Here is a 55,717-nt window from a genome sequence, read left to right as displayed (position 1 = left end):
GGTCAGCGCCACGATGGGCAGGTGGCGCCAGGCCGGGCGCGCAAGAATGGCCCGCGTGGCCTCGTAGCCGTCCATCACGGGCATCTGCAGGTCCATGAGCACCACGTGGCAGGCCGCGCCGGGCTGCTGCGGCAAGCGCTCCAGGGTCAGCAAGGCCTCCAGCGCCTTGCGGCCGTCGTCGGCGGTGGCCACTTCCGCGCCCGCGCGCTCCAGCAGCTCGCCGGCGACCTGCCGGTTCTGCGCGTCGTCGTCCACCAGCAGCACGCGCAGGCCCTGCAACGGGCGGCGGGCCGCCGTCGCACCCGCGTCGCTCCAGGGGCTGTCGGCCGCGGCCGGATGGAACGGCCGCGGGCCGGCCAGCGGCTGCGCCATGCGCACGGGCAGCGTGACGGTGAAGGTCGAGCCCTGGCCGGGCTCGCTGCGCGCCAGCAGCGTGCCGCCCATGAGCGTGACCAGCCGCCGCGAGATGGACAGCCCCAGCCCCGTGCCGCCGTAGCGCCGCGCCGTCGAGCTGTCGGCCTGCGCAAAGTCCTCGAACAGCAGCGCCAGTTGTTCGGCCGTCATGCCCACGCCGCTGTCCTCCACGGCGATGCGCAGCAGCGCGCGGGGCTCGCCGTCGTCCTCGGCCACCAGGGGCTCCAGGCTCACGCGCAGCCGCACCTGGCCGCGCTCGGTGAACTTCACCGCGTTGGACAGCAGGTTCATCAGCACCTGGCGCAGCCGCAGCGGGTCGCCCCACACCACGGCCGCGGCGTCGCGCGCCAGCCCCTCCATCTCGCGCGCCAGCAGCAGCCCCTTCTCGGCGGCCTTGGAGCTTTGCAGCGACAGCGCGTCGCCCATCAGGCTCTCCAGGTGGCAGGGTATGCACTCCAGCGCCAGCTTGCCGGCTTCGATCTTGGAGAGGTCCAGGATGTCGTGCAGCAGGCCCTGCAGCAGCGTGGAGGCGCCGTGCACCTTGTGCAGGTAGTCGCGCTGCTGGTCGGTCAGCGGCGTGCCCAGCGCCAGGTAGGTCATGCCGATGATGGCGTTGAGCGGCGTGCGTATCTCGTGGCTCATGTTGGCCAGGAACAGGCTCTTGGCCCGCGTGGCGGCCTCGGCCTGCGTGCGCGCGGCCTCCAGCTCGCGCTGGGTGCGCGCGCGCTCTTCGAGGTCGCTGCGAATGGAGGCGGCCATGTGCTCCAGCGTGTGCGCCAGGCCGTCGAGCTCGCCCACGCGCGCGCTCAGCGGGTCCATCTGCGCGCCGTAGTCGCCCAGGGCATAGCGCTCGGCCGTGGCGGCCAGGCCCGCGATGGGCTGCAGCACGCGGCGGCGCACGCCGCGCCAGGCCAGCCACACGGCCAGGGCCACCAGCGCATCCATGGCGATGGCCGCGCTCACGAAGCCGCGCAGCCGCAAGCCGGCGGCCTGCACCTCGGCGGCGGTGCGCACGTCGGTCAGCCGCACGAGCTCGTCCACCTTACCGGCCAGTTGCGCGGCCTGCAGCTCGTACTGCGCGCTGTACACCACCTGCCGCGCGAAGGCGGGGTCGGCCTCGCCGTCGGAGACGAACTGCCCCTTGGCCTTGTCGTACAGCCCCTGCGTGGCGGCAAAGGCCACCTGCTCGGTCTTGCCCAGAACGGCCGAGGCCTGCAGCACGGCACGCAGCGCCTGCTGCTCGGCGTCGTCGAAGTCCATGCGCCGCATGCGCTCGGCCAGGGGCAGGCCCGGGCCCCCGCCGGGCAGCCGGTGCGGCCTCAACCCGGCGATGACCTGGTCCCAGTACAGGCGGTCGGCCGGGTCCGGCGGCTGCTTCTCGCCCTGGCGTATGGCCAGGATGTCGTAGTAATAGAGCAGGTAGCGCGCATCGGCCGTGGCCGTGTAGGCGCGCACCAGCCGCGCCAGCCGGTCGGTCTCGTGGTGCACCTCGCCCACCAGGCCCATGGCCTGGTCGCGGCGCAGCGCGGCCAGCCGCGCGCTGTCGAAGGCCGCGCCAATGGCCAGCAGGAACAGCAGGTTGGCCGCCAGCGCCACCGACACCAGCGCGAAGAAGTTTCGCGAAACGGTGCGCAGCCGCAAGCTGGAGCCTTGCGGCAGGGCACTGGCGGACTGGGCGGTGTGTTTGCTCAAGGCGTACAGGCAGCGCGCCACGACGGCGTTGTCGTGAACCAGGCGGACAACGCTGCATATCGACCCGCCAGACGGCGAGTTGAGCATCTGCGCGGCCCTGGCGGATGCGCTGTGCGACGTGCTTTGCCATGACGCAAGCGCCGGCGCGAAAAATTGCCGGAGCTTTTGCACATTTTCGTTGGCAAAAGCAATCTTCATGGTTTCCTGCGCAAGCGTTGGGCCTGTTCAGCTCACCAGGGCGGCTCGCGCGTGCCCACGCCCGGCGCCCTTGGCGTCGTAGCAGGCGCGGTCGGCGGCCTTGAGCCAGTGCGCCACCTCGAACATGTCGGCCTGCAGCTCGGCCACGCCGGCGGAGGCGCTCACGCGCAGCGTGCGGCCTTCCCAGGGCAGCTCTATGGCGGCCACGGCCGCGCACACGGCCTGGGCGATGAGCAGCGCGCGCTCCGGCGGACAGCGCTGCAGCAGCAGGACGAACTCGTCGCCGCCCAAGCGCGCCACGAGGTCGCCCACGCGCACGCAGCCGTTGATGGCCGCGGCCACGGCCTTGAGCATGGCGTCGCCCGCGGCATGGCCGGCGCTGTCGTTGATGGGCTTGAAGTGGTCCAGGTCCATGGCCACCAGCATCGCGGGCATGGAGCGCGGGCGGGCGGCGAACACATGCTCCAGCTGCTGCTCAAGTGCTGCGCGGTTGGCCAGCCCGGTGAGCGGGTCGTGGTGCGCGGACCAGCGCAAGTGCTCGCGCGCGGTGCGCTGCGCGGTGACGTCGAGCACGCACCAGATCAGCCCCGGCGCGGCCTCGTCCCCGCGCGAAGGCTGCACGCGCAACTGCGCCCAGAACGTGCCGCCGTGCGCCAGGAGCAGCTCCATTTCGTCGCTGTAGGGCTGCCCAGCCTGGAAGGCGCGCGTGGCGCGGCGCAGCAGGGCCAGCACGCCGTCTTGCCGCAGGCCCAGCGCGCTCAGCGGCTGGCCGGCCAGCGTGCCGGCCTCGCGGCCCAGCAGCGCGCACAGCTCGGCGTTGGCCAGCTCGATGCGGTTGTCGCGGGTGAAGGCGATGCCCACGGGCGCGGCGGCCATCACGCCCTCCAGCCGGCGCAGCAGCTCGGTGTTGAAGGCATCCATCTGCGCGCGCTCGGCCCCGGCGTGGCGCAGCGCCTGCGCCAGCCTGGCGATCTCGCCGGTGGCCGCGGGCCAGCCCGCGTGCGGGTCGAAGGCGGGATCGAACAGGTGCTGCGCGCGCCGCTGCAGCGCCTGCAGCGGCCGCAGCAGCCAGCTCACCAGCCCAAGCAGCGCCGCGCTGGCAGCCACGATCATGAGCACGGCCCAAGTGATGGCCAGGCGGCGCGCGTCGTGCAGCGGCGCCAGCAGCCGCTGCTGCGGCATGGCGCGCCACACCAGCCATTGCGGCCCGCTCACGGCGGCCACGCTGACGAGCTCGCCCTCCTGCTGCGCGGACACGCCCGCGGGCTCCAGCGGGCGCCCCATGCGCACCCAGTCGTCCCAGGCCTGCGCCAGGCGCGGCTCGGTGGAGACGTGCTGCAGCGCCCGGCCGATGTCGGGGTGCGCCAGGATGCGCCCGCGCTCGTCCGTGACCACCAGCAGCGCGTCGGCCTCGCCGGCGCCGCGGTACTGCAGCACCTGCGCCATCAGCCCGCCGCTGCCCAGGCGTATGGAGCCGCTGAGCATGCCGAAGGGCCCGCGCGGGCCCTGCAGCGGCTGCGCCAGCACGATCACGGGCTCGTCCAGCACGCGGCTGACCAGCGCCTCGGAAATGCTGGGCTGGGCCTTGTCCATGGCCTGGCGGAAGTAGGCGCGGTCGGCCACGTTGGCCACGACCTTGCGCAGGCTGTTGTGCTCGCCGTAGACGCGCAGCGTGCCGTCCGCCGTGGCGACGTTGACGTTGCCGAACATGCGCCGCAGCACGATGCGGTCGGTCATGAAGCGCTCCAGCGCAGCCTGGTCGTGCAGCGTGCGCTGGTCAAGCTGCCCGGCCACCGCGGCCAGCGCGCCCTGCAGCTCCAGCACGCGGCCGGACAGCACCTCAGCGATGCGCTCCGCCTTCACCAGCTCGCGATCGCGCTGCTCGACCAGCGTGTCCTGCTCGGCCCGCTGCACCAGCGTCAAGGTGTTGAGCAGCACCACCAGCGCCAGCAGCGCAATGCCCGCCAGCGTCAGCCGCGCGCGCAGCGTGCCCAGCGCGCGGCGCGCGCCCTCCAGCGGCGCTTTCAAGCGCTGCACGGTCAGGCGCGCACGGGCCGGGAGCGGGCCGGCGTGACGTCAAGGCGCAAGGCCCGGGGGGGCGGGCTGCGGCGCAGGTGTTTCATGAAGGGCGGGGGTTGGGGCGTTCTGGGGATCACGCTGTATCGGCGCGCAGGCCCTGCAATTGAACCCGGGCAAACTCCTCAATCGTGAGAGATGCACGCCCGCGGGCCCGTTTGCGGGCTCACGAGGGCTCGCCGGAGGCGCCGGTGATCAGGCCGGCGCCCAGCCGGCTGCGCGCCGAGGCGGGCGGCTGCTCCTCACCAGGGTCGGATTCAGGCGGGTCGGAAGCGGAAGCCGTTGCCATGCCCGTGCACGGCCACCGGTAAACCTGGGAGAGCGCCCGGGACGTGCGGGCTCAAACCGGCGTCAGCCCGCGCGCGCCTGCGGGCCCGGCGCGGCCGCCTTTGTATGGAAGGCCCAGGTTCCGCCGCCTGCGCCGCCGGCGCCGGGCGGCTGCCGGCCGTGGCGGCCGATGCGGGCACGGCGGCTGCTCCTGGGGCGCCGACCGGTGCGGTACAGCCTGCGCGCAGCGCACGCCTGCACGGCTGCTTGATGCAGCGCAGAGCAGGTGCGGATTGCCGCCGCGTGCCGGTTGCCCGCTCATCCAGCCGCGGCGGCGGCATGGCACAACCGCGGGCAGGCGCCGTGGCAGTTCAAGCGGTTCTCCAACGGGAGCGCAAGCTCCACATGCGACAGGGAGTGTTCCGGTGAGTTTTCTGATTGTTCTGGCAGCCTTGGTGCTGCTGATGTTCGTGGCCTACCGCGGCTACAGCGTCATCCTGTTCGCGCCGGTGGCGGCCTTGCTGGCCGTGCTGTTGACCGAGCCGTCCTGGGTGCCGCCCATGTTCACCGGCGTGTTCATGGACAAGCTGGTGGGCTTCGTGAAGCTGTACTTCCCCGTCTTCCTGCTGGGGGCGGTGTTCGGCAAGGTCATCGAGCTGTCCGGCTTCTCCAAGTCCATCGTTGCGGCCGTCATCGACGTGGTGGGCCGCGGGCGGGCCATGCTCTCCATCGTCATCGTCTGCGCCGTGCTCACCTACGGCGGCGTGTCGCTGTTCGTGGTGGTGTTCGCGGTGTACCCGTTCGCGGCGGAGATGTTCCGCCAGAGCAACATTCCCAAGCGGCTCATTCCCGGGACCATCGCGCTGGGGGCCTTCACCTTCACCATGGATTCGCTGCCGGGCACGCCGCAGATCCAGAACATCATCCCCACCACCTTCTTCAAGACCACCACCTGGGCCGCGCCGTGGCTGGGCGTGTTCGGCGCGCTGTTCATCCTGGCCATGGGCATGCTGTATCTGGAAAGCCGCCGCCGCCGCGCCCTGGCCGCCGGCGAGGGCTACGGCAGCAACCTGCTCAACGAGCCCGAGCCCTACGAGGCCGAGAAGCTGCCCCACCCGCTGATCGCGCTGCTGCCGCTGGTGCTGGTGGGCGTGCTCAACCGCGTGTTCACGGACCTGATTTACGCCCACTACGGCCAGACCCACCAGCTTCCCCTGACCGGCGGCAAGCCCGTGGTGACGGAGATCTCCAAGATCGCCGCCGTGTGGGCCGTGGAAGGCGCGCTGCTGGTGGGCATCCTCACCGTGCTGGTGTTCGCCTTCCCGCGCGTGAAGTCGAAATTCGCCGACGGCTCCAAGGCCGCCATTGCCGGCGCGCTGCTGGCGGCCATGAACACGGCCTCGGAGTACGGCTTCGGCGGCGTCATCGCCGCGCTGCCGGGCTTCACGGTGATCGCCGACGCGCTGCGCGGCATCCCCAATCCGCTGATCAACGAGGCCATCACCGTGAGCGCCCTGGCCGGCATCACCGGCTCGGCCTCCGGCGGCATGAGCATCGCGCTGGCCGCCATGGCCGACACCTTCATCCAGTCGGCCAACGCCGCGGGCATCCCGCTGGAGGTGCTGCACCGCGTGGCCTCCATGGCCAGCGGCGGCATGGACACGCTGCCGCACAACGGCGCCGTCATCACGTTGCTGGCCGTCACCGGGCTCACGCACAAGCAGTCCTACGGCGACATCTTCGCCATCACGCTGATCAAGACGGCGGCGGTGTTCGTGGTGATCGGGATCTACTACCTGACCGGGATTTATTGATGCGGCCGGCCGAGAAATAGCACCGTGACTTTTGTCGCATTTGAATCGGCCCGCGAGAAATAGTCCGAATATACGCCGCTTATAGAATTTAATCCCTTCTCTTGTATCAAGCACACTTGGCCCAAACCTGAATTGTTGAAAGCCAAGTCGTGCTTGAACTGGTGAGTGTTCTGTATGCGGTATTTGGGGCCGTGCTCGTGGCCGCCTATATTCCGCAGTTATGGTCCGTGTGGCGCAGCCGCACCGGCGCGGCCGACGTTTCCCTCTTGACCTGGAGTATCTGGAGCACTTCGGCCACGGTGACGCTGCTGTATGCGGCCCTGGTGGCGCGCAACGCTGAATTCGTGCTGGTTTCGACGGGAAACCTGGTGGGGTGTTATGCCGTCACGAGTTTGATCGTGTATCGGCGCTGCTCGATCAAAAACAAGCCCAGGCTGGAATTCCAAGCTTCAGCCAGTTTCTAGTCACGCTTCTCACGGCACCGCGGCCCGTGGGCGGGCAGATTCGACCACCGCCTTGGCCTGGTCAAGCGCCTGCCTGCCCCAGAAACCCCGCCAACAGCCGCGCACTCGCCGACCCCAACGGCGCTGGCCGCGTCACCACCACGAAGCGCCGCTCCGCCCAGGGTTCGGCCAGCGGCACCAGCACCAGCCTCCCGGCCCCTGCCAGCGCCACGGGCACTTCGCGCGGGACGATGGCCAGGCCGAGTCCGGCGGCAATCAGCCGGCAGGCCGCATCCATGCTGGACACCTGCATCCGGTACGAGGGTGTGCGCCCAAGCAGCGCCGCTTGGCGGCGCAGCAGCCGGTCGAGCAGCCCGCCGGGGGAAATGCAGATCGCCGGCTGGTCCAGGATGTCCGTGAAGCCCAGCGCCGCGCGCCGCGCCAGCGGGTGGCCCGCGGCCATGACCACGCACAAGTGGTCGCTGCGGTAAGGCGTCGCGTCCAGCCCCGCCGTGTCGCCCTGGTCCCACAGCACGCCGAGATCGGCCGCGCCTTCGCGAAGGCCGCGCAGCACTTCGGCGCTCTGCCGCTCGTCCAGGCTCACGCGCAGGGCGGGATGGCGGCGCAGGAACGCCGCGATGTCGTCCGGCAGGTTCTCGGCCAGCACCGAGGGGCTGGCCAGCACGCGCACGCTGCCCTGCGCGCCGGCGCCGAACTCGCCCAGCTCCGCGCGCACGCGCTCCAGTTGCGCCAGCACCTCGCGGGCGCGCGCCAGCAGCGCCTCGCCCGCGGGCGTGGGCGTCACGCCGTTGCTGCGCCGCTCCAGCAGCGGCACGCCCACCTCCTGCTCCAGCGCCAGCACGCGCTTGCTCAGGGCCGAGGCCACCAGCGAGGCGCGCGCCGCCGCGCGGGCCATGCTGCCCTCCTCGCACACGGCAACGAAGCTTTGCAGCAGCAGCGGGTCCAGCGGTCGGCTCATGAAAGGCTCCAGGCGTCGTTGTTCCGGATTGGAACGGCAGGGCTGAAAAATCGCCATGGGGACCCACCCCGTGGAACGCCTACAGTCCCGCTCCATGAACAAACCCTCTCCGGAAGCCGTGACCGTGCGCGAAGTGGGCCTGCGCGACGGCCTGCAAAGCGTGGCCCGCACGCTGCCCACCGAGCTGAAGCTGCTGTGGTTGCGCGCCGCGCACGCGGCCGGCCTGCGCGAGATCGAGGTCGGCTCCTTCGTCCCGGCGCGGCTGCTGCCGCAACTGGCGGACACGGCGGCGCTGGTGGCGCAGGCGCGCCAGCTGCCGGGCCTGGTGACGTCCGTGCTGGTGCCCAACCTCAAGGGCGCGCAGGCCGCGCTGGACAGCGGCGCCGACCTGATGCTGCTGCCCCTGTCCGCCAGCCACGCCCATTCCCTGGCCAACCTGCGCAAGACGCCGGACGAGGTGGTGGCCGAGATCGCCCGCATACGCGCCCTGCGTGACGCCAGCGGCTCGCGCTGCCTGATCGAGGTCGGCATGAGCACGGCCTTCGGCTGCACGATCCAGGGCCGCGTGGAGGAGGCCGAGGTGCTGCGGCTGCTGCAGGCCGCGCTGGACGCCGGGGCCGACCGCGTCGGCCTGGCCGACACCGTGGGCTACGCCGACCCGCTGCAGGTGGGCCGCCTGTTCCGCCAGGCTTTCGAGCTGGTCGGCGACCGCCTGGCCTGCGGCCACTTCCACGACACGCGCGGCCTGGGCCTGGCCAACGTGTTCGCCGCCTGGCAGGCCGGCGTGCGCCGCTTCGACGCCACCAACGGCGGCATAGGCGGCTGCCCGCACGCGCCCGGCGCCAGCGGCAACGTCGCCACGGAGGACGTGGCCTACCTGTTCGCCAGCATGGGCGTGGCCACCGGGCTGGATTTCGACGCGCTGATGGCGCTGCGCCGCAACGTTGCGCAGTGGCTGGAAGGCGAGACGCTGCACGGCGCCATCTGGCGCGCCGGGCTGCCCAGGACACTGACGATGAGGAACGCGGCATGAGCACGGCACCCCAACCCCTGAGCGGCCTGCGGGTCGTCGAGCTGACCCACATGGTGATGGGCCCCACCTGTGGCATGGTGCTGGCCGACATGGGCGCCGAGGTCATCAAGCTGGAGCCCGTGGAGGGCGAGGGCACGCGGCGGCTGCTCGGCGCGGGCGCGGGCTTCTTCCCCATGTTCAACCGCAACAAGAAGAGCGTGGGCGTGGACTTGCGCCGCCCCGAGGGCGCCGAGGTGGCCCGCCGCCTGGCCGCCAGCGCCGACGTGGTGGTGGAGAACTTCAAGCCCGGCGCGCTCAAGAAGTACGGCCTGGACTACGCCAGCCTCGCCGCCGTCAACGACAGGCTGATCTACGCCAGCCACAAGGGGTTTTTGCCCGGCCCCTACGAGCACCGCACGGCGCTGGACGAGGTGGTGCAGATGATGGGCGGCCTGGCCTACATGACCGGCCGCCCCGGCGACCCGCTGCGCGCGGGCACCAGCGTCAACGACATCATGGGCGGCCTCTTCGGCGCCATCGGCGTGCTGGGCGCGCTCATACAGCGCGGCATCAGCGGGCGCGGCATGGAGGTGCAGTCGGCGCTGTACGAGAACAACGTCTTCCTCATGGGGCAGCACATGCTGCAGTACGCCATGACGGGCCGGCACCCCGCGCCCATGCCCGCGCGCGACAACCCCTGGGCGGTGTACGACGTGTTCACCGTCAAGGACGGCGAGCAGATCTTCCTGGCTGCGGTGAGCGACGCCCAATGGGGCCTGATGTGCGACGCGCTGGGCCTGGACGACCTCAAGGCCGACCCGGCACTGGCCACCAACAACGACCGCGTGCGGGTGCGCCCGCAACTGCTTGCCACGCTGCGCGAGCGCCTGGCGCACCGCGGCGCGGCCGAGCTGGCGGACCTCTTCGAGAAGGCCGGCCTGCCCTACGCGCCCATTCGCCGCCCGGAAGACCTCTTTGACGACCCGCACCTGCTGGCCACCGGCGGCCTGGCCGACGTGGTGGTGCCCGACGGCGACAAGGCCGGGCAGACGGTGAAGACGACGCTGTTCCCGATCACGATGGACGGCCAGCGCCTGCCGGTGCGCCTGCAACCGCCGCCGCTGGGCGCCCACACGGCCGAGCTGCTGGCCGGGCTGGGCTACGACGCGCAGCACATCGAACGGCTGCGCCAGGAAAAGCTGGTGAGCTGAACCGGTTCAAGCGGGCAGCACACGACACATAGACAGACAGGAGACAAGCCCATGACCACCCCCATCACCCGGCGCAGCCTGCTGCTGGCCCTGGCCGGCGCCGGCCTGTGCGCCCCCGCGCTGGCTCAATCCGACAAGCCCATCCGGTTCATCCTCCCCAACGCCACGGGGTCGGGCGTGGACGCCATCACCCGCGCCGCGCAGCCCGCGCTGGCCAAGGCGCTGGGCCATCCCATCGTGGTGGACAACCAGCCCGGCGCCGGCGGCATCGTCGGCCTGCAGCAGCTCGCGCGCTCCGCGCCGGACGGCGCCACGCTGGGCGTGGTCTCCAACAACGTCGTCATCTTTCCCAGCCTCTTCAAGACGCTGCCCTTCGACATGCCGGGCGACTTCACGCCCATCGCCGTCGTGGGCTCCACGCCCATGCTGCTGGTGGTCAATCCCGGCAAGGTGCCGGCCACCAACGCCAAGGAGCTCATTGCGCTGCTCAAGTCCCGCAGCGGCGAGCTCAACTTCGGCTCCGGCGGCAACGGCACCATCCTGCACCTGGCCACCGAAACGCTGCTGGACGAGACCGGCACCAAGGCCCGCCACATCCCGTACAAGGGCGTGGGCCCCATGGTCACGGACCTCATGGGCGGCCAGATCGACTTCGGCGCCGTCTCGCTGCCCAGCGTGCAGGGCCACCTGAAATCCGGCGCGCTGCGCGCCATCGCCCTGTTCACGCCGCAGCGCGTGGCCGCGCTGCCTGACGTGCCCACCTTTGCCGAACAGGGCTTCAGCAAGGTCGTGGTCGAGGCCTGGTTCGCCGTCGTGGGCCCCAAGGGGCTGCCGGTGGCCGAGGCACGCCGCGTGCACGACGCCGTGGTGGCCGCCTTCGACGACCCGGCCACCAAGGAGGCCATGGCGCGCCAGGGCAACCAGATCGGCGTCGCCCCCATGGACCAGGCCATGCCCTTCTTCCGCAGCGAGCTGGCCAAGTACGCCAGGCTGTCCAAGAAGATCGGCCTGGAGGCGCAGTGATGCCTGACGGCGCGACGCTGGCCCTGCCCGGGCGGCTGCTGTTCCTGAGCGCCTCGGCCCAGGCCATGGCGCGGCAGCTCGCGGGCGAGCCGCTGACCCCGGCGCAGGCCGGCACGCTGCGCGACGACGTGTCCACCGACGAGATCACGCCGGTGCACATCCTCTCGCACTACGACGACCGCTTGGGCCGCTTCGCCTACACCGGCTTCAAGGCCGGCGACACCGTGCCGCTGGGCCCCGAGGCCGTGCGCGGCGGCGGCTTCTGCGTCACCGTGGCCGGCAAGCGCTACGGCAAGGGCTCCTCGCGCGAGCACAGCCCCTTTGCCGAGAAGCTCGCGGGCATACGCCTGGTGATCGCCGAGAGTTTCGAGCGCATCTACCGGCAGAACGCCGACAACATCGGCCTGTTCACCTCCACCGACTTCGGCCTCATCCCGCGCATCCTGGCCGGCGAGGCCATTGCCGTGGACGAGCTGGTGGAGGGCCGCGACGCCCTGGCCGCCGCCATCCTGCGCGCCGGCGGCCTGCTGCGCTTTGGCCAGCGGCACATGCGCGACGTGCGCCCGGCCGCGGTGGCCGAAGGCGATCGCCCGCGCACGCTGTTCGAGAAGATCGTGGCCCGCCACGCGCTGGCCACCGCGCTCACGCCGGCCGACCCCGCGCCCGGCGACGGCGCCTTCGTCCGCGCCGACCTGCGCTTCATCCACGAGTACTACACTGGCATGGCCGCGCACATGCTGCAGGCCACTTTCGGCAAGCCGCTGGCGCTGCACGATCCACGCTCCATCGTCGTGTTCGAGGACCACACCAACTACGTCACCGAAAGCCCGGCCCACCTGCGCGGCGGCCTGGTGGACAAGGTGCTGGCCATGTGCCGCGCCCAACGCGCCTTTGCCGCCGAGCACGGCCTGCGCGAGCACCGCACGCTCACCGAGGCCGAGGCCGCGCGGGACGATGGCCGCCACGTCGCCGGCATCTCCCACGCCATGGTGGCCGAGCACTACGCGCTGCCCGGGCAGCTCATCGCCGGCACCGATTCGCACACGCCGCACAGCGGCGCGCTGGGCTGCGTGGCCTTCGGCGTGGGCACCACGGACATGGCCAACGCCTTCGTCACCGGCGCCGTGCGCCTGACGCTGCCGCCCTCGCTGCTGGTGCGGCTGGAAGGTCAACTCCCGGCCGGCGTGACCGCCAAGGACGTGGTGCTGCACCTGCTGGCGCTGCCCGCGCTGCGCGCCGGCGCGGGCGTCGGCAAGGTTTTTGAATTTGCCGGGCCGGTGGTGGAAGCGCTTTCCACCGACGAGCGTGCGACGCTGACCAACATGACGGCCGAGCTGGGCGGTTTTACCGGCATCGTCGCGCCGGACGCCGAGACGCTGCGCTTTCTCAAGGAGCGACGCGGCGTGGACATCGAGCTTGAGCCGTGGATGCGCAGCGATCCCGGCGCGGCCTACGCCGAGGTGCTCAGCGTCGATTGCAGCCGCCTCACGCCCATGGTCGCCCGCCCGGGCGACCCCGGCAACGGCGTGGCCCTGGGCGACTTGCAGGAGCGCGTACGCGTGGACATCGCCTACGGTGGCTCCTGCACCGCCGGCAAGCGCGAGGATTTTGATCACTACCACGCCGTGCTGGCCTGGGCCGCCGCGCGCGGCCTGCGCGTGGCGCCGGGGGTACAGCTCTTCCTGCAGTTCGGCACCACGGCCGTGCGCGACCACTGCATTGCCCAGGGCTACCTGCAGGCGTTCGAGCAGGTGGGGGCGCGCATCCTGCAGCCCTCGTGCGGCGCCTGCGGCAATTGCGGGCCGGGCTCGACCACCGAGGCCTCGCAGGTGACGGTGAGCGCCATCAACCGCAATTTCCCGGGCCGCGGCGGCCCGGGCCAGGTCTGGCTGGCCAGCCCGCCCACGGTGGCGGCCAGCGCCATCGCGGGGCGGCTGCTGTCCTTCGAGGAGCTGCAGGCGCAGGTGGACGGCGTGGGCTGAGGGGCGCGGCGACGCCGTCCCGCCGGCTGGCACGCGCGGGCCGGCGTCGCAGCAGTGGGGCGCCGGCCCGCCGCATGCTGCGCGGCCTCACATCGCCCGCAGTACCCGTACCAGGAGACAGCCCATGCCTGACCGCTACGCCATCGTCGGCAACCCGGTGTCGCAATCCAAGTCGCCGCTGATCCACGCCGAGTTCGCGCGCCAGACCGGCCAGGCGCTCGAATACATCCGCCTGGAAGCGCCCGCCGGTTTCGACGGCTTCAAGGCCACGGTGGACGCCTTCCGTGCCCAGGGCGCCCGCGGCGTCAACGTCACCGCGCCCCACAAGCTCGACGCGCTCGCTTATGCGACCGAAACGTCGGACGCCGCCCGCCTGGCCGGCGCGGCCAACATCCTGGCCTTCGACGGCGAGCGCGTGCGCGCCGACAACTTCGACGGCGTCGGCCTGGTCAACGACCTGCGCCTCAACCAGGGCTTCGACGTCGCCGGCCGGCGCGTGTTGCTGTTGGGTGCCGGCGGCGCGGTGCGCGGGGCATTGCTGCCGCTGCTGGCGCAGCAGCCCATGAGCATCGTCATCGCCAACCGCACCGAGGCCAAGGCGCGGGCGCTGGCCGCGCAGTGCGGCAGCGCCGCGGTGCAAGGCTGCGGCCTCAACGACCTGGACGGCATGGCCTTCGACATCGTGCTCAACGGCACCTCGGCCAGCCTCGCGGGCGAGCTGCCCGGCATCCCGTTCGCGGTGTTCGGGTCCGCGCAACTGGCCTACGAAATGGCCTACGGCAAGGGGCTCACGCCTTTCCTGCGCCTGGCGCGCGATGCCGGCGTGCCGCGCCTGGCCGACGGGGTGGGCATGCTGGTGGAGCAGGCGGCCGAGGCCTTCAACTGGTGGCGCGGCGCGCGGCCGGACACCGCGGCGTTGATACGGCAGCTCATGGTGCCGCTGGCCTAGGCGCGTCCGGCCGGCTGGCCGGTTGCGATGCAAAGCGCGCATCGTCCCATCCAGCGTTGGCATTGGACGCGCATCGTCGCCGGTGATGCAATTTCCTGGAGGCCTGGTCCACAGGCCCGCAGGCATCACCAGGAGACAAGCCTCATGAATTCCCGTCGTCGCCACGCGCTGCAGGCGCTTGCGGCCCTCGCGCTGGCCGCCTCGTCCGGCGCCTGGGCCCAGGCCTGGCCCAACAAGCCGCTCAGGATCGTCGTGCCCAATGCCGCGGGCGGCACCTCCGACATCATCGCCCGCCTCATCAGCAAGCCGCTGAGCGATGCCTTGGGCGTGCCCGTCATCGTGGAGAACCGCGGCGGCGCGGGCGGCAACATCGGCGCCGCGGCCGTGGCGCAGGCCACCGACCAGCACACCCTGCTGCTGTGCGACGTGGGCGGGCTGGCCATCGCGCCGCTGGCCTACAAGAATCTCGCCTACGACCCCGCGCGCGACCTGCAGGGCGTGGCCATGCTGGCCTACGCGCCTTACCTGCTGGTGGTGCCGTCCACGCTCAAGGCCACCAACCTCAAGGAGCTGGTGGCGCTGTCCAAGGCCGAGCGGCTGAGCGCCGCCGTGCCCGGCACCGGCACGCCCAACCACCTGGCGACCATGCAGCTCGCGCAGCTCACGGGGCTGCGCTGGCAGTACGTGCCCTACAAGGGCGGCGCGCCGGCCGTGGCCGACACCATGGCCAACAACACCCAGGCCGTGCTCAACGGCATGCCCGCCACCTTGCCGCTGGTGCAGGGCGGCAAGCTGCGCGTCATTGGCGTGTCCAAGGCCACGCGCTCGCCGCTGCTGCCGGACGTGCCGACGCTGGCCGAGCAGGGCGTGGCGGACTTCGTCGCGGGCACCTGGCAGGGCGTCACGGTGTCGTCCAAGATGCCCAGGGAGCAGGTGGCCCGCTTGGGGGCGGAGCTGTCGCGCATCGTGCAAACCCCCGCGGTGCGCGCGGCGCTGGTGGAGGCGGGCATGGAAGTCTCCAGCCTGGGTGCGCAGGAAACCACGGAGCTCATCGCCAAGGAGCGCACGCGCTGGGCCGCGGTGGTCAAGCAGGCCGGTGGCGTGATCGAGGGGGCGCAATGACGCAGCCCGCCCACGACGCCCGCGGCGCGCACGAGGCCCTGCGCCTGCCCGCCGAGGCGCTCGCCGCCTTCGGCCGCGCGCTGTTCGAGGCCGCCGGCATGGAGGCCGACAAGGCCGCCGAGGTGGCGCGGCTGCTGGTGCTCACCGACATGATGGGCCGCCGCACCCACGGCCTGGCCATGGCGCCGCTGTACCTGGCCGACATCGCCAAGGGCGGCATGGCGCTGCGCGGGGAGCCGGAGGTCGTGGCCGACAGCGGCGCGGCCATGGTGTGGGACGGCGCCTACCTGCCGGGCCTGTGGCTGATGAGCCGCGCCATCGGCATGGCCGTCGATCGCGCCGCCACGTTGGGCGTGGTGACGGTGGCCCTGCGCAGGAGCCACCACATCGGCTGCCTGGCGGCGCTGACCCGGCAGGCGGCCGAGCGCGGCTGCGTGGCCGTCATCGCCAACTCGGAGCCGGCGGCGCGGCGCGTGGCGCCCTACGGCGGCACCGAGGCGCTGTTCACGCCGAACCCGTTCGCGGTGGGCTGGCCGGGGCCTGAGCACCCGGTGCTGGTGGACATGTGCGCCTCCATCACCACCACGTCCATGACGCGCCAGAAGCACGTCGCGGGCGAGCAGTTCGAGTTTCCCTGGCTGCTGGACGCCCAGGGCCGGCCCACGCGCGACCCGGCCGTGCTGGAGCACGCCGAGCCGCGCGGGTCGCTGCAGCTCCTGGGCGGCCAGGAGTACGGCCACAAGGGCTTTGGCCTGGCGCTGATGGTGGAAGCGCTGTCGCAAGGCCTCTCCGGCCACGGGCGGGCCGACGCGCCCGCGCGCTGGGGCGGCAACGTGTTCCTGCAGGTCATCGACCCCGCCTTCTTCGCCGGCCGCGAGGCGTTCATGGAGCAGACGGACCACCTCTCGCGCCAGTGCCGCGCCAACCGGCCCATAGACCCGGCGCGCCCGGTGCGCATGCCCGGCGACCAGGCGGCGCGGCTGGAGCAGCAGGCCCGCGCGCAAGGCATTGCCTACGGCGCGGCCGCCTGGACGGCGCTCACCGCTTGGGCCGACCGCCTGGGCGTGGCCGTGCCGGCCGAGGAGGCGGCTATAGACTGACGCGCCCTTCGCCGCCGCGCTCTGCGTCCTTGCGTCTGCGCCGCGCGGCCAGGGGTGCCCGCAGGACCTCGCCCCGTGTCTCTCCCGTTCCAGTTCAGCCAGCTCCGCTGCTTCGTGGCCGTCGCGACCGAGCTGCACTTCGGCCGCGCCGCGCAGCGGCTGAACATGACGCAGCCGCCGCTGAGCCGCCAGGTGCAGCAACTGGAGCACGCCCTGGGCGTGCGGCTGCTGGAGCGCGGGCCGCACGCGGTGCGCCTCACGCCGGCCGGGCAGGCCTTCCTGGGCGAGGCGCAGCGGGTGCTGGAGGCGGCGCAGTCGGCGGCGCTGGCGGCGCGCCGCGCCGATACCGGCGAGGAGGGCAGCATCGCCCTGGGCTACGTGGCCGGCGCCAGCTTCAGCGTGCTGCCCAAGCTGGTGGCGGCGGCCTCCGCGCAGTTGCCGCGCGTGCAGATCGTGCTGCGCGACCTGAGCTCCTCCGAGCAGCTCGAAGCGCTGCGCACGGGGCGGCTGGACGCCGGCATCGTGCGCCCGCCGGTGGCGCTGGCCGACTTCGACAGCCTGAGCCTGCTGCGCGAGCCCTTCGCCGCGGCGCTGCCCGCCGGCCACCGGCTGGCCTCGCGCCGCCGCCTGCGGCTGCAGGATCTGGACGGCGAGAACCTCGTCATGTACGAGCCCGGCCAGGGCGGGCGCATGTACGAGCTGCTCACCAGCGTGTTCCACACCGCCGGCATCACGCCGCACTGCGTGCAGCAGGTGCGCCAGACCTACTGCATGCTGGGCCTGGTGGCCAGCGGCGTCGGCCTGGCGCTGCTGCAGCGCTCGGCCAGCCAGGTCTCGATGGCGGGCGTGGTGATGCGGCCCGTGGAGCTGCCCGCGCACGCGGTGTCGGAGCTGTGCCTGGTGTGGCGGCGCAAGGACGTGGAGGAAAAGCCCGTCATGGCCCGCTTCGTGGAGATGGTGCGCGGCGTGGCCTCTTGAGCCGCGCGGCGGGCTTCATCCGTTCATGTACAGCGAGGCGCACAGGTTGCGCAGCCAACGGTTGGCCGGGTCGTGGTGCATGCGCGCGTGCCAGTACTGCTTGACCGTGTAGCGGGGCACGGCGATGGGGCAGGCCAGCACCTTCAGCCCCCCGTTGCGGGCCAGCGTCTCGCCGATCTGGCGCGGCACGGTGGCCACGAGGTCCGTGTCCGCCACGACGGTGGCCAGGCCCAGGAAGCCGGGCAGGCGCAGCAGCACGTCGCGCTGAACGCGCTGCGCCTTGAGCGCCTCCTCCAGCAGCGCGTGGCTCTTGCCGGACAGCACCTGCACGTGGGCCGCGGCCTGGTACTGCTCCAGGGTCAGCGTGTCGTGGATGAGCGGATGTTGCGGGCTCACCAGGCACACGAAGTCCTGCTCGTAGAACACCTGCTGGTAGAAGCCGGACTCCAGCCCGGGAATGATGCCCAGGGCCAGGTCGGCGTGGCCGGCTTCCAGCTCGCGCGGCGTGCCGTCGTCGATGGGAATGGCCTCCAGCCGCACGCGCGGCGCCTGCGCGCGCACGCGCCTGAGCAGCCGCGGCAGCAGGGTGATGTGGCTGGCGTCGGTCATGCAGACGCGAAAGCCGCGCTGCGCCTGCGCCGGGACGAACTCCCGCGCCGGCGCGCTGATGCGGCGCAGGCTTTGCAGCGCCTCGCGCACCGGCTCGACCAGCGCCTCGGCGCGCGGCGTGGGCTGCATGCCGGCGCCCGTGCGGACGAACAGCGGATCGCCCAGCAGCTCGCGCAGCCGGGCCAGCCACGCGCTGACCGTGGGCTGGCTCTGCTCCAGCGCCTCGGCCGCGCGCGTGACGCTGCGCGTGGTGTAGAGCAGGACGAACAGCGTGAGCAGCTTGGGGTCCAGGAGCTGGGCGGGGTCGTGGTCCGAATGCACTATCGGATTTCCTGATGGCGTTGATCGGCTGTAGCGGATGGACCGATTTTCCCCGCCTTCCTACAGTCGCCGTCCATCGCAGCCACCAACGCAGCAGGACAGCATGGACATCACGGGCCCCGGCATCAAAGGACAAGTCGCCATCGTCACCGGGGGCGTGCGCGGCATCGGCCTGGGCATCGGCCGGCGCCTGGCGCAGGAGGGCTGCCGGGTCGTCATCTGGGACCGCGACGTGTCGGCCTTCGACGCCGAGCGCGCCGGCTTCATGCCCGCCTACCTGCAGCGCGTGGACGTCAGCGACTTCGACAGCGTGCAGCGGGCCTGGGACGCAACGCTGGAGCGCGTCGGCCACGTGGAAATCATGGTCAACAACGCCGGCATCAACGGGCCGGTCACGCCGGTGTGGGAGTACCCGCTGGAGGCCTGGAGCCGCGTGCTGGCGGTCAACCTGGGCGGCGTCTTCCACTGCTGCCGCGTGGCCACGCCGGCCATGCGGGCCGCCGGTTACGGGCGCATCGTCAACGTGGCCTCGGCCGCGGGCAAGGAAGGCGTGCCCGGCATTGCCGCCTACGCGGCGGCCAAGCATGGCGTCGTGGGCTTCACCAAGTCGCTGGCGCGCGAGCTGGCCGACTCCGGCGTGCTGGTCAACTGCATCGCGCCGGTGATGACGGAGACGGACCTGCTCAAGGAAATGACGCCGGAGCACATCGCCGCCTCCAAGGCCAAGATTCCCATGGGCCGCTTCCTCACCGTGGAGGAGATCGCGGCCATGGTGGCCTGGATCGCCAGCCCCGAGTGCAGCTTCACCACCGGCTTTGCCTTCGACCTCTCCGGCGGCCGCGCCAACTACTGACACCGCTGGGCCACGCGACATGAAGCGCCTCATCGGCATTGCGCCGCTCACGCACCTGGAGCTGTCGCCGCCGGACATGGTGAGCAACGCCGCGGCGGCCGGCTGCGACGGCCTGGGCCTGCGGCTCATCCCCGCCACGGCCGACGAGCCGCGGCACGACACCCAGGGCGACACGCCGCTGGTGCGCGAGGCCGCGCGGCGGCTGCGCGACACGGGGCTGCAGGTGTGGGACATCGAGATCTTCCGCTTGCAGCCCGCCACCCGCGTGGCCGACTACGAGGGCGCGCTGGAGGCCGGCGCGGTGCTGGGCGCGCGCCACGTGCTGGCGGCCCCGCAGGACGCGGACACCGCCCGCCTGGCCGACCGCCTGGGCCAGTTGTGCACGCTGGCCGCGCGCTACGGGCTGGTCGTGGACCTGGAGCCCACGCCCTGGTACGAGGTGCCCACGCTGGAGGCCGCCGCGCGCGTGATCGAAGCGACCGGCCGGGACGACCTCGGCCTGGTCGTGGACCCCCTCCACTGGGACCGCGCCGGCGGCACGCCCGCCGGCGTGGCCGCGCTCAACCCGGCGTACTTCCGCTATGCGCAGCTGTGCGACGCGCCGGCGCAGCGCCCAAGCGATCGCGCCACGCTGCTGCACCAGGCCCGCGCCGAGCGGCTCATGCCCGGCGACGGCGGGCTGGACCTGCGCGGCCTGCTGCGCGCGCTGCCGGCGGGCATTGCGCTGAGCCTGGAAGTGCCCATGGCGTCGCTGGCGCAGACGCTGCCCGCGCTGGAGCGCGTGCGCCGCATGCTGGACAAGACCCGCGCGCTGCTGGCCGGCGTGGATTGAGCCGCGGAAGCTGCAGATCCATTCCAAGAACGCAAGACCGCAAGACCGCAAGACCGATATTCCACAGGAGACGAGCCATGAACACCCTCACCCGCCGTGCCGCACTGGCCGTGGCCGCCGCGCTGGCGCTGGCCGGCGCCGCGACGTCCGCCGGCGCGCAGGTGCGCGAGCGCACCATCAAGTTCGCCTACCTCAACCAGGCAGGCCACCCGCAGGACTTGGGCGCCAAGCGCTTTGCCGAGCTGGTGGAAAAGGCCTCCGGCCAGAAGATGCACGTGAAGCTGTTCCCGGGCGGCGTGCTGGGCGGCGACCTGCAGAATGTCTCCGCGGTGCAGGGCGGCACGCTGGAGATGACCAACCTGAACGCCGGCATCCTGTCCTCGCACGTCAAGGAGCTGGGCGTCTTCGACGTGCCCTTCCTGTTCAACGGCCCGGCCGAGGCCGATGCCCTCAGCGACGGCCCGCTGGGCCAGAAGCTGCTGGGCATGCTGGCCGACAAGGGCATGGTGGGCCTGGGCTACTTCGACCTGGGCTTTCGCAACCTGACCAACAACAAGCGGCCCATCAACAAGGTCGAGGACATCGCGGGGCTCAAGATCCGCGTCATCCAGTCGCCCATCTACGTGGACCTGTTCAATGCCCTGGGCGCCAACGCCACGCCCATGCCGTTCCCGGAGGTGTACAGCGCGCTGGAGCAGGGGGCCATCGACGGGCAGGAGAACCCCTTCACCACCATCAAGGCCTCGCGCTTCAACGAGGTGCAAAAGTACCTGACCGTCACGCGCCACATCTACAACCCCATGGCGCTGCTGTTCAGCAAGAAGGTCTGGGACGGCTACAGCGCCGAGGAGAAGAAGATCGTCACCGACGCCGCGGCGGCCGCCATCCAGTACCAGCGCCAGGTGTCGCGCCAGCAGGCCGACGCGGCCCTGGCCGAGCTGAAGAAGGGCGGCATGCAGGTGACGGAGCTGTCGCCGGCCGAGGTGGAGAAGATGCGCGCCAAGGCCAAGCCGGCCATAGACAAGCTGGCCGAGAAGGTTGGGCCGGAAACGGTCAGGGAGGCCTATGCCGAGCTGGCCAAGCTGCGCAAGTGAGTCTTCTTGGGGGCCGGCTGGCCGGGTGGGACGCAAGGGAGCCGACATGACAAGCGAAACCGCCGTGTTGAATGCGGCGCCCGCCGGCCGGGTGGACTGCCACGTGCACGTCTTCGACCCGGACCGCTTTGCCTACGCTTCTGACGCCTTCTACAGGCCCGCGGGCGCCGAGATCGGCACGGCCGCGCAACTGGGCCGGCTGCTCGATGCCCACGGCTTCAGCCATGCCCTGCTGGTTGGGCCCAACTCCGGCTACGGGCTGGACAACCGCTGCCTGCTCGATGCGCTGGCCCAGGGCGCGGGCCGCTACAAGGGGGTGGCCGTGGTGCGCAACGACGCCGGCCGCGACGAGTTGCAGGCGCTGCAGGCGGCCGGTGTCGTCGGCGTGGCCTTCAACGCCGCGCTGCTGGGCACGTCGGCCTATCGCGACGCCGCCCCGCTGCTGCAGCGGCTGCGCGACCTGGGCCTGTGGGCCCAGGTGCAGGTGCAGGGCAACCAGCTGGTGGAGCTGGCCCCCCTGCTGCGCGACAGCGGCGCGCGGCTGCTGTTCGACCACGCGGGCCGGCCTGACCCGCAAGCCGGCGTGGGCCAGGCGGGCTTCCAGGCGCTGCTGGCGCTGGCGGACACGGGGCGGGCCTGCGTCAAGCTCTCCGGCCTGGCCAAGTTCTCGGCGCAGCCGCATCCGCACGGGGATGCCCGGCCTTTCGTGCAGGCGCTGCTGGCCGCGTATGGCCCGCAGTCGCTGGTGTGGGCGTCGGACTGGCCCTTCCTGCGCGCGCCCGCGCGCATCGACTACGGCCCGCTGCTGGCCTTGTGGGAGGCCTGGGTGCCGGATGCGGCCACGCGCCAGGCGCTGTGGTGCGACACGCCCAGGCGCCTGTTCGGGTTTGGCCGCTGAGCCGTGCCTGCGCCACGGAAAAACGGCGGCAACGGGCTGGCGGCATGACAACTTGATGGACATCAATCCCCGGGCGGCTCCGCGCACCTACGCTGTAAGCACGAGGTAACCCACATGTACAAGCACCTTTTCGTTCCCGTTGACGGTTCCGAGCTTTCCCACCGCGCCATGCAAGGCAGCATCGCCCTGGCCCAGCAATTGGGCGCGCGCATCACGGGCTTCGTGGTCGAGCCGGAAATCAGCCTGTCGCTGGTGAGCCCCGATGCGGCGGCCTACGCCGAGCGCGTGCGCCACCACGAGGATGAGAACCAGAAGCACGCCAAGGCGCTGCTGCGCCAGTTCGAGGAGCGCGCGGTGGCGGCCGGCGTGGAGTTCAGCGGCCACTCCGTCGAGTCCGGCGCCGTGGACGACGCCATCACCGGCGAGGCCGAGCGCCTGGGCTGCGACATGATCGTCATGGTCACCCACGGCCGCGGCGCGTTGGGCGAGTTCCTCTTCGGCTCGCACACCAAGCACGTCATCTCCAACAGCAAGCTGCCGGTGCTGGTGCTGCACTGAGCAGCCCTGGGCGCCCGCCCTGCGCGGGCGCCGCCGCCGCGCTTACTTCAGCGAGCGCTGCGCCACCGCCACCGCGGCCACCAGCAGGCAGCCCAGGGCCAGCGCGCCCAACAGATCGCCCGCCGCGGCGCGCAGCGCCAGGGCGTGCGCATCGGCTGACGCCAGCGCGGGCGCGGCCGCCTGCAGCGCCGCCTCGCTGCCGTGCTGCAGTTGCAGCACCGTCAGCCCCGCGCCCAACGCGTTGACGATCTCGCGCACGATGCTCTTGAACGCGTAGGCGTGCGCGAAGTCCTCGGTGGGCATTTCCACGAAGGTCATCATGGCCACCTGCAGCAGCGCCAGCACCGGCATGGCGCCCTGCAGCAGCAGCCCCGCCAGTGCCCAGGCGGGCGCTGCCCCGTCGGCATGCGCTGCTTGCGCCATCAGCGCGAAAGCGGCGGCCAGCCCAACGTAGCCCAGCGCGATGTAGCGGCGCTTGCGCATCACCCGCGGCAGCGACAGGTGGAACACCACCACCGCCACCACCGACACCGCCCCGCCCAGCGACAGCAGCGCCCCGGCCTGCGGCAGCGGCATGTGCAGCCCCTGCACCAGCAGCGCCGGCACGGCGTAGTTCCAGGCGCCGTTCACCAGGTAGAAGAGGCCGTAGAAGGCCAGGCCCACCAGGTAGCGGCGGCTGGCCAGCCGCCGCGGGTCCAGCCAGGGGTCGGGGTGGCGGTGAAAGCGCCGCAGCGCCGCCACGAGCAGCGCCAGCCCGGCCAGCGCCCAACCGGCCAGCAGCGGGGCTTGGGCCGGCGCGAAGTGGCGCAACTGCTCCAGCGCGTGCACCAGCAGCAGCGCGCCCAGGGAAAAGGCGGCCACGCCCGGCCAGTCCAGCGAGCCCATCGGCGTGCCCATGGGCGCGGTTGCCGGCGCGGCCCCGTGTGCGTCCACCGGCACACCCGTGCGCACCTGCGATGGCGCGCCCGCGCCGCGCCGCGGAAACAGCAGCCACACCAGCGGCAGCAGCAGCACGGCCAGCCCTGCCTGCAGCAGGAACAGCAGCGGCCAGCCGTGGCGCGCCATCAGCGTCGCCGTGGCCCAGGGCGCCAGCGCCACCAGCGTGAAGTTGGCCAGTCCGAAACCCCAGAACAGCGACAACCGCTCGCGCGGCTGCGCGCTGTACTGCGCCAGGATGCGCGCCGCGGCGAACAGCCCGCCGCCGCCCAAACCCTGCAGCGCGCGCGCCGCCACCAGCAGCCCAAGCGAGGGCGACGCCGCGCAGGCCAGCGAGCCGGCCGCGAACACCGCCAGGCTGGCCAGCGTGAAGCCGCGCCAGCTCACGTGCGCGGCCGCGCGCACCAGCACCAGGTTGGCCACGACCGCCGCGCCCGCGTAGGCGGTGAACGCCCACAGGAAGTCGCGCGCCGCGGCGTGCAGGCCCAGCTGCACCTGCGTGCCGGCCATGGCGATGAGGATGGCGCCCACGATGTCCAGTGAGGCCACCAGCCCAAGCACCGCGCCGAAGGCGTACACGCGCCAGGCGGCCCAGTGCGGATGCGCCGACAGCAGCGGCGGCCGCACCAGCGCGGCGGACGGGGACGAGGGCAGGACGGACGGCGTGAACTTCATGCCGGGATGTTGCATTGTTCGGCCGGCGGCATAAAGAGGTGTTGGTGAACGCAGTGTTCAATTGATTGGACAATTTGGACAATAGGCCGCATGAACTGGAACGACTGGTATGCCTTTGCCGTGGTGGCACGCTGCGGCAGCTTCACGCGCGCCGCCGAGCAGCTGGACTGGCCCAAGTCCTCGGTGAGCCACGCGGTGGCGCGGCTGGAGCAGGCGCTGGGGGCGCGGCTGATGGAGCGCAGCACGCGGCGGCTGCTGCTCACCGAGCAGGGCCAGCGGCTGCTGGCGCAGTTGGGCCCGCTGTTCGAGCGGCTGGACGCGGTGGCCGCCGAGGCGGGCGACGCGCGCGACGAGCCGCGCGGCATGCTGCGCATCGCCACGCCTTACGAGTTCGGCGCGCTGCAGTTGGGCGAGGTGGTCAACGACGTGCTGGCGCGCCACCCCGGGCTGCAGATCGAGCTGGACGTGCGCGCCTCGGACGTGGAGGAGGCCACGGCCCAGTACGACGTGGTGTTCTTCAGCAGCAGCGAGCCGCTGCCGGACTCGCAGCGCGTGGTGCGCCGCGTCTACAGCGTGGCGCGCGGCGTCTATGCCGCGCCGGCGCTGCTGCGCCGCCACGGCCAGCCCGCCGACCCGCAGGCCCTGGCCGGCTGGCCCTGCCTGACCACGCCGGGCGAGGCGTGGTGGCGCTTCCAGCATGCGGACGGGCGCACGCACGAGCTGCAGCCGCGCGGCCCGCTGCGTACCAGCAACGCCGCGCTGCGGCTGCAGGCCGCCCTGGCCGGGCATGGGGCGGCGATGCTGGCCACCTCCTACTGCCGGCGCGAGGTGGAGTCCGGCGCCCTCGTCCCGCTGCTGCCGGGCTTCACGGCGCATGCGCTGCGCGTGTACGCGCAGTTGCCCGGGCGCGGGCTGGTGCCGGCGCGCACGCGCGTGTTCATGGAGGCGGTGGAGCGTTTTCTCCTGACCTGAGGGGGCGGCGACAGCGGGGGTGGGGCCACGGGGCGCTTGCGGTCCGGCCGCGGCCGGGCTGCGGTGGGGCGGTGGTGAGCGGGTGGTGAAGCTGCGGTGAAGCGTCGATTCGTCACACTTTCGCGCCGTGGCGTGGCGCCAGGGCGGCGCGCAGGCTCTCCAATCCTCGGCTTTCGGTTTTTCGGGGGGCCGCGGGCCCGCCCTTCCTCCTCTTGGCTGCAAGCGATCCCTCACTGGCGAGCTCCTGCGCTTCCCCCTGCGCCACGCGGGCCGCGCAGGCCCTGGCGCTGGGCGTGCTGGCGTTGGGCGGCCTGGTGCTGCTGGACGGCTGGCTGCACCTGCCGGCCGTGCGGGCGCTGCAGTCGGCCGGGCCGGGGCTGATGAAGCTCGCGGCCGCGGGCTGCTTCGCGGGGGCGGGATTGGCGCTGCTGTTGTCGGCCTGCGCGTTGGCCGCGGCGCGCCGGCTGGCGCAGGTGCTGGGCCTGCTGGTGGCCGGCGCGGGTGCCGCGACGCTGGCGGGCTGCGTGGGCGACGCGCTGCAGGGCCGCGCCGCCGAGGCGGCCGGCCTGCTGGCCGACACCACAGGGCCCGGCGGGCGCATGCTGCCCGCCACCGCGCTGGGCTTCGTGCTGTGCGGCCTGGCATTGGCGGCGGGGTCCGGCCGTCTCACCGGGCGCCGCGGCGCCTGGGCCGTGGCGGCAGCCGTCGCCGCCGCGCTGCTGGCGCTGCTGGCCGTCTTCGGCTGCCTGGTGGACGTGCAGGCCTTCTACCGGCTGTGGCCCTACGCCGGCATGGCGCTGCACACGGCGCTTGGGCTGCTGGCGCTGTGCGCGGGCTGGCTGCTGCTGCACTTGGGCGCGGGCTGGCTCACGCGGCTGAGCCTGGTGGCCGCCACGGTGGCCGTGGTGGCGCTGCTGGCCATGGGCTGGTCGGCCGTGGTGCGCCTGGGCGTGCTGGAGCTGCCGCAGGGGGCCGGCCTGCGCGCCCTGCACACCGGTGCCGGGCTGCTGGTGCAAGAGACCCCACGGCAGGCCGCGCGCACCCTGGCCGTGGGCGGGGCGCTGGCGGTGTGCACGCTGCTGGCCGTGGTGCTGCTGCTTGGGCGGGAGGTGGCGCGCCGCCGCGCCTCCGAAGCCGCGCTGGCCGCGCACCGCGACGAGCTGGAGAGCACCGTGGCGCAGCGCACGGCCGAGCTCGCGCGCAGCGAGGCGCACGCGCGCCAGGCCGCAGCCGTGCTGGAGGAGGTGATGGAGAACATTCCCGACCCGGTGTGGACCAAGGACGCGTTGGGCCGCTGGACGCTGCTCAACAGCGCGGCGGCGGCCGTCATCGGCCTGCCGCGCGAGGCGCTGCAGGGCTTGGGCAATGCCCAGGTGCTGCCCGCGGGCCACGCCGCGGCGGCGGACGCCGAGGACGAGCGCATCCTGCGCGGCGGCGAGCGCATCGAGGTGGAGGAGCGCTTTTTCGACGCCGGCCGCGGCGAGCAGCGCCACTTCCTGAGCGTCAAGCTGCCGCTGCGCGCGGCCGACGGGCGCATCACCGGGCTGTTGGGCGTGGCGCGCGACGTCACGCAGCGCAAGCGCGCCGAAAGCGCGCTGCTGCAGTCGCAACTGGACCTGAGCCGCCTCACCCGGCGCCTGATGGAGCAGGAGCAGGAAGGCACGCGGCGCCTGGCGCAACTGCTGCACGACGGCCTGGGGCAGACGCTGAGCGCGCTGCGCCTGCAGCTCTCGGCGCTGGAGGCGCCGGACCCGCTGCCGCTGCTGTCGCCCGCCCAGCGCCGCGCCGCGCTTGCCGTGCGCGCCCTGGTGGAGCAGGCCTCGGCCGAGGTGCGCGGCGCGCTGGTGGAGCTCCGCCCGGCGCTGCTGGAGGAGCAGGGCCTGGTGGCGGCGCTGGAGCACGACCTGCGCTGCCGCCGCGCCGAGGCTGCGGGGCCGGCGCTGTCGCTGCGCGTCACGCCGGGGCTGCCGTCGCTGCGCTGGCCGCCGCAGGTGGAGTACGCCTTTTTCATGGTCGCGCGCGAGGCGCTGCACAACGCCGTGCTGCATGCCGGGGCCACGCACATCCACTGCGCGCTGGAGGGCGAGCGCGGCTGGCTGCGGCTGCAGGTGCGCGACGACGGCTGCGGCGTGCCGGACGATCCGCAGCGCCCGGGCCACTTGGGCGTGGTGGGCATGCGCGAGCGCGCCTTCGCCATCGGCGCGCGCTACCGGCTCAAGGGCCGCCCGGGGCAGGGCAGCCGCATGGAGATCGAATGGGAGGACGACCGCGATGACGCGCATCTATCTGGTGGATGACCACCCCATCGTCCGCGACGGCCTGCGCACCGTGCTGCAGGGCGCGGGCCACGAGGTGGTGGGCGAAGGCGAGGACGCCGAGCGCGCCCTGGCCGACATCGCCGCGCTGCAGCCGCAACTGCTGCTGCTGGACCTGAACCTGGGGGCGCGCTCGGGGCTGGAGCTGCTGGGCGCGCTCAAGGCGAGGGCTGTTGGCGTGCGCACGCTGGTGCTGACCATGTCGGCGCTGCCGCGCAACGTGGGCGAAGCCTTGCGGCTGGGGGCCTTGGGCTATGTGCTCAAGGACTCGCCCACGCGCGAGCTGCTGGCCGCGGTGGAGGCCGTGGCCCAAGGGCGCCGCCACCTGGGCCCGGGTGTGGCCGACCTGCTGGTGCAGGAGCTGACCGCGCCGGCGCAGGACGACCCCATCGCGCTGCTGTCGCCGCGCGAGCGCCAGATCGCCCGCCTGGTGGTGCAGGGCCGCACCAGCGCCGCCATAGGCGCGCAGTTGAAGCTCAGCCCAAGCACCGTGGACACCTACCGCAGCCGCCTCATGGCCAAGCTGGGCGTGGGCGACGTGCCCGCCCTGGTACGCCTGGCGCTGCGCACGGGGCTGGTGGAGGACGACGAGGAATAAGCCGCCGCTTGCGGCCGCGGGAGCGGTTCCGCTGCGGGGGTGCTGGGGGTGCGGCGAGGGCGATTGTTCCTCTGGCAACAACAATCTGTAGGAGGCCCGCTGGCGGGCCGAATGGCAGCCGGGCGGCGGTGGGGTTGTCGGCACGGTGCGGGCCGTGCGTTGGCGGGCACGTCATGGCCTCCTGAACACGGTGTTAGACGGTCTAACACCTGTCGCCGGACGCATGGCCGGCCGGATTACGCCGGGGCGGATTCCCCGTCCCGCAGCCAAGGCGCCCCGCGCTCCACCCCGCCATGCCCGCGAAAGCGGGCATCCACGCGCGCCGAGGTGCGGCCTTCGAACGGCATTGCCCAGGTCCCGCGTTGGCGCGCCGGCGCCCTGGCCGGGGTGGATGCCCGCTTTCGCGGGCATGACGGACGAGGGTGCGAAGCGCCTGGGCTCCCGGGATGTCGACGGGGGCCGGTTTCCACGGCCAGCCGTGCGCTTTCGCGGGCATGACGGATGCGGTTGCGACGCGCCCTTGCCACGGGACTGGCCGGAAAAAGTCCGGCTTTCGGCGGCATCCGGAGCGCCAACGCGCTTCGCACGCCCATTCGCTGCTCCTGCGAAAGCGCACTGCTGTTTTGGGAAAGTTGGAAAGAACCAGGCAGCCCGTCAGCACAGGTGCGTCACACCCCATTTCGTCATTCCCGCGAAGGCGGGAACCTAGGCAGTTCCCAGGCCGGAGTGAAGGGACACCGCAGGAAAGCCGCGGTTTGGCCCTTGTGACGCCGGCCCATGAGCTGGCGGCCGGCTTGGGGGCCGCCTGGGTCCCCGCCTGCGCGGGGATGACGACTCGGGGGAGCGGGGCGCGTCTGTCTCCGGCTGGCGCTTGCCCACTTTCCCCGGACAGCACTGCGCGAAGGCGGGAATGACGAGAGGGGGTGCCAAGCGCCTTGGCTCACGGGTTGCCGGCGACAGCCCTCTTTCCCCGGACAACAGTGCGCGCAGGCGGGTACCCAGGCGGCCCCACGCTGCGCGCGAGCTGCCCAGCCGGCACAAAAACGATCAACGACGGGTGTTCCGCCATGGCCGCCGACGGCCGGATCGGGGGCCGCCTGGGTTCCCGCCGTCGCGCGCCGCTGCCCGGAGAAAGTGGTCGTGCCCCGTCAACCCCGTGGCAAGGGCGCTTCGCACCCTCATCCGTCATGCCCGCGAAAGCGGGCATCCACCCCGGCCGGGGCGCTGGCGCACCGGCGTTGGCCCCGGGCGATGCCGTTCGAAGGCCACACCTCGGCGTTCGTGGATGCCGCTTTCGCGGGCATGACGCCGCAGGGGGCCAGCGCCTTGGCTGGCGGGATGCCCAGTCGCCCTTCCCAGCTTGCTTCGGACAAGCCGTGCGCCTTCCCAGGCCTGGCGATCACGCCACCCAGCGCCTTCGCCGCAAGGCCGGCGGCGCGGCGTCAGCCGCCTTCCTAGGTCCCGCATCAAGAATCCGCTACAGCGCCCGTCCAGCTTTCGCGGCAGACGCCAGCGTCCGCCGCCGGGACACTTCGTGTCCTCGGGCCCGGCCATCCGTCTCGCACGGCCCGCAGCAGCATCAGGTCCGCAGTCCATGTCCCACTCCTCTTCCGGCGCCATCCTGGTCACCACCGTGGACCGGGGCGCCACGCTGCTGCCCGCGCTGGCGCGCTTGCAGCCGCGGCTGCAGTGGCAGCTCTACACCAGCGTGGCGCCGGCGGTGTTCAAGGCCTGCGGCGGCGGGTTCGACACGGTGGTGGTCGATGGCGACCACGCGGGCGACGGCTTCGAGCAGTGGCTGCTCCAGATCGCCCGCTGCGTGCCCTCGACACGGCTGCTGGTGCTGGCGCGCGACCCGCGCGACGCCCGCCACGCCGCCGTGGCCGCCTGCGGCTGGCTGCGCCTGGTGGGCTCCGGCACGCTGCAGGACGCGCTGGGAGCGCCGGCATGAATGCGCCGCTGCCCTTGGGCGCCCTGCTGCAGGCGCAGGAACAGGCGCTGCCGGACGGACAGGCGCCGCAGTGGCTGGCCGAAGAGGCCGAGGGCGAGGGCATGGTGGTCACGGACGCGGGCGGGCGCATCCAGGGCGTCAACGACGCCTTCGTCGCCGCCAGCGGCTACGCCCGCGAGGAGCTTTTGGGCGCCACCCCGGCGCGTTGGGCCAGCGGCCGCCACGGGCGCGAGTTCTACCGCGCGCTGTGGGCCAGCCTGCACTCGCTTGGGCACTGGAGCGGCGAGGTGTGGAACCGCCGCGCCGACGGCACGCTGGTGGCCGAGCGGGTGCGCATCGCCGCCGTCCAGGGCGAGGGCGGCGCGCCGGCCCATTACGTGGCCTGGTACGGCCGCCCGGCCGGCCACGTGGCGGGTTCCCCGGCGGCGGGCGGCGGCGAACCGCTGCACGACCCGGTGACGGAACTGCCCGCGCGGGCGCTGGCGCTGCAGCGGCTCGACGAGCTGCTGGAGCAGGCGCGGCGCCAGGGCCACCAGGTGGCGGTGTGCCACCTGAGCCTGGACGGCTGGCACGACTTCGTCGGCTGGTACGGCAACGCCCAGGGCGATGCGCTGCTCCTGGCGGCTGCGGCGCGGCTGCGCGGTTGCCTGCGCCCGGGCGACACGGTGGCGCGGCTGTGCGGCGGGGAGTTCGCGCTGCTCCTGGGCGGGCTGCAGGGCATGGCCGCCGTGCAGGCAACGCTGCAGCGGGTGCACCAGGCGCTGCAGCAGCCCTACGCGCTGAGCACGCAGGTGCCGCGCGCCAGCGCCAGCGCGGGCGTGGCGATGTGGCCGGCGCATGGCGACTCGGCCCAGGCGCTGCTGCGCGCGGCCGACGCGGCCATGTACCGCGCGCAGCGCCTGGGCCAGGGCGTGTGCCTGGCCGGCGAGGCGCTGGAGCGGCCGCTGGAGCAGGAGGCGCTGCTGGAGGAGTTGCGCATGGCGCTGTTCAGCGACCAGTTGCGCCTGCACTGGCAGCCCCGCGTGTGCGCGCGCACCCGGCGCTTGTTGGGCGCCGAGGCGCTGCTGCGCTGGCAGCACCCCCGGCGCGGGCTGCTGTCGCCACAGGATTTTCTGAAGGCCGCCGCCGGTACGCCGCTGGAGGTGGAGCTGGACTTGTGGGCCCTGCGTGCCGCGGCGGTGCAGCGCGCGCGCTGGCGCGAGGCTGGCCGCGAGCCGGCAATCAGCCTCAACGTCTCGCCGGCGACGCTGGCGCTGCCTGACCTGGCCGACACGGTGGCGTGCCTGCTGCTGGAGGGCGGCGGTGGCGGCCATGGGGGCGCGGGCGTGGAGCTGGAGGTGGCGGAAACGGCCGTCCAGGACGATCTGATTGCCGCCGCGCGCGCCGTGAAAGCTTGCGCGAAGCACGGCATAGGCGTGGCGCTGGACGGGTTCGGCACGGGCTACGCGTCGCTGGCGACGCTGCGGCGGCTGCCGGTGTCCGCGCTCAAGATCGACCGCGGGTTCATAGGGCGCATGCAGCACGACCAGGGCGATTTACAGATGGTCCGCGCCGCACTGGGCATGGCCCAGGCGTTCAACATCCGCAGCGTGGCCGTGGGCGTGGAGTCTGAAACCCAGGCGCATGGGCTCGCGGCATGGGGGTGTGCGGAGCTGCAGGGGTTTTACGTGGCGCCGCCCATGGGAGACCGGGAATTCGAGGCCTGGCTCGCGGCCTGACCAGGTTGCAGCGCCTGCCCCGCACTTACCCCCCGCCGCTGTGGACAAGTCTGTGGGGCGGCTGCGCGCGGCACGCCTAAGTGCTTGATGGGCCAGGGGTGTGCCGCCTCTGCCCAAAAAAGAGGCAGGCGTGGACAGCGCCGCGCGTGCCCCGTGTGCTCGCATGCAGGCGCCGTTTAAAGCTCAATCCCGCGCGGGCGCCCTGGGCGGGCGCGTGTCCACCGGCAGGCTGCACAGCGCCGTGAGCAGCGCCAGCGCCACGTAGCCGCCGTAGAGCAGGCTGAAATCCGCGCGCTGCACGCCGGCCGCGCCCACCAGCAGTACCGTCAGCGCCACGCCCAACACCGAGCCGACCTGGCGCGTGGCCTGGTTCACCGCGCTGCCCACGGCGTAGTGCGCGGGCGGCAGCCGGCTCACCGCCGCGGCTGAAAGCGACGGCAGCACCAGCCCAACGCCCAAGCCGCTGAGCACCAGCCCGGGCAGCCATTGCGTGAGGTAGGCCGGCTCCATGCCCGGGACGATCCAGAACCACAGCCCGCTGGCCGCGAACAGCCCTGCGCCGGCCAGCAGCAGCGGCCTGTGGCCCAGGCGCGCGGCCAGCCGCCCGCCCACCAGCGCCGTGGGCATCACCAGCAGCGGCCCCGGCGTGATGGCCAGCCCGGCCCGCGGCAGCGGGTAGTGCCACAGCGCCGTGAGATAGAAGAAGACGCCGAAAAACATCATCGCGAAGGCCGTGCCGAAGGCCAGCGTCGCCAGGTTCACCCAGCGGTAGCTGCGGTGCTGGAACAGCTTCAGGTCCACCAGCGGCGCCGGCGTGTGCCGTGCCCAAGCGATGAAGCTCGCCAGCGCCACCGCGCCGGTGAGCAGGCAAGCCGCCACGTCGGCCCGGCTCCAGTGCGGTGCGTCGGCTTGCACGATGCCCAGCGCCACCGCGCCCACGGCCAGCATCAGCAGCGCCATGCCCACGCCGTCCACGCGCTGGCGCTTTTCACCGCGTGCCGAGGCCGGGAGGCGCGAGGCGGCGAACCACAGCGCCAGGCCGCCCACGGGCAGGTTCAGGTAGAAGGCCCAGGGCCAGCCCGCGCCGTCCACCACGAAAGCGCCCAAGCTGGGCCCGACCGCCGCGGCCAGCCCGCCCACGGCACCCCACAGGCTCACCACCACGGCGCGCTTTTCCACGGGAAAGGCGGCCAGGACGATGGACAGCGAGGCCGGCGTGAGCAGCGCCGCGCCCACGGCCTGCAGCACGCGCGCGGCAATCAGCCACTGCACGTCGCCGGCCAGCCCGCAGGCGGCCGAGGCGGCCAGGAACAGCGCCACGCCCACCATGAAGACGCGCTTGCGCCCGTGCGTGTCGGCCAGCCCGCCCGCCGGGATGAGCATGGCCGCGAACACCACCGTGTACGCGTTGAGCACCCAGGACAGCTCGGCCGCCGACACGCCGGGGAACGCCTGGCGCAGCGCGGCGAAGGCGGCGAACAGCATGGTGCTGTCCAGCGACACCAGGAACACGGCCACGCTGGCAATCCAGAACACGGGCCAGGGCAGCGCGGTGCGCGCGGCGGCGGGCGATGCGGCAAGGGGCACGGCGGCGGCTTGCGCGCCGGGGGCATGGGGCGTCATGGCGGGCTCCAGGAGCAGCGGTGGGGCGTGGCCAGCGCCGGCGAAAGCGCCGGGCGCACAAAGGCACGGACAAGGGCACGGACCGGCGTGGCGACGCCGGCCCGCGCGCCTCACAGCGGCTGCAGGTAGATGCCGCGCTCGGCCGACAGGCCCTGCTTGACCTGGCGGGTGAACTCGTCGGCCAGCACCTCTTCGGCGCCGGATTCCAGCGCGTCCAGAGCGCGGGCGACGATGTCCTCGGGGCGGGACTTGGGGGCCTGCACGGCGTGGACGAGGTCCGTGTCCACGAAGCCCATGTGCAGCGCCAGCACCTGCGTGCCCTGGGCGCGCAGCTCGTGGCGCAGGCCGTTGGTCAGGGCCCAGGCCGCAGCCTTGGTGGCGCCGTAGACGGCCAGGTCCATGCCGTGCACCCAGCTCGCCACCGACAGCACGTTCAGCAGGCCGCCGCCGCCGTTGGCGGCCAGCATGGGGGCGAAGGCGCGGGCCAGGCGCAGCGGGCCGTAGTAGTTGACCTCCATCTGCCGACGCGCCGAGGCCTCGCCGTCCTCGGCCAGGAAAGGGCCCAGCTCGGCCACGCCGGCGTTGTTGATGAGCAGCGTGACGTCGCCCAAGCGGCGCGCGGCGGCGGCCACGTCCTCGGGGCTGGTGACGTCCAGCCGCACGGGCTCCACGCCGGCCAGGGTGACGCTGGCCGGGTCGCGGGCACCGGCATAGACGCGGCGCGCGCCGCGCTGGAGCGCCTCGCGGGCGAAGGCCAGGCCTATGCCGCGGTTGGCGCCGGTGATCAGGACGGTGGCGTTGTCGAGCTTCATGTCGGGTCCTCGTCGGGTGGAATCAGAGATCAGGGAAAACGCCTTGAATATGATGATCATCATATTTTGGGGCGAGCCAACAGGGCGGCCGCAGCCTGCGGCGCGCGGGAAAGGGTCAGTCCACGGCGGCCTGGGCCGGCGGCTGTTCGGACGGCTGTTCGTACTGGGCGAGCAGGGCTGCGCGGGTGTGCGCGAGCAGGGCGCGGCCCTCGTCGTTGTCGCCCAGGGCGCGGGCCAGTTGCAGCGCGCCCACGAGCTGGCTGGCGACGGCTTCCGCGCTGCCCGCGGGCGCGCCCTGTGGCAAGGCACGCTGTGCGGCGGCCAGCAGGCCGCGCACGCGTTGGGCGGCGGCTTCGCGCACGGCGGGCGCCTGGCGCGGCATCTCGCCCGCCAGCGCGGCCACGGGGCAGCCGCGCTCGGTGCCGGCCAGGTGGGCATCGGACAGGTAGCTCTCCACCAGCGCGCGCAAGGGGTTGGCCGCCTGCGCCGGGTGGGCTTCGGTGGAGCGGGCCAGGCGGGCGGCGCTTTCGCTGCCGGCGCGCTCCAGCGCCTCGGCCAGCAGGGCGTCGCGCGAGGCGAAATGGGCGTAGAAGCCGCCGTGGGTCAGGCCGGCCTCTTTCATGATGTCCGCCACCCCGACCCCATGGAAACCGGCACGGCGTATGGCGCGTGCGGCGGTCTCGACGATGCGCTCGTGAGTCAGTTGCTTGCGGGTCGGTTGGCGTTCCATGGGCTCCAATGTAGCCAAAAATATGATGATCGTCATATTTACCCCGCGGGCGGATGGGGCAAGCGGCTCGCTACGCTGTCCGCTCGCCAGGGCTGGCGCATGAAGGGCGGCATGAAGCAGGCAGGACGGAAGCGGGATCGCCACGGCGTGGCGGCTGGGCGGTTTGAGCGTGCAGGCCGCGCGCTGGCGTGGCGGGCGGCGGGCCGCCGACGTCCGGGAGGCGACGCATGACGGCCATCACCGTGCCGCCGGCCGCGCTGGAGCGCGCGCGGACGCTGGCGCAGTCCGGGGGACGCCGGCTGCTGGGCATCGCCGCGCCGCCGGGGGGTGGCAAGTCCACGCTGGCGCAGGCCCTGGCCGAGGCCTTGCCGGGGCGGGCGGTGGTGGTGCCCATGGACGGGTTTCACTTGGCGCAAGCCGAGTTGGAGCGCTTGGGCCGCGCTCACAGGAAGGGGGCGCCGGACACCTTCGACAGCGCCGGCTACGTGGCGTTGCTGCGCCGCCTGCGCCAGCCGGTGGCGGATGAGACGGTGTATGCGCCGGCCTTCCGGCGCGAGATCGAGGAGCCCGTGGCAGGGTCTATTGCCGTGCCGCCGTCGCTGCCGCTGGTCATCACGGAGGGCAACTACCTGCTGCTGGAGGCGCCGCACTGGCGGGAGGTGGTGCCGTTGCTGGACGAGGCCTGGTATCTGGACGGCGACGACGCGCAGCGCGTGGAGCGCCTGTGCCGCCGGCATGAGGCCTTCGGACGCAGCCCGGCGGCGGCGCGGCAGTGGGTGCTGTCCACGGACGCGCCCAACGCGCGGCTGGTGGCGCAGAGCCGCGCGCGGGCGCACTGGCTTCTGTGCTGGCCTTGAGGGCAACGCGGCGAGCTGGGGCTGTGGGCGTTGATGCTGCCGGGTGCTGGCTTTTGATGGAGCCCCTATGCCTACCTAAGTAACAACATACACGTGTAATGCAACACCAACAGCATTGACCCAACCCCGGTTTTGACAAGCCGGCTGCTTCTGATTTCCTTTTTCTCCCTTGTCCCCACTCCAACAGCGCGGCTCAGGACGGCAGGGGGACGGCGTCAAACGTCAGCGACCTTGGTGCGTTCAGTATCACGTGTATGTTGTAAAGAGCCTGTTTGGCGCGCCAACGCCATGGGTTGAGCGGTGTTCAGCCCACCGCACCGGGCGTGTGCAGCGCCGTCAACGCATCCAGCGCGACGCGCACGCGCGCCGGCAGCAGCCGTCCTCCGGCGTGGACGACGCTGATGGGCATGGGCGCGGGGCGCCGGTCGGCCAGCACCTCCACCAACTCGCCGCGGGCCAGGGCCGCGGCGGCCATGTAATCCGGCACCTGGCACAGGCCCAAACCCAGGCGGGCTGCTTCGACCATGCCTTCGCCGTCGTTGACGCGCGCCACCACGTTGGGCGGCGCCATCTCCACAGCCACGCTGCCTTCCAGGAACTGCCACGGCCTGTGCCGGCCGCTGGTGGGCATGCGAAAGGCAATGGCGCGGTGCGAGGCGAGGGCCGCCACGTCCGTCGGCGTGCCATGCGCGGCCAGATAGGGCGGGCTGGCGCACAGGACGAGCTGCTGCTCGTCCATGGGGCGGGCCACGAGCGAGGAGTCGTCCAGGTGGCCCACGCGCACGGCGAGGTCTATGCCTTCCTGCACCAGGTCCACGTAGCCGTCCTGCAGCCGCACGTCCAGCCGCAGGTCGGGGCAGCGCTGCACCAGCCGCGCCAGCACCGGCATGACCACGTGCTTGCCGTAGAAGATGGGCAGGTCCACGCGCAGCGTGCCCGCAGGCTCCAGGCGCGTGCCGGACGCCTGTGCCTTGAGCGCCTCCACCTCGGCCAGCAGCCGCAGGCACTGCGCGTACAGCCGCTCGCCATCGGCCGTGAGCGTGACCTGGCGCGTGGTGCGGTGGAACAGCCGCACGCCCAACTCCACCTCCAGCCGCGCCACGGCCTTGGCCAGCGCGGAGGGCACCGTGCCCAGCGTGCGCGCCGCCGCGGCAAAGCTGCCGTGGCGCGCGGTCTCCGCGAAAGCGACGTACTGCTGCAGGCCGTGCATGGACATGGCTGTCCTCACCATTGACGACAAAACGTCCTCAGTGTTGTGCCGGGGCCTGCACTTCCGCAACGCCTGGCGGCTGCGCAGACTTCACACCGTCCAAGGCGCCACGGACCGTTCGAAACCCTGCCACTGACCCTGGAGACACCGCCATGACCGTCCTCGCTCAAACCCCGCCTCAAGCCTGCGGCCTGCCCGGCATCGCCCACGCCACTTGGGCGGGCCATCGGGACGGGCTGCAGCAGCTCTCCGTCTGGCGCCAGTCCCTGTCGCCGGGGGCGGCCACACCGGCGCACCAGCACGAGTGCGACGAGATCGTCTTCTGCTTGGCCGGCCACGGCGAGTTGGTCACCGAGGGGCAGGTGATTCCCTTCGGCCCAAACAGCACGGTGCTGCTGCCCAGGCAGCGCGTGCATCAACTGCTCAACAGCGGGCAGGCGCCGCTGGAGCTGCTAGCCGTGTTCGCCGCAACGCCCGTGGACACGCGGCTGGCCGACGGGCAGCCCATCGCGCTGCCCTGGCGCAGTTGAAGAAAAGCCGCCGCGCCTGTTGCACACTTGCGCCCCGCCGGGCGGGCGCACGCGCCGGCCCGCTTCAGAGAAGGAAACATTGCATGCTCAAGATCCGTTGGGCCCCGGCGCTGTGCCTTGCGGCTGCCGCCACGGCGCTGCCGGCGCAGGCGCAGCAAAGCGCCAGCGCCGAGCGCCTGCATGAGGTGGCGCGCCGCGGCACCCAGGTGATGCCGTTCGACCTGCAGGCCACGGTGCATGTGTTCACCAAGCTGGAAGACGGCGGCGTGCAGCGCGTGGTGGCGCGCGACGAGGCCAACGCCACGCAGGTGCGGCTGGTGCGCGAGCACCTGCGCGAGTTGCACGAGCGCTTCCGGCAGGGCGATTTCTCGGGGCCGGCGCACATCCACGGCGAGGCCATGCCGGGCCTGGCCGCGCTGCGGCAGGCGCCCGCCGGGCGGCTGTCCGTGGAGTACCGCGACGTCCCGGGCGGCGCCGAGCTGCGCTACCGCGCGGCCGACGCCACGCTGGCGTCCGCGGTGCATGCCTGGTTCGACGCGCAGCTCAGCGACCACGGTCCGCATGCGATGGCCGGCCACGATCACCAATCCGGCCCTCACGACCACCCACAGGGCCACGGCGCTCAGCCGCCCGCAGCGCCATGACGCACGCACCGCAGCGGGACATCGCCATGCGCAAAAAGCTCGCCCTGGTGCTGCTGGAGCCGGCGTGTTCGTCCTGGCGGCCGGATTTCGAACACAGCGACGCGCCGCCGTGGGCAGTGGCGCCGTGGGCGCATCCGTGGTCCGCCGTATGGACCTTCACGCAGGCATGGATGCGCCTGTTCTGGAGCTTCGCGCCGGGGTTCAATGGGCCCTTGAACAGGGACGAGTAGCGGCGCGGCAACGGTTTTTCAAAGTTCCTGGGGAAATCCCTGTGTGCTTGGGCACCGACCTTGCGTTCGTTGCGTTTTGTTCAACCAACGCACCGCGACGATGCACGCCCTCTCCACCCCAGCCCTGGACCGCGCCGTTTCTCCAGCCTGCCTGGAGCTGTGGCGCCGCCTGGAAGGCCTTGAGCTGCGCCGCCCGCCCGCCGACCCCGAGGCGCGCGCCATACGCATAGGCATAGAAGACGAGCGCGGCCTGCTCATGCGCGTGGTGGAAACCACGCGGCTGGTCGAGGCCATACGGGTGTTCGAGCTATTGGGCGAGCTGGGCTGGACGCCGCGCGAGGGCCGCAGCCGCGGCCTGGACGGCCGGCCCCTCACGCGCAGCTACCGGCTGCGGCGCTGAACCCCGCGGCGCCGGCGGCCGGACCTCAGGCCGACGCCTGGTCCAGCAGCGGGATCAGCTCCCAACTGCGCAGGCCTTGGGCCGCGGGCTGGAAGGTCAGCTCGATGCGCACCTCGCCCACCTTGGCCAGCAGCCGCTCCTCGCCCACGCCATGGCCCAGGGCCAGCATGGCGACCACCGAGCCCGGGTTGCCGCGGTCGTCCGGTGTGGCGGCCTGCCACGGGGCCCAGCACAGGATGTCGAAGCGGCCGGGGTGCTGCGCGCTGGGCGTGGCGCTGTAGCGCATGTCGGCCAGCTTCACCTTCTTGCCGGCGACCTCCACCTCGGACGCTTCGATCACTTCCGGCGGCATGGGCGGACGGAAGGCGCGCACGTTCAGCCCGGCGGGCAGGGCCGGCGCCAGCGCCACGAGCTCCTGCACCGCTTCCATGCCCGCGCCGTTGCCGTCGCAAGTGACGAGGATCTCCAGCCGGCTGCCCGGCGGCGGCGAGATGGGATTGAACTCCACGCTGAGCTCGCGGTGGAACTGCCGTGCGGCTTTGCCCAGCGCGGGTGCGAGCTCATACAGCCGCTGCGTCGCGGCTTCGTGCGTGGCCGGGTCGCCCAGGCGCTGCGCCGTCGTCAGTAAATCCTTCACCTGGCCCTGGACCACGGTCCAGAACCTGGCCGCCTTGGTCCTGGCCAACGTTCCATGCTTGCTCATTCAACTTCTCCTGCTTGGCCGGGATTTTCAGGGAGCGCGGCTCGGCGGCCCGCTCGCCCGGCCTGCGGCCGTGCGCTATTCACGCCGGCCACGGTGCTTCAGTCCGCGGCTGGGGCGGGCAGCAGCGGCACATCCTTGGCCGGCGCGGGCTTGATCACCTCCACCGGACAGCCCGGGTGCAGGCAAAAGGTACCTGCCTCCTTGGACGGCTTGCCGTCCACGACCAGGTGGCCGCTGACGCCCAACACCACCTCCGTCTTGCCGCGCACATGCTCGACCGTGAAGCCTTCGACCTTGAGCGTGACGTCCTTGAGCTTGCGCGGCAGCCGTTCCTCGTCGAACACCGCGGCGCGTCGCAGCCCGTAAACCGGATAGGTGAGGGTGACAACGGCGCCCTCGGCCAGGCCAGCCTTGGCGAAATGCGCACGCGCCAGCGCTTGGGCGTTTTCTCCGCGCGCGTTCACCAGGGTTTTCAAGTGGGCAATGGCCCCGTCCAGGTGTTCGGAGATAGGCAGTAACTCTTTCTTGGCTGCTCCATCGCAGGCCATGACCCTATCGCGTGCGTGGGCAAGTTGCTCCTCCAAGGTACACAAGGCGGTACGCAATCGGGAAAGCTCGTACACGCAGGTTTTCAGGCGGGAGGGAAGTTTTCTCAGTGTGGACATGCTTGGATTCGGCAAACCAGCCGCCGGCAAACGTGAAATCTTCTGCATTCAACTGTCGTCAAGTCAGGGTAAAACCGCCAAGACGCCAATTGCCGCGACCTCTACGATGTGAACCAGCTGCTTGGAACGTCAATTGCTTCGAGTCGGCACCGTGGCACCGTCCAAGTGGTTTTTGTCGGTGCCGTTTGTCAGTGCATGGCCCAGGCCATTCCGTAACCCTGCTGTTGACGCAATGGATACCACCTCGATCTCCTCCGGCTGCCATGGCGGCCACCATCCGGAATACGAATTGGCGCTGGCCGACCTCGAACGGCGGGCTGCGCGCGGCGAGGTGACCCTAGCGCAGGCGCGGCACGAGATCTTTGCCTTGCGCGAGCGCTACACGGCCGGCGTGCCCAGGCCGCTGTACCGCTGCAGCGACACGCACTGAACAGCTTGGGCCCGCACCGGGCCTGCAAGCCGTACCACGGCGCCTTCGGCGCCCGCCCAGGCAGCATCCAAGCCGCGCCGGCTTCAAGTTGAGCCGGCAACGGCGCTTACTTGTCCGAGCGGCAGCCCTGGGCGCATACCTTCTCGTTGCGGCCCAGGATGCGCTTGGTTGCCAGCGCGGACATGGGCTTGTGACGGCCGCACTTGAAGCACGACATCATCGTCAGCCGCCCACCCAGCGCCACCGGACCGAACAGCGAACCCGGCACCCTGGCCGTGTACCGCAAGCCGTCATGGGAGATCGTCGTCTTGGTGTCGGTTTCTCGAACGGGCATGTGCTGAAGGATGCAGGGGTAAACCTCCTACCTTGTGCCACGCAGCAGCCTTTTCAAGGCCGGTCAAAACGTAAAGATCTCATCGCTTGGAGCGCACGCCGCCAAGCATGCACAGCCCACGTGAATTGACATAACGAGCATTGTTAAGTCAATCAACAAACAAACGGTTGTGAACGTGGTGTTGAACGTTGCGTGGGCAAGTGAGCGTTGCGGACGCGGCCCCGGCACGGGCGGCCATCACCCATCACGGGCGGCGGCAGCGGGCGAACGCCCGCCGCATGCCGCGCACACGTCTCAATGGACCTTGTGCTCGTCCATGACCTGGTTGAGCTCCCAGGAGGTCATGGCGCCTTGCGGCGGCTCGTCGGTGAGCACCACGCCGATCTGGCCGATGCGCGTCATCAGCTTGAGCTCGCCTATGCCCATGCCCAGCACCATCTGCACGGCCATGGAACCCGGCACGCCTTCGTCGAAAGGCGTTTCCACCCGGCTGGGAGCGAAGCACACGATGTCGTAGCGGCCGTTGCCGGACTCGGCCGGGCGGGCGATGAAGCGCACCGCGTCGAACGCAACCTCCTGGCCCGCGAACTCCATGTTGCCGAAGCCGGAGATCACTTCCGCGGGCACGGGCTGCTTGAAGGCCACGGCGCTCAGGCCCGGGGGCAGCGCCGGCGCGGCAGCGACCAGCGCCAGCACCTCGTCCATCGCCTCCACGTTGCAGCCGCAGGTGATGGCCAGTTGCACGTTGCCGGCGTCCTGCGCCTGCGTCGCTTCCACGCCCAAGCGCTCGTCCACCTCGCGCACGGCCGCTTCCAGCACCTCCATGGCCGCGCCGACCTGCGCGACCACGTCGTCCCAGCCCGCCTCGTCCGGCGAGGTCGACAGCGGTGCCCGCAGCGCATCGGCCTGCTCGCGCACCGTTTGCCAGAAGCCGGCTGCTGCTTGGTCGTCCATGAATTGCTTCCTTCTCGCGCCCGGGGCGGCGCCTTCGCATGTTGATGGGCCGGGAAGGATACGTCCTGCGGCCTGCACGCCCCCTGCCCGCCGCGCGGCAAAGCACAGGCCCCGCGCCTCGGCTCCGGCGCTGCGCGCACCCTGCAGCTCCAAGCCCAGTTGCTCACACAACAAACGGCAGCGACCTGCGCCACACGCCGCAGCGGCTGAGCGTCTTCATAGAGGCCCCGCGCGAGCGTTGCGTGCTGCAACGGCCGGACGGCCAGTGGCACAGCGTCGCCGCCGCGGCCTGAGCCCCGCAGCGGCCCGACAGGCGGCTCAGGCCGCGCCTATGCCGTACTTGCGCAGCCGCTGCGCGATGGCCGAGTGCGAGGTCTTCAAGCGCTCGGCCAGGCGCCGCGTGGACGGGTATTGCGGGTACAGGCGCTGCAACAGCGCCTTCTCGTAACCGCACACGGCCTCGTCCAGCGACTGCACTTCCTCGGCACGGGGCGCCGCGCGTGTGCCCGCCTCGGCGCCGGCCAGCTCCAGGTCGCCCACGTCGATGAGCGCAGCCTCGCTCATGGTCACGGCACGGAAGATGACGTTTTGCAACTGCCGCAGGTTGCCCGGCCACGGGTTGGCCAGCAGCGCCGCGCGTGCCGCGGCCGTGAGCCGCGCCGTGGCGCGGCCGGTCTGCGCGCAGGCGCGGGCCAGGAACACCTCGGCCAGCGGGACGATGTCCTCGGTGCGCTCGCGCAGCGGCGGCACCTGCAGGTGCAGCACGTCCAGGCGGAAAAGCAGGTCCTGCCGGAAGCTGCCCGCGGCCACCATCTGCTCCAGCGCGCGGTGCGTGGCGCTGACGATGCGCACGTCCGCCTTGAGCTCGCGGTCGCCCCCCACGCGCCTGAAGCTGCCGTCGTTGAGAAAGCGCAGCAGCTTGGCCTGCAGGTAGGGCGACATTTCCCCCACCTCGTCCAGGAACACCGTGCCGCCGTCGGCCAGCTCCAGCAGCCCCGGCTTGCCGCCGCGCAAGGCGCCCGTGAAGGCGCCCGGCGCGTAGCCGAACAGCTCGCTCTCGGCCAGGCTTTCCGGCAGCGCCGCGCAGTTGAGCGCAAAGAAGGGCTGCTCGCGCCGCCGGCTGCCGGCGTGGCAGGCATGCGCCAGCAGCTCCTTGCCCGTGCCCGTCTCGCCGTGGATGAGCAGCGGCGCGTCCACCTGCGCCATGCGCGCCGCGCGCTGCCTGAGCTGGCGAATGGCGGGCGATTCGCCCAGGATGGATTCGAAGCCGCCCGCGCTGCCGTAGTTCTGCAGCGCGCTCAAGCGCTCGCCCAAGCGGTGCGGCGCGTGCAGCGTGAGCACCGCGCCGGCCACCATGCCGCCGCCCTCCTCCTGCAGCGCCACGCTCTCGAACAGGAAAGGCTCGCCGTTGATGAGCACCTCGCTCACCGGCAGCCTGTAGCCGTTGGCAATGAGCGCGTCCACCAGCGCCGCGTCGTTGATCAGCGCCTTGAGCGACAGGCCCACCAGCCGCTGCTCCGGCAGCCCGCTGGCGGCCACGGCCGCGGCGTTGGCCACCACGACCAGGCCCGCCGCGTCCACGGCCAGCACCGGGTCCTCCTGCGAGGCCAGCAGCGCGTCCAGGTACAGGCGGCGGCGCGCGCCGGGCATCATGGCCAGCACGTCCACGCTCTCCACGCCCGCGATGCGCAGGAGGTCGCTGCGCAGCTCCTCCAGCCCCGCGGCATCCAGCGCTGGCGCCTCGATGTAGACGTGCGGCGGCTCCACCTCCACCGCCGAGACGTTGAGCGCCCGCCGCGCAAGCTGCGCCAGGATTTCATGGGCGATGCCGACCCGGTCGGCAATGGCGACGTCTATGCGCACACAGCACCTGTATTCATTTCATGACAGTGTAAAGCTTTCGATACGAAGTCGCTAAGTGCTTGTCGCTCAAGGCTTGTCGGGACATGCGTGATGCAGGTCACGCCGCAGCCGTATTGAAATCAATACAAACTTCGGGCAGAAATTCCCCGCAGATTCACGTAAGCCTTTGATTTCATTGAATTTATTGGAATTTATTGGAGTTGGCACAGGCGTTGCGATAGGGCTCGTATCGCGTGCCGCCGTGGTGCGCTCCAGATCAGGGTGAACGACATGCGTGTGGTGGTGCTTGGCAGTGGTGTGATCGGTACCTCGGTGGCGTACTACCTGGCCCGCAGCGGCCACGAGGTGACGGTGGTGGACCGCCAGCCCGGTGCGGGCCTAGAAACCAGCTTCGCCAACGCCGGCGAGGTGTCGCCCGGCTATTCCTCGCCCTGGGCCGGCCCGGGCGTGCCGCTCAAGGCCATCAAGTGGCTGCTGATGCACCACCGCCCGCTGGTGGTCAAGCCCTCGCTGGACCCGGCCCTGTGGCGCTGGATGCTCAAGATGCTGGGCAACTGCACGCAAGCGGCCTACGCCGTCAACAAGAGCCGCATGGTGCGCCTGGCCGAGTACAGCCGCGACTGCCTGCGGGCGCTGCGCGACGAGACGGGCATCCAGTACGACGACCGCGCCCAAGGCACGCTGCAGCTCTTTCGCACGCAAAAGCAGATGGACGCCACGGCGCAGGACATCGAGATCCTCAAGCAGTACGGCGTGCCCTTTGAAGTGCTGGACCGCGCCGGCTTCGTGAACATCGAGCCCGGTCTGGCCGAAACGCAGCACAAATTCGTGGGCGCGCTGCGCCTGCCCGGCGACGAGACGGGCGACTGCTTCAAGTTCACGCAGTCGCTGGCGATCATGGCGCAGTTGCTGGGCGCGCAGTTCCGCTACAACGTGGACATCCAGGGCCTGGATTTCGCGGGCGACCGCATCACCGGCGTGCGCACCGCCGCGGGCGTGCTGCGCGCCGACCGCTACGTGGTGGCGCTGGGCAGCTACTCGCCCAAGCTGCTCAAGCCGCTGGGCCTGGACGTGCCGGTGTACCCGGTCAAGGGCTTCTCCATCACCGTGCCCATCACGGACGCGTCGGCGTCGCCGGAATCCACCGTAATGGACGAGACGCACAAGGTGGCCGTGACGCGCCTGGGCGACCGCATCCGCGTGGGCGGCACGGCGCAGCTCTCGGGTTTCGACCTCAACCTTTATGAGGCCCGCCGCCGCACGCTGGAGTTCGTGGTGAGCGACCTCTTCCCGCGCGGCGGCGACGTCTCGCGCGCCGAGTTCTGGACCGGTCTGCGGCCCATGACGCCGGACGGCACGCCCATCGTGGGCGCCACGCCCTACGGCAACCTCATGCTCAGCACCGGCCACGGCACGCTGGGCTGGACCATGGCGGCCGGCACCGGCCGCGTGATGGCCGACCTCATCAGCGGGCGCGAGCCCGAGATCAGCATGGAAGGGTTGGGCATCGAGCGCTACAGCCGGGGCCGCGCCACGCCGGCACGGCTGCAAACGGCCGGCTCCAACGCCTGAGCGCGCGCCTGACCACCCATTAAACGCCGCTTTCGGCGCTCCGGCTCCCGCGCTCGCCGCGGTTGGGCCGGGCTCGGCTTTTCAAGCCGCAAGACACAAGACACAAGAAGAAGCGGACTCAACCGCACGGCAGGGGCGCGGGCTTCAAGCCCGGGCTTTGACACCACACAGGAGACGACAAGCGTGACGAAACTGGACACCATGCTCGCGGCGGAACGACGCCACGAGGAACACGATTTCCACCGCGGGCTGAAGAACCGGCACATCCAGATGATCGCCCTGGGCGGCGCCATCGGCGTGGGCCTGTTCCTGGGCGCCGGGCGCGCCATCAGCATCTCGGGGCCGGCGCTGATACTGAGCTACGCGGTGGGTGGCGCCATCATCTTCTTCATCATGCGCGCCCTGGGCGAGCTGTTGATGTACCGCCCCGTGTCCGGCTCCTTCGCCTCCTACGCCGAGGAATTCGTCGGCCCCTTCGCGGGCTTTGCCACGGGCTGGTCCTACTGGTTCATGTGGGTCACCATCGGCATGGCCGAGATCACCGCCGTGGCCATGTACGTGCACTACTGGTTCCCGGACATCCCGCAGTGGCTGCCGGCCCTCACCACGCTGTTGGTGCTGTATTTCGCCAACCGCATCACGGTGGCGGTTTTCGGCGAGCTGGAGTTCTGGTTCGCGCTGATCAAGGTGGTGATGCTGGTGGCCATGATCGGCATAGGCCTGGCCGTGCTGTTCTTCGGCGTCACGCCGCTGGCGCCCACCGCGAGCTTCTCCAACCTGTGGTCGCACCAGGGCTTCATGCCCTTTGGCGTGCTGGGCGTGGCGCTCACGCTGCAGATGGTGATGTTCGCCTTCCAGGGCGTGGAGCTCATTGGCGTGACGGCCGGCGAGGCGCAGAACCCCGAGCAGGTGCTGCCGCGCGCCACCAACGGCGTGGTGTGGCGCATCCTGATCTTCTACATCGGCGCGCTGGTCATCATGATGTCGCTGGTGCCCTGGACCGAGCTCAAGCCCGGCGTCAGCCCCTTCGTGTTCCTGTTCGAGAAGATGGGCATTCCCGGCGCCGCCAGCGTCGTGAACTTCGTGGTCATCACGGCGGCCGCGTCCTCGTGCAACAGCGGCATCTTCAGCACCGGGCGCATGCTCTACACGCTGGCGCAGTTCGGCCAGGCGCCGCGCGCCTTCGGCCGCGTCAACCGCAACCACGTGCCCTCGGCGGCCATCACCTTCTCGGCGCTGCTCATGGGCGCGGGCGTGGTGCTCAACTACGTGGTGCCTGAAGAGGCCTTCATCTGGATCACCAGCGTGTCGCTGGTGAGCGCGCTGTGGACCTGGTCCATCATCATGATCGCCCACCTGGGCTACCGCAAAGCCGTGGCCGCCCGCCAGGCCCGCGCCGTGGCCTTCCGCATGCCGGGCGCGCCGGTGGTCAACTGGATCGTGGTGGCCTTCATGGTCGTGGCCTTCGGCCTGCTGGGCCTGGACCCGCAGACCCGCGTGGCGCTGTACGTCGCGCCCCTGTGGTTCGCGCTGCTGGCCGTGGGCTACCGTTTCACCCGGAGCGCGGGCGTGGAAGTGGTGCCCTCCATCATGCGCGGCGCCAGCCGCTGAGCCTCACACCACGGGACGACCCACCATGACTGACCACGACACCTCCCGCGCCGGCGCCCTGCTGACCATCGACGTGGGCGCGATCTGCGACAACTGGCGCAGCCTCCAGGCCGCGGTGGGCGCGGCGCAATGCGCCGCGGTCGTCAAGGCCGACGCCTACGGCCTGGGCGCCACGCGCGTGGCGCCCGCGCTGGCCGCCGCGGGCTGCCGCACCTTCTTCGTCGCCCACCTGGACGAGGCACTGGCGCTCAAGCCCGCGCTGCCCGCGCACGCCGCGGTGCTCGTCCTGCACGGCCCGACGCCGGGCACGGAAGCCGAGTTCGAGCGCCGCGGCATCGTGCCCGTGCTCAACAGCGCGGCGCAGATCGCCGGCTGGCGCGCCCTGGCGCGGCGGCTGGACCGCGAGCTGCCCGCCTTCGTGCAGGTGGACTCCGGCATGGCGCGGCTGGGCCTGTCGCCGGTGGAGTTGCAGGCCGTCGCGGCCGATGCGCCGTCGCTGGCGGGCATCCGCGTGGCCGGCGTGATGAGCCACCTGGCCTGCGCCGAGGACCAGGCTAACCCCGCCAACCGCGAGCAGTTGCAGCGCTTCCGAGCCGCGCGCCGCCTGCTGCCCGCGGCGCCCGCGAGCTTTGCCAACTCGTCGGCCATCTTCCTGGGCGACGACTACCACTTCGACCTCGTGCGCCCCGGCGCGGCGCTGTACGGCATCGCACCGGTGGCGGGCGCCAGCAACCCGCTGCGCCCGGTCGTGCGGCTGCAGGGCAAGGTGATGCAGACGCGCGACATCGAGCCCGGCACGCCCGTGGGCTACGGCCACAGCTGGCGCTGCGGCCAGCCCACGCGCATCGCCACCGTGTCGGTGGGCTATGCCGACGGCTGGCTGCGCGCGCTGAGCAACCGCGGCGCGGCCTGGTTCAACGGCACCCTGCTGCCGCTGGTGGGCAAGGTCTCCATGGACACCATCACGCTGGACGCCAGCGCCGTGCCCGCCGGCGCGCTGCAGCCGGGCGCGCTGGTGGACCTCATCAACGAGCAGCAGGACGTGGACACCGTGGCCGCCCAAGCGGGCACCATAGGCTACGAGGTCCTCACCAGCCTGGGCCAGCGCTACGCGCGCCGCTACGTGGGCGAGCCCGGGACGGCTTGAGCCGCCGCCCTGCGCGGGCGTTGCGCCGCCCGCCTCAGCGCGGCACCCAGAAGCCCCGCACCCAGACCCAGCCGGCAGGCCCCCAGCGCCAGTGCCCGCGCACCCACACGTAGCCGGGTGCGGGCGCAACCGGCACCACCTCCTGCGCGGGCGCGGGCATGGGCGGCACGGGCGTGGACACGTAGTGGCCCGCCATCCAGCGCCAGCCGCCGTCGTGCCACACCCAGTGGCCCGGCACCCAGTACAGGCCCGCGGCCGGGGGCGGCGGCACGACCTCGGCCTGCGGCGGCGGCATCTCGCGGTAGGCCACGCGCGGCGGCGGCGCGGGCGCCACGGTGGCGCAGGAAGCCACCAGCGCGGCCAGCGCCATCACCGACACGGCCTGCAGGCAGCGCCGGCGCCGTGCATCGTGGGGATTGGGAACGTCATCAATCATGGCTGCTCCTGGCAGCCGGCCCGCGGCGTGATCGCCGTACCCGGGCCGGCCGCACCAGGCTTCAACGGCGCAGCCCTCTGCGGCGCCGACACGATGTGCAGCCGGACGTTTCAGCACGTTTGCGGTCACTTAGGCCAGGCTTAAGGTCCAAACGATGGGTCAACGGCGTGCCCTGGGGCTTCGTTGGAGGCTGCAAGTCCGCTTCAAGCCGGACCGGCTCGATGGACTCGGAGCGCAAGCGAGTCCGATGTGAAGGAATGACCATGAGCACCATCAAGTCCCTGCTGACCGCCACCGTGCTGACGAGCGCCGCCGCCTTCAGCTTCGCCCAGGCTCCCGCCACTCCGGCCACGCCCGCGACGCCGGCCACCCCGGCCGCTGCCGCGTCGGCCCCGGCCAAGGCCGATGCGCACGCAAGCAAGATGGAGCACAAGACCACGCACAAGGCCGAGCACAAGAAGACCCACAAGGAAAGCACCAAGCACGCCAAGAAGGCCGACGCGGCTGAGAAGACCACCGAAGCCGCGCCCAAGACGGCCCAGTAAGGCCTGGCCCAGGCCGGCGCCGGCCACCCTTGCGGACAGCGCAGATGCGCATGGCCGTCCGCCAAGGGGGTTGCCGCCGGCATCTTTTTTTTCGAGCCGAATTCAAGTCAGCGCCGGGTGACCACCACCTCCAGGTACTCGCCGGGCGCGGCCAGGGTGCCGTCGCGGGCGGTGTTGAACTGGCCGAAGAGGTCCAGCAGATCGTTGGCCAGGGCCTGCTGCCCCGCCTCGTCCAGCGCGCCGAACGCCTTGTGCACGGGGCCGTAGAAGCTGCGGAAGACGTCAAGCATGTGCTGCGGCGAGCGGTAGCGGAACACGAAGTGCCGCGCCGGCGTGGCGATGGCACTGGCGTGGGCGCCGAAACAGTCCTGAATGCGCTCGCGCGTGCCCCACAGCGCGGGCGAAGCCATGCCCGCGGGCGGCGGCACGTGGCGGCCCAGGGTCTTGAAGAGCTGGCCGATGAAGCCGGTGGGCGTCCAGTTGGCCATGCCTATGCGTCCGCCGGGACGGCACACGCGCAGCAGCTCGGCGGCCACGCGCGGCGCGTCGGGGGCGAACATGGCGCCGAAGGTGGAGAGCACGGCGTCGAAGCTGGCGTCGGCAAACGGAAGCGCCTCGGCATCGGCCTCCTGGAACGCGATCTGCAGCCGCTCGGCGGCGGCACGCTCGCGGCCGCGCTCCAGCAGCGCGGGGACGTAGTCGGTGGACGTCACTTCGCACCAACGCCGCGCTGCGGCCAGTGAGGCGTTGCCGTTGCCGGCGGCCACGTCCAGCACGCGCTCGCCGCCGTGCAGGTCCAGCGCCTCGCACAGCGCCTCACCCACGATTTGCAGCGTGGTGCCGATGACGGCGTAGTCGCCCGCGGCCCAGGCCAGGCGCTGGCGCGCCTTGACGGCGGCCAGGTCCACGGCGGGCGTGGGGTTGGATGCGGGGATGGAGGCGGACAATGCGGACATGGCGTGTTCTCCGGTCGTGGGCTTGGCGTGTCGAAGGCCGGCGCGCTGCGGCGCCGGCAGCCGCCACTGTCCAGGTGCCGCATGGGAAACCGCGTGGCGCCGGGCGTGGGAAGTACCGTGGAAAGTGCCGCGGTGAACGGCGTGCGCAATGCCGCGAGCCGCAGCCGTGGATGGAGGCGTGGCGATGGGCGATGAAGCGCAAGCCGCATCCCGCCTCGATGGCGGGCCGGCCCCGCTGCGCCTGTGCCTGCTTGGCGCCCTGGCCCTCTGGCGCGGCGGGGAGCCCGTGGCGCTGCCGCGTTCGCGCAAGGTGCGCGCGCTGGTGGCCTACCTGGCGATGTCCGGCCGCGCCGTGTCGCGCGGCCACCTGCGCGAGCTGCTCTGGGACACGCCCAACGACCCGCGCGGCGAGCTGCGCTGGTGCCTGAGCAAGGCCCGCGCGCTGCTGGACGAGGCCGGCCACGCACGGCTGCTGGCCGAGGGCGACGCGCTGCGCCTGGACCTGCGCGGCGCCCAAGTGGACGCGCTGGCGCTGCACGCCGCCGTGCAGGCGGGGCTGGAGGGCTGTTCCCCCGCCCAACTGCGCGCGCTGGCGGCGCTGCTGGACGGCGGCGAGTTCCTGGAGGGCCTGGACATCCCGCGCTGCGCGGCCTGGAGCGCCTGGCTGCTGGGCCAGCGCCGCCGCTTCCGTGCCGCGCACGCGGCGCTGCTGGAGCGGCTGGCATTGGGCGCGGAGCCCGGCAGCGGCGAGGCGCTGGGCCGGCTGGAGCAGTGGCTCCACGTGGCGCCCTTCGACCGCCGCGCCCACGAGGCGCTGTTGGACGCGCTGGCCCGCCGCGGCCGGCTGCGCGAGGGCGAGGAGCACCTGGCGGCCACGGCCCGCATGTTCGAGGCCGAGGCGCAGGATTGGGCGCCGCTGGGCCACGCCTGGCGCGCGGCCAAGGCGCGCCACGCCGTGCCGGCGGCAGCGGGCGGGCCACCGCCGCAGCCGGCGCGGCGGGTGGTGGCACCGGCCGGCCCGGAGGACGAGGGTTGCGGCATGGCGGCCACCGGGGCGGTTGCGCTGCACGAGGCCAGGCCGGGCCGCGCCTCCATCGCGGTGATGCCCTTTGCCGACTTCTCGGCCGGCGCGCCAGCGGGCGCGGACGCGGGCGGCGGCTGGGCCGACGGGCTGGTGCACGACGTGACCACGCGGCTGGCCAAGCTGCGCAGCCTGTTCGTGATCGCTTCGGCCACGACCTTCGCGCTTGGGCGGCGCGGCATGGACATGGAGCAGGCCGCGCGCGCGCTGGACGTGGACTACACGGTCAGCGGCTCGGTGCGGCGCGAGGGCGCCCGCATCGCGGTGAATGCGCAACTGGTGGAGACGCGCACGGCGCGCGTGGCGTGGGCCGAGCTGTTCGCCGCGCAGTTGGGCGACACCTTGGGCGTGCTGGAGGAGTTGGGCAACTGCATCGTCGCCTCGGTGGCCAGCCAGGTGGAGGCCGTCGAGCGCCAGCGCGCCATCCTGAAGGCTCCGCAGTCGCTCAACGCCTGGGAAGCGCTGCACCGCGGCCTGTGGCACATGGTGCGGTTCGACCACGCGCACAACGCGCAGGCACGGCACTTCTTCGAGACGGCAGTGCGGCTGGACCCGGGCTTTGCGCGGCCGTGGGCGGGGCTGTCGTTCACGCACTTCCAGGATGCCTTCCTGGGCTGGGACGAGCGCGCCGCCGCGACGGAGCGGGCCTACCGCGCCGCCTCGCAGGCGCTGATGGCCGACGACCGCGACCCGGCCGCGCATTGGGCGCTGGGCCGTGCGCTGTGGCTGCGCGCACAGGTGGCGCCCGCCCTGGCGGCGCTGGACGCCAGCGTGGAGCTCAGTCCCAACTTCGCGTTGGGCCACTACACGCAGGCCTTCGTCCAGGCGCAGTCGGCCGACCCGGTGGCGGCGCTGCGCGCCTCGGACCTGGCGCGCTCGCTCAGCCCCTACGACCCCATGCTGTTCGCCATGCTGGCCACGCGGGCGCTGGCCTTGATGCGCTTGGGCCGCCACGAGGAGGCGGCCGATTGGGCCAGCCGCGCCGCGGCGCGGCCCAACGCTCACGTGCACATCCAGGCCATTGCCGCGCACTGCCTGGCGCTGGCCGGGCGGCAGGCCGAGGCCGTGGCCCTGGTGGCGGCCCTGCACCGCCAGTGGCCCGGCTACACGGTGGAGCGCTTTCTGGCCGCCTTTCTCATGGAGGCCGAAGCCGCCGCCACGCTGCGGCGCGTGGCGGCGGACATAGGGCTGGCTTGAAAGCGTGAGGCGACGGCCGGCACAAAAGCATTCACGGGCAACGGCAGAAACTCTGCCCCCGGCACGCCCGCGCCTGCGGCCCCATTCAGCGGAAAGAAACCCTGGTATGGCGCGACAAATTCAAATTCCCATACCCAATCACCCAATTACCCAATACCCAGGGGAATTGGCCGACAGAGATCAATTGCGCTGGTATTGCACTTTCACGACAGCGCTCTGGCCGCCGCCCAAGGTGCCGATGTTGTATTGAATCGTGGCGGCATAATCGCCCTGGGCCCATGAACCGCTGGCCAGGTTGAAGGGGCTGCAGGCATTGTCAAACCAATTCGTGACCTTGCCGCCATAAGGAATGGTGCCCGGCACTTTCTTCAAATGCCGCATCAGCATCGCGCTGTCGGGGCCCACGTGATTGGTGGCGGCATTCCAGGCATAGACCGAGTCGAATTCCGAAGCGCCCCACCAGTTGATGGTGCTGCCCGTGCCGCTGCCGTAGGCGTCCACGTCGAAATCGGCAAACCGCCGCAGGACGATGCCGCTGACGGGAGCGCCCAGCAGATTCCTGAGCGTCATCTCTATATTGATGGAACGCTCCTCGGGGCTGTTCTTGGTGATGACCTGCTTGAGTTGAAAAATGTTGTCCACGGTGTTGCGGACCACGGTGCAGGTACTGCCGGAGCAAAAAGCCGTGGTCGGCGGTGCAAACCCTATTTCGCTGCTGGCCCTGTCAAACGCTTGCGTGCCGCCATAGCACAGGATGTAGCCCTCACCAGCCATGTGCGATGCACCACCAGCCCCGGCGGAAGTTTGGAAGACAAGAATGTTGCCATGCGTGGACAGCGTGATCTTGGGCGCACCGGGAAATTGATACAGCGGTGCGGTGGATGCACTGCTGCTCAATTTACTCACGCCCCCGGATACCTGGGCAAACGCTGCCGTGAGCGCCACGCTGCCCGCGAACAACAAACCCACTTCTGCGGCACCCGCCATCAACGTCTGAAATTTTTGCATGCCTTGACGTACCGTGAATAATGCAGCCATTTTTCACCCCTTCTGGAAACATCAAAAGCGTTGAGATGTGTGCACCCACAGACATGCGGCCATGCCTGCAACGCGCATTGGACTCCCTGAGATTTCTGCCTGCCTCGCCCACTCCAAAATGCCACGGAAATATAGCCGCAATAAAACTTGATTTTCAAAAAAACATTCGATCACTGATATTTCAAATTGCATATTGCCTCAATCGTCAGACGTAATTTTTTCATGCATAGGAAATAGTCTTAAGGAATGCACGTCAGCGGACACTTCTTATTTCTCTTGGGGTAAACACCTGCCGTCGGCTTGAACAAAATCAAAGAGACATTCAAAATATTTTGCGAAAACCCAATTTCAGCCCATTGGGCATGGACGCCGAATGCACGGCGGCCGGTCCGGCAGGAACTTCGTGCAGAAACACGGCTGGGCTTCGCAATCACTTGGTTTTCGGAGGTGCGCGGGATGTTGACGCAGGCAAAGCACAGCCCTTGCGGCTGGAGATCCGTGCCGTGGCGCGGGTGGGCGTGCGGCGCCGCGCTGCTGGCGGCGCCCTGGCCGCTGCTGGCGGCGGACGTCACCAGCGGGCTGGTGCTGGGCTACGGCTTCGAGCGGCTGGACGGGGGCCTGGTCACGGACAGCTCGCCTTTCGGCCTGCACGGCGTGCCCGTGGGCAACCCGGTGCCGCCGTTGCAGGCGCCCAGCCTGCACGCGCATGGACAGGCGTTTGCCTTTGACAGCGCGCAGCAGCAATACGTCCGCGTGCCGGACGCGGCGCCGCTGGACGTCAACCGCTACACGCTGGCGGCCTGGGTGCGCTACCTGCCCAAGGTGCACGACGAGCGCTGGGAAGTGCTGGAAAAGGCCGGCGCCTACTGGATGAACATACGCACCGACACCCGGCGCCTGCGCGCCGGCGCCTTCTTCGGTGCCTGCATGGGCCAGCCGGGCGCCCAGTGGCGCTACGCCGACAGCAAGAAGGCGCTCGTCGAGCGGCAATGGACGCACGTGGCCAGCACCTACGACGGCACGGCCTTGCGCATCTACGTCAACGGCGTGCTGGACCAGACGCTGCCCGTCAGCGGCACGACCTGCGCCAATGCCGAGGCACTGATCATCGGCGCCAAGGTCAAGCCCGGCGCCGGCATCAGCGAGGCGTACTTCGACGGCCGCATCGACGACCTGCGGGTTTACCGGCGGGCATTGAGCGCCGGCGAAATCCTGCGGATCAAGGCGTCCGCGCTGTACTGAGCGGCGGGCGCCGGGCAAGGCCCGCGTGGATGCGGGCCGCGGGCGGGGCCGCCTTTGGCGCTCGGCCTCCAGCCCCGCCCTTGCCGGCGCTGCCTCACGGCGTGGTGGAGAACACGACGTCCACCCAGTAGTTGGTCGAGCTGGTGGTGGTGTTCGGGAAACGCACGGCGGTGCTGTTGCCGTTGTTGTTGGCGGTGAACACCCCATTGCCACCGCTGATGCCGTTTTGCAGCAGGTGCACCGGCCCCCGGTCCACGCCGGTGTTGGCGAAGTAGTTGACGTCGGCGGCAGTACGGCCCAGGGGAGCCCGATAGGAGGCGACATAGACCGTATTGGCCGTGACGGCGACGGGCGTCGTGAAGTTGACCTGCTGCCAGCCCGAGAGCGTCTCGTTCGTGAAGGGGGCGCTGGCCAGCAGCGTGCCGCCGCTGGTCCACAGCGCGCCGGTGTGCGTGCCGGTGTTGAGCAGCCCCTTGTAGAAGCGAATGCCCTTGATGTAGCCGTTGACGTCCACACGGAACTTCACGCCCACGTTGAGCACGCGCGTGTCGGTCGAATTGGCCACGGCGGGTGCGGCGGTGGCCGGCCAGGCCGAGCACGGGCAGTTGAGCGCCGCCACCGTGATGGAGCGGCTGGAGGCCGACCCCGGCAGCGGCATGTTGCCGCTGTCGTCCACCGCACGCACCAGCACGTTGGCCGTGCCGGCGGCGGTGGGCTTCCAGCTGAAGGTCCAGCTGGCGCGGCCGGTGGCCGGGTGCCAGGTGCTGCCGCCGTCGGTGGAGTACTCCACGCCGGCGACCTGGCCGCCGGTGTCGGCCGCGGTGCCCGTGAAGGTCACGGTACTGCCCACGGTGACGCTGGTACCGGCGGCCGGGGCGGTGATGGTCACGGTCGGTGCCGTGGCGTCGCCCGACGGCGTGGCCGCCGTCAGCGGCGAGCGCAGCGTGCCGGGCTGCACGCCCATGTCGGCGAACAGGTTCACGGTCGCCTGCTGCATGCTCTGGTCCACCGTGGCGGTGGCGCCGCGCGGCAGGTCGTGCGTGGCGTCCAGGCCCCAGCTCCACTGGATGGTGCCGGCGCCGAACACCCGTGCGCCGCTGGCGTGCCGGTACATCGTCAGCGCGTGCGTGACCGTGCCGTTGCCGAAGGTGGAGCCGTTGTCCAGCAGTGCGCCGTTGCTGGTGATGCTGGTCTGCGACAGCCGGAACAGGCCCGGCGGGCGGGCGCCGTTGTCCAGCTCGGCGTCCCACTCGTAGCCCAGCACGCCCGTGGGCAGCGAGGACGACTGGTTGGAAGCGGCGCGCGTGGCCACGGCGG

The 55,717-nt window shown here is 71.6% G+C and carries 51 protein-coding genes (1 of these 51 cut by a window edge); 32 read left to right on the top strand and 19 right to left on the bottom strand.

Going from position 1 to position 55,717, the window contains the following annotated elements; all coding sequences use genetic code 11:
* The 3 genes from ALA01S_RS11805 to ALA01S_RS35195 form a co-directional block, all read right to left on the bottom strand.
* On the bottom strand, positions 1–2,106 hold the 5' portion of the coding sequence (locus ALA01S_RS11805; RefSeq protein WP_169805905.1) for an ATP-binding protein. It extends 471 nt beyond the left edge of the window; 2,106 of the gene's 2,577 nt are visible here — the first part of the coding sequence; its start codon is at positions 2,104–2,106; its stop codon lies beyond the left edge, outside the window.
* Between the two features lie 225 nt (positions 2,107–2,331).
* Positions 2,332–4,341 (bottom strand): sensor domain-containing diguanylate cyclase, encoded by a 2,010-nt coding sequence (locus ALA01S_RS11800; protein WP_157118939.1) that lies wholly within the window; start codon positions 4,339–4,341, stop codon positions 2,332–2,334.
* A gap of 205 nt (positions 4,342–4,546) precedes the next feature.
* Complete coding sequence (locus ALA01S_RS35195; protein WP_259375517.1) at positions 4,547–4,669, bottom strand: hypothetical protein; 123 nt, start codon at positions 4,667–4,669, stop codon at positions 4,547–4,549.
* A 403-nt stretch (positions 4,670–5,072) separates the two neighbouring features.
* Here ALA01S_RS35195 and ALA01S_RS11795 point away from each other — a divergent pair, with 403 nt between their 5' ends.
* Positions 5,073–6,461 (top strand): GntP family permease, encoded by a 1,389-nt coding sequence (locus ALA01S_RS11795; protein ID WP_066336407.1) that lies wholly within the window; start codon positions 5,073–5,075, stop codon positions 6,459–6,461.
* A gap of 149 nt (positions 6,462–6,610) precedes the next feature.
* Positions 6,611–6,925: a hypothetical protein gene (locus ALA01S_RS11790; RefSeq protein WP_066336404.1), complete on the top strand. Its 315-nt coding sequence runs from the start codon at positions 6,611–6,613 to the stop codon at positions 6,923–6,925.
* Between the two features lie 61 nt (positions 6,926–6,986).
* On the opposite strand, the gene ALA01S_RS11785 is transcribed toward ALA01S_RS11790, so the two are convergent.
* Complete coding sequence (locus ALA01S_RS11785; protein ID WP_066336401.1) at positions 6,987–7,883, bottom strand: LysR family transcriptional regulator; 897 nt, start codon at positions 7,881–7,883, stop codon at positions 6,987–6,989.
* A 94-nt stretch (positions 7,884–7,977) separates the two neighbouring features.
* On the opposite strand from ALA01S_RS11785, the gene ALA01S_RS11780 reads away from it, so the two are divergent.
* The 8 genes from ALA01S_RS11780 (at position 7,978) to ALA01S_RS11745 (ending at position 17,260) form a co-directional block, all read left to right on the top strand.
* The gene (locus ALA01S_RS11780; protein ID WP_066336396.1) at positions 7,978–8,916 is read left to right on the top strand and encodes a hydroxymethylglutaryl-CoA lyase; all 939 of its coding nucleotides are present in this window, start codon (positions 7,978–7,980) and stop codon (positions 8,914–8,916) included.
* Positions 8,913–10,106, top strand: a complete 1,194-nt coding sequence (locus ALA01S_RS11775; protein ID WP_066336394.1) for a CaiB/BaiF CoA transferase family protein — start codon at positions 8,913–8,915, stop codon at positions 10,104–10,106. Before ALA01S_RS11780 ends, ALA01S_RS11775 begins: the two co-directional genes overlap by 4 nt.
* A gap of 51 nt (positions 10,107–10,157) precedes the next feature.
* Positions 10,158–11,129, top strand: a complete 972-nt coding sequence (locus ALA01S_RS11770) for a Bug family tripartite tricarboxylate transporter substrate binding protein (RefSeq protein ID WP_066336387.1) — start codon at positions 10,158–10,160, stop codon at positions 11,127–11,129.
* Positions 11,129–13,111: an aconitase family protein gene (locus tag ALA01S_RS11765; protein ID WP_066336385.1), complete on the top strand. Its 1,983-nt coding sequence runs from the start codon at positions 11,129–11,131 to the stop codon at positions 13,109–13,111. The genes ALA01S_RS11770 and ALA01S_RS11765 overlap by 1 nt, the downstream gene beginning before the upstream one ends.
* Positions 13,112–13,235: 124 nt before the next feature.
* The gene (aroE, locus tag ALA01S_RS11760) at positions 13,236–14,060 is read left to right on the top strand and encodes a shikimate dehydrogenase (protein WP_066336383.1); all 825 of its coding nucleotides are present in this window, start codon (positions 13,236–13,238) and stop codon (positions 14,058–14,060) included.
* A gap of 144 nt (positions 14,061–14,204) precedes the next feature.
* A complete protein-coding gene (locus tag ALA01S_RS11755; RefSeq protein WP_066336380.1) occupies positions 14,205–15,182 on the top strand; it encodes a Bug family tripartite tricarboxylate transporter substrate binding protein in 978 nt (325 codons plus the stop codon).
* Positions 15,179–16,282 (top strand): Ldh family oxidoreductase, encoded by a 1,104-nt coding sequence (locus tag ALA01S_RS11750; RefSeq protein ID WP_084267461.1) that lies wholly within the window; start codon positions 15,179–15,181, stop codon positions 16,280–16,282. Before ALA01S_RS11755 ends, ALA01S_RS11750 begins: the two co-directional genes overlap by 4 nt.
* Before the next feature lie 75 nt (positions 16,283–16,357).
* Entirely contained in the window at positions 16,358–17,260 is a 903-nt protein-coding gene (locus ALA01S_RS11745) for a LysR family transcriptional regulator (RefSeq protein WP_066336378.1), read from the top strand.
* 15 nt (positions 17,261–17,275) lie between these two features.
* On the opposite strand, the gene ALA01S_RS11740 is transcribed toward ALA01S_RS11745, so the two are convergent.
* Positions 17,276–18,190 (bottom strand): LysR family transcriptional regulator, encoded by a 915-nt coding sequence (locus ALA01S_RS11740; RefSeq protein ID WP_066336375.1) that lies wholly within the window; start codon positions 18,188–18,190, stop codon positions 17,276–17,278.
* Between the two features lie 103 nt (positions 18,191–18,293).
* Between ALA01S_RS11740 and ALA01S_RS11735 the strand changes: the two genes are divergently transcribed.
* From ALA01S_RS11735 to ALA01S_RS11715, 5 genes are all read left to right on the top strand, one after another.
* Positions 18,294–19,043, top strand: coding sequence for an SDR family NAD(P)-dependent oxidoreductase (locus ALA01S_RS11735; protein WP_066336372.1), 750 nt, complete (start codon positions 18,294–18,296; stop codon positions 19,041–19,043).
* 19 nt (positions 19,044–19,062) lie between these two features.
* Positions 19,063–19,875: a sugar phosphate isomerase/epimerase family protein gene (locus tag ALA01S_RS11730; RefSeq protein ID WP_066336367.1), complete on the top strand. Its 813-nt coding sequence runs from the start codon at positions 19,063–19,065 to the stop codon at positions 19,873–19,875.
* Between the two features lie 77 nt (positions 19,876–19,952).
* Entirely contained in the window at positions 19,953–20,969 is a 1,017-nt protein-coding gene (locus ALA01S_RS11725; protein WP_066336364.1) for a TRAP transporter substrate-binding protein, read from the top strand.
* Between the two features lie 46 nt (positions 20,970–21,015).
* On the top strand, positions 21,016–21,867 hold the full coding sequence (locus ALA01S_RS11720) for an amidohydrolase family protein (RefSeq protein WP_066336360.1): 852 nt from the start codon (positions 21,016–21,018) through the stop codon (positions 21,865–21,867).
* Positions 21,868–21,981: 114 nt separating this feature from the next.
* Positions 21,982–22,425, top strand: a complete 444-nt coding sequence (locus ALA01S_RS11715) for a universal stress protein (RefSeq protein WP_066336358.1) — start codon at positions 21,982–21,984, stop codon at positions 22,423–22,425.
* 42 nt (positions 22,426–22,467) lie between these two features.
* On the opposite strand, the gene ALA01S_RS11710 is transcribed toward ALA01S_RS11715, so the two are convergent.
* Positions 22,468–24,036 carry an MFS transporter gene (locus ALA01S_RS11710; RefSeq protein WP_066336356.1) on the bottom strand — a complete coding sequence of 523 codons (1,569 nt, stop codon included), beginning with the start codon at positions 24,034–24,036 and terminating at the stop codon, positions 22,468–22,470.
* Positions 24,037–24,126: 90 nt separating this feature from the next.
* On the opposite strand from ALA01S_RS11710, the gene ALA01S_RS11705 reads away from it, so the two are divergent.
* From ALA01S_RS11705 to ALA01S_RS11685, 5 genes are all read left to right on the top strand, one after another.
* A complete protein-coding gene (locus ALA01S_RS11705; protein ID WP_066336347.1) occupies positions 24,127–25,008 on the top strand; it encodes a LysR family transcriptional regulator in 882 nt (293 codons plus the stop codon).
* Between the two features lie 212 nt (positions 25,009–25,220).
* Positions 25,221–27,305, top strand: coding sequence for a PAS domain-containing sensor histidine kinase (locus ALA01S_RS11700; RefSeq protein WP_157118938.1), 2,085 nt, complete (start codon positions 25,221–25,223; stop codon positions 27,303–27,305).
* On the top strand, positions 27,280–27,921 hold the full coding sequence (locus tag ALA01S_RS11695; protein WP_066336343.1) for a response regulator: 642 nt from the start codon (positions 27,280–27,282) through the stop codon (positions 27,919–27,921). The genes ALA01S_RS11700 and ALA01S_RS11695 overlap by 26 nt, the downstream gene beginning before the upstream one ends.
* 1,594 nt (positions 27,922–29,515) lie before the next feature.
* A complete protein-coding gene (locus tag ALA01S_RS11690) occupies positions 29,516–29,872 on the top strand; it encodes a TenA family protein (RefSeq protein ID WP_066336341.1) in 357 nt (118 codons plus the stop codon).
* The gene (locus ALA01S_RS11685) at positions 29,869–31,590 is read left to right on the top strand and encodes a putative bifunctional diguanylate cyclase/phosphodiesterase (protein ID WP_066336337.1); all 1,722 of its coding nucleotides are present in this window, start codon (positions 29,869–29,871) and stop codon (positions 31,588–31,590) included. Before ALA01S_RS11690 ends, ALA01S_RS11685 begins: the two co-directional genes overlap by 4 nt.
* Before the next feature lie 183 nt (positions 31,591–31,773).
* Here the strand turns inward: ALA01S_RS11685 and ALA01S_RS11680 are convergent, their stop codons facing one another.
* The 3 genes from ALA01S_RS11680 to ALA01S_RS11670 form a co-directional block, all read right to left on the bottom strand.
* Positions 31,774–33,213 (bottom strand): MFS transporter, encoded by a 1,440-nt coding sequence (locus ALA01S_RS11680; RefSeq protein WP_066336335.1) that lies wholly within the window; start codon positions 33,211–33,213, stop codon positions 31,774–31,776.
* A gap of 110 nt (positions 33,214–33,323) precedes the next feature.
* Positions 33,324–34,025, bottom strand: coding sequence for an SDR family oxidoreductase (locus tag ALA01S_RS11675; protein ID WP_066336332.1), 702 nt, complete (start codon positions 34,023–34,025; stop codon positions 33,324–33,326).
* A gap of 115 nt (positions 34,026–34,140) precedes the next feature.
* Entirely contained in the window at positions 34,141–34,755 is a 615-nt protein-coding gene (locus ALA01S_RS11670) for a TetR/AcrR family transcriptional regulator (RefSeq protein WP_084267458.1), read from the bottom strand.
* A 227-nt stretch (positions 34,756–34,982) separates the two neighbouring features.
* On the opposite strand from ALA01S_RS11670, the gene ALA01S_RS11665 reads away from it, so the two are divergent.
* A complete protein-coding gene (locus tag ALA01S_RS11665; protein WP_066336326.1) occupies positions 34,983–35,612 on the top strand; it encodes a nucleoside/nucleotide kinase family protein in 630 nt (209 codons plus the stop codon).
* Between the two features lie 304 nt (positions 35,613–35,916).
* On the opposite strand, the gene ALA01S_RS11660 is transcribed toward ALA01S_RS11665, so the two are convergent.
* Positions 35,917–36,828: a LysR family transcriptional regulator gene (locus ALA01S_RS11660; RefSeq protein WP_238455773.1), complete on the bottom strand. Its 912-nt coding sequence runs from the start codon at positions 36,826–36,828 to the stop codon at positions 35,917–35,919.
* Between the two features lie 146 nt (positions 36,829–36,974).
* On the opposite strand from ALA01S_RS11660, the gene ALA01S_RS11655 reads away from it, so the two are divergent.
* The 4 genes from ALA01S_RS11655 (at position 36,975) to ALA01S_RS11640 (ending at position 38,626) form a co-directional block, all read left to right on the top strand.
* Positions 36,975–37,352, top strand: coding sequence for a cupin domain-containing protein (locus ALA01S_RS11655; RefSeq protein ID WP_066336319.1), 378 nt, complete (start codon positions 36,975–36,977; stop codon positions 37,350–37,352).
* A gap of 83 nt (positions 37,353–37,435) precedes the next feature.
* Complete coding sequence (locus tag ALA01S_RS11650) at positions 37,436–37,996, top strand: hypothetical protein (RefSeq protein WP_066336315.1); 561 nt, start codon at positions 37,436–37,438, stop codon at positions 37,994–37,996.
* A complete protein-coding gene (locus tag ALA01S_RS11645) occupies positions 37,993–38,226 on the top strand; it encodes a hypothetical protein (RefSeq protein WP_066336313.1) in 234 nt (77 codons plus the stop codon). Before ALA01S_RS11650 ends, ALA01S_RS11645 begins: the two co-directional genes overlap by 4 nt.
* A 100-nt stretch (positions 38,227–38,326) precedes the next feature.
* Complete coding sequence (locus ALA01S_RS11640) at positions 38,327–38,626, top strand: hypothetical protein (RefSeq protein WP_066336311.1); 300 nt, start codon at positions 38,327–38,329, stop codon at positions 38,624–38,626.
* A gap of 25 nt (positions 38,627–38,651) precedes the next feature.
* Here ALA01S_RS11640 and ALA01S_RS11635 read toward each other — a convergent pair whose 3' ends face one another.
* Positions 38,652–39,329 (bottom strand): hypothetical protein, encoded by a 678-nt coding sequence (locus ALA01S_RS11635; protein WP_066336309.1) that lies wholly within the window; start codon positions 39,327–39,329, stop codon positions 38,652–38,654.
* Positions 39,330–39,427: 98 nt separating this feature from the next.
* Entirely contained in the window at positions 39,428–40,042 is a 615-nt protein-coding gene (locus ALA01S_RS32885) for a hypothetical protein (protein WP_157118937.1), read from the bottom strand.
* A gap of 184 nt (positions 40,043–40,226) precedes the next feature.
* Between ALA01S_RS32885 and ALA01S_RS11625 the strand changes: the two genes are divergently transcribed.
* Positions 40,227–40,424, top strand: a complete 198-nt coding sequence (locus ALA01S_RS11625; protein WP_066336305.1) for a hypothetical protein — start codon at positions 40,227–40,229, stop codon at positions 40,422–40,424.
* Between the two features lie 106 nt (positions 40,425–40,530).
* On the opposite strand, the gene ALA01S_RS11620 is transcribed toward ALA01S_RS11625, so the two are convergent.
* From ALA01S_RS11620 to ALA01S_RS11610, 3 genes are all read right to left on the bottom strand, one after another.
* Positions 40,531–40,758 (bottom strand): hypothetical protein, encoded by a 228-nt coding sequence (locus ALA01S_RS11620; RefSeq protein ID WP_066336303.1) that lies wholly within the window; start codon positions 40,756–40,758, stop codon positions 40,531–40,533.
* 294 nt (positions 40,759–41,052) lie between these two features.
* Entirely contained in the window at positions 41,053–41,712 is a 660-nt protein-coding gene (locus tag ALA01S_RS11615) for a hypothetical protein (RefSeq protein WP_066336300.1), read from the bottom strand.
* 318 nt (positions 41,713–42,030) lie between these two features.
* Complete coding sequence (locus ALA01S_RS11610; RefSeq protein WP_066336298.1) at positions 42,031–43,575, bottom strand: sigma 54-interacting transcriptional regulator; 1,545 nt, start codon at positions 43,573–43,575, stop codon at positions 42,031–42,033.
* A gap of 255 nt (positions 43,576–43,830) precedes the next feature.
* Here ALA01S_RS11610 and ALA01S_RS11605 point away from each other — a divergent pair, with 255 nt between their 5' ends.
* The 3 genes from ALA01S_RS11605 to alr all read left to right on the top strand — a co-directional run bounded on the left by ALA01S_RS11605 (position 43,831) and on the right by alr (position 47,905).
* Complete coding sequence (locus ALA01S_RS11605; protein ID WP_373862990.1) at positions 43,831–45,147, top strand: D-amino acid dehydrogenase; 1,317 nt, start codon at positions 43,831–43,833, stop codon at positions 45,145–45,147.
* Between the two features lie 201 nt (positions 45,148–45,348).
* Positions 45,349–46,758, top strand: a complete 1,410-nt coding sequence (locus ALA01S_RS11600) for an amino acid permease (RefSeq protein WP_373862989.1) — start codon at positions 45,349–45,351, stop codon at positions 46,756–46,758.
* Between the two features lie 25 nt (positions 46,759–46,783).
* Entirely contained in the window at positions 46,784–47,905 is a 1,122-nt protein-coding gene (alr, locus tag ALA01S_RS11595) for an alanine racemase (protein ID WP_066336292.1), read from the top strand.
* 34 nt (positions 47,906–47,939) lie between these two features.
* On the opposite strand, the gene ALA01S_RS11590 is transcribed toward alr, so the two are convergent.
* Entirely contained in the window at positions 47,940–48,341 is a 402-nt protein-coding gene (locus ALA01S_RS11590) for a YXWGXW repeat-containing protein (RefSeq protein WP_066336289.1), read from the bottom strand.
* Between the two features lie 263 nt (positions 48,342–48,604).
* Between ALA01S_RS11590 and ALA01S_RS11585 the strand changes: the two genes are divergently transcribed.
* Positions 48,605–48,886 (top strand): hypothetical protein, encoded by a 282-nt coding sequence (locus tag ALA01S_RS11585; protein ID WP_066336279.1) that lies wholly within the window; start codon positions 48,605–48,607, stop codon positions 48,884–48,886.
* Positions 48,887–48,993: 107 nt separating this feature from the next.
* On the opposite strand, the gene ALA01S_RS11580 is transcribed toward ALA01S_RS11585, so the two are convergent.
* Positions 48,994–49,842: a class I SAM-dependent methyltransferase gene (locus tag ALA01S_RS11580; protein WP_066336278.1), complete on the bottom strand. Its 849-nt coding sequence runs from the start codon at positions 49,840–49,842 to the stop codon at positions 48,994–48,996.
* 148 nt (positions 49,843–49,990) lie between these two features.
* Between ALA01S_RS11580 and ALA01S_RS11575 the strand changes: the two genes are divergently transcribed.
* Positions 49,991–52,120: a transcriptional regulator gene (locus tag ALA01S_RS11575; protein WP_238455772.1), complete on the top strand. Its 2,130-nt coding sequence runs from the start codon at positions 49,991–49,993 to the stop codon at positions 52,118–52,120.
* 180 nt (positions 52,121–52,300) lie between these two features.
* Here the strand turns inward: ALA01S_RS11575 and ALA01S_RS11570 are convergent, their stop codons facing one another.
* Positions 52,301–53,158: a hypothetical protein gene (locus ALA01S_RS11570; RefSeq protein ID WP_157118936.1), complete on the bottom strand. Its 858-nt coding sequence runs from the start codon at positions 53,156–53,158 to the stop codon at positions 52,301–52,303.
* 498 nt (positions 53,159–53,656) lie between these two features.
* Here ALA01S_RS11570 and ALA01S_RS11565 point away from each other — a divergent pair, with 498 nt between their 5' ends.
* Entirely contained in the window at positions 53,657–54,400 is a 744-nt protein-coding gene (locus ALA01S_RS11565; protein ID WP_066336265.1) for a LamG domain-containing protein, read from the top strand.
* A 94-nt stretch (positions 54,401–54,494) separates the two neighbouring features.
* Here ALA01S_RS11565 and ALA01S_RS11560 read toward each other — a convergent pair.
* Positions 54,495–55,717: DUF4082 domain-containing protein (locus tag ALA01S_RS11560; RefSeq protein ID WP_157118935.1), on the bottom strand; the 1,223-nt coding region annotated here is incomplete at its 5' end.

The sequence above is a fragment of the Azohydromonas lata NBRC 102462 genome (assembly GCF_001571085.1).
Lineage (GTDB): Bacteria > Pseudomonadota > Gammaproteobacteria > Burkholderiales > Burkholderiaceae_C > Azohydromonas > Azohydromonas lata.
This window is presented reverse-complemented; position numbering and strand designations above follow the sequence as displayed.

Excerpts from the sequence above, each read along its gene's own strand:
- ALA01S_RS11635 (WP_066336309.1), bottom strand. The coding sequence starts at position 39,329 with ATGAGCAAGCATGGAACGTTGGCCAGGACCAAGGCGGCCAGGTTCTGG.
- ALA01S_RS11625 (WP_066336305.1), top strand. The coding sequence starts at position 40,227 with ATGGATACCACCTCGATCTCCTCCGGCTGCCATGGCGGCCACCATCCG.
- ALA01S_RS11765 (WP_066336385.1), top strand. The coding sequence starts at position 11,129 with ATGCCTGACGGCGCGACGCTGGCCCTGCCCGGGCGGCTGCTGTTCCTG.
- ALA01S_RS11695 (WP_066336343.1), top strand. The coding sequence starts at position 27,280 with ATGACGCGCATCTATCTGGTGGATGACCACCCCATCGTCCGCGACGGC.
- aroE (WP_066336383.1), top strand. The coding sequence starts at position 13,236 with ATGCCTGACCGCTACGCCATCGTCGGCAACCCGGTGTCGCAATCCAAG.
- ALA01S_RS35195 (WP_259375517.1), bottom strand. The coding sequence starts at position 4,669 with ATGGCAACGGCTTCCGCTTCCGACCCGCCTGAATCCGACCCTGGTGAG.
- ALA01S_RS11735 (WP_066336372.1), top strand. The coding sequence starts at position 18,294 with ATGGACATCACGGGCCCCGGCATCAAAGGACAAGTCGCCATCGTCACC.
- ALA01S_RS11675 (WP_066336332.1), bottom strand. The coding sequence starts at position 34,025 with ATGAAGCTCGACAACGCCACCGTCCTGATCACCGGCGCCAACCGCGGC.
- ALA01S_RS11640 (WP_066336311.1), top strand. The coding sequence starts at position 38,327 with ATGCACGCCCTCTCCACCCCAGCCCTGGACCGCGCCGTTTCTCCAGCC.
- ALA01S_RS11680 (WP_066336335.1), bottom strand. The coding sequence starts at position 33,213 with ATGACGCCCCATGCCCCCGGCGCGCAAGCCGCCGCCGTGCCCCTTGCC.
- ALA01S_RS11650 (WP_066336315.1), top strand. The coding sequence starts at position 37,436 with ATGCTCAAGATCCGTTGGGCCCCGGCGCTGTGCCTTGCGGCTGCCGCC.
- ALA01S_RS11665 (WP_066336326.1), top strand. The coding sequence starts at position 34,983 with ATGACGGCCATCACCGTGCCGCCGGCCGCGCTGGAGCGCGCGCGGACG.
- ALA01S_RS11670 (WP_084267458.1), bottom strand. The coding sequence starts at position 34,755 with ATGGAACGCCAACCGACCCGCAAGCAACTGACTCACGAGCGCATCGTC.
- ALA01S_RS11710 (WP_066336356.1), bottom strand. The coding sequence starts at position 24,036 with ATGAAGTTCACGCCGTCCGTCCTGCCCTCGTCCCCGTCCGCCGCGCTG.
- alr (WP_066336292.1), top strand. The coding sequence starts at position 46,784 with ATGACTGACCACGACACCTCCCGCGCCGGCGCCCTGCTGACCATCGAC.
- ALA01S_RS11660 (WP_238455773.1), bottom strand. The coding sequence starts at position 36,828 with ATGTCCATGCACGGCCTGCAGCAGTACGTCGCTTTCGCGGAGACCGCG.
- ALA01S_RS11720 (WP_066336360.1), top strand. The coding sequence starts at position 21,016 with ATGACAAGCGAAACCGCCGTGTTGAATGCGGCGCCCGCCGGCCGGGTG.
- ALA01S_RS11615 (WP_066336300.1), bottom strand. The coding sequence starts at position 41,712 with ATGGACGACCAAGCAGCAGCCGGCTTCTGGCAAACGGTGCGCGAGCAG.
- ALA01S_RS11785 (WP_066336401.1), bottom strand. The coding sequence starts at position 7,883 with ATGAGCCGACCGCTGGACCCGCTGCTGCTGCAAAGCTTCGTTGCCGTG.
- ALA01S_RS11725 (WP_066336364.1), top strand. The coding sequence starts at position 19,953 with ATGAACACCCTCACCCGCCGTGCCGCACTGGCCGTGGCCGCCGCGCTG.
- ALA01S_RS11585 (WP_066336279.1), top strand. The coding sequence starts at position 48,605 with ATGAGCACCATCAAGTCCCTGCTGACCGCCACCGTGCTGACGAGCGCC.
- ALA01S_RS11755 (WP_066336380.1), top strand. The coding sequence starts at position 14,205 with ATGAATTCCCGTCGTCGCCACGCGCTGCAGGCGCTTGCGGCCCTCGCG.
- ALA01S_RS11590 (WP_066336289.1), bottom strand. The coding sequence starts at position 48,341 with ATGATTGATGACGTTCCCAATCCCCACGATGCACGGCGCCGGCGCTGC.
- ALA01S_RS11645 (WP_066336313.1), top strand. The coding sequence starts at position 37,993 with ATGACGCACGCACCGCAGCGGGACATCGCCATGCGCAAAAAGCTCGCC.
- ALA01S_RS11770 (WP_066336387.1), top strand. The coding sequence starts at position 10,158 with ATGACCACCCCCATCACCCGGCGCAGCCTGCTGCTGGCCCTGGCCGGC.
- ALA01S_RS11580 (WP_066336278.1), bottom strand. The coding sequence starts at position 49,842 with ATGTCCGCATTGTCCGCCTCCATCCCCGCATCCAACCCCACGCCCGCC.
- ALA01S_RS11775 (WP_066336394.1), top strand. The coding sequence starts at position 8,913 with ATGAGCACGGCACCCCAACCCCTGAGCGGCCTGCGGGTCGTCGAGCTG.
- ALA01S_RS11575 (WP_238455772.1), top strand. The coding sequence starts at position 49,991 with ATGCCGCGAGCCGCAGCCGTGGATGGAGGCGTGGCGATGGGCGATGAA.
- ALA01S_RS11705 (WP_066336347.1), top strand. The coding sequence starts at position 24,127 with ATGAACTGGAACGACTGGTATGCCTTTGCCGTGGTGGCACGCTGCGGC.
- ALA01S_RS11600 (WP_373862989.1), top strand. The coding sequence starts at position 45,349 with ATGCTCGCGGCGGAACGACGCCACGAGGAACACGATTTCCACCGCGGG.
- ALA01S_RS11620 (WP_066336303.1), bottom strand. The coding sequence starts at position 40,758 with ATGCCCGTTCGAGAAACCGACACCAAGACGACGATCTCCCATGACGGC.
- ALA01S_RS11750 (WP_084267461.1), top strand. The coding sequence starts at position 15,179 with ATGACGCAGCCCGCCCACGACGCCCGCGGCGCGCACGAGGCCCTGCGC.
- ALA01S_RS11730 (WP_066336367.1), top strand. The coding sequence starts at position 19,063 with ATGAAGCGCCTCATCGGCATTGCGCCGCTCACGCACCTGGAGCTGTCG.
- ALA01S_RS11715 (WP_066336358.1), top strand. The coding sequence starts at position 21,982 with ATGTACAAGCACCTTTTCGTTCCCGTTGACGGTTCCGAGCTTTCCCAC.
- ALA01S_RS11655 (WP_066336319.1), top strand. The coding sequence starts at position 36,975 with ATGACCGTCCTCGCTCAAACCCCGCCTCAAGCCTGCGGCCTGCCCGGC.
- ALA01S_RS11685 (WP_066336337.1), top strand. The coding sequence starts at position 29,869 with ATGAATGCGCCGCTGCCCTTGGGCGCCCTGCTGCAGGCGCAGGAACAG.
- ALA01S_RS11570 (WP_157118936.1), bottom strand. The coding sequence starts at position 53,158 with ATGGCTGCATTATTCACGGTACGTCAAGGCATGCAAAAATTTCAGACG.
- ALA01S_RS11780 (WP_066336396.1), top strand. The coding sequence starts at position 7,978 with ATGAACAAACCCTCTCCGGAAGCCGTGACCGTGCGCGAAGTGGGCCTG.
- ALA01S_RS11690 (WP_066336341.1), top strand. The coding sequence starts at position 29,516 with ATGTCCCACTCCTCTTCCGGCGCCATCCTGGTCACCACCGTGGACCGG.
- ALA01S_RS32885 (WP_157118937.1), bottom strand. The coding sequence starts at position 40,042 with ATGCAGAAGATTTCACGTTTGCCGGCGGCTGGTTTGCCGAATCCAAGC.